The sequence below is a fragment of the Micromonospora sp. NPDC047620 genome (genome assembly GCF_043205005.1).
Taxonomy (GTDB): Bacteria; Actinomycetota; Actinomycetes; order Mycobacteriales; family Micromonosporaceae; genus Micromonospora.
In genome coordinates this window covers 1-57,022 of the sequence record NZ_JBIDDG010000020.1, presented here as the reverse complement: position 1 = coordinate 57,022, position 57,022 = coordinate 1, and the positions used below count along the sequence as shown (strand labels likewise).

50 protein-coding genes, 2 tRNA genes and 1 pseudogene (1 of these 53 cut by a window edge) are annotated in these 57,022 nt (G+C 70.7%); 27 read left to right on the top strand and 26 right to left on the bottom strand.

Annotation, left to right across the window (positions count from 1 at the left end):
* On the top strand, positions 1 to 439 hold the 3' portion of the coding sequence (locus tag ACGF5C_RS23340; protein WP_393304764.1) for a class I SAM-dependent methyltransferase. It extends 272 nt beyond the left edge of the window; the window shows 439 of its 711 coding nt (coding positions 273-711); its start codon lies beyond the left edge, outside the window; it ends in the stop codon at positions 437 to 439.
* Positions 440 to 578: 139 nt separating this feature from the next.
* Here ACGF5C_RS23340 and ACGF5C_RS23335 read toward each other — a convergent pair whose 3' ends face one another.
* Positions 579 to 1,112 (bottom strand): YbhB/YbcL family Raf kinase inhibitor-like protein, encoded by a 534-nt coding sequence (locus tag ACGF5C_RS23335; RefSeq protein ID WP_393304762.1) that lies wholly within the window; start codon positions 1,110 to 1,112, stop codon positions 579 to 581.
* Positions 1,113 to 1,266: 154 nt separating this feature from the next.
* Here ACGF5C_RS23335 and ACGF5C_RS23330 point away from each other — a divergent pair, with 154 nt between their 5' ends.
* Positions 1,267 to 1,974 (top strand): hypothetical protein, encoded by a 708-nt coding sequence (locus tag ACGF5C_RS23330; RefSeq protein WP_393304760.1) that lies wholly within the window; start codon positions 1,267 to 1,269, stop codon positions 1,972 to 1,974.
* A 145-nt stretch (positions 1,975 to 2,119) separates the two neighbouring features.
* On the opposite strand, the gene ACGF5C_RS23325 is transcribed toward ACGF5C_RS23330, so the two are convergent.
* A tRNA-Ser gene (locus tag ACGF5C_RS23325) sits at positions 2,120 to 2,263 on the bottom strand.
* Between the two features lie 242 nt (positions 2,264 to 2,505).
* On the opposite strand from ACGF5C_RS23325, the gene ACGF5C_RS23320 reads away from it, so the two are divergent.
* Positions 2,506 to 3,735 (top strand): PIN-like domain-containing protein, encoded by a 1,230-nt coding sequence (locus ACGF5C_RS23320; RefSeq protein ID WP_393304758.1) that lies wholly within the window; start codon positions 2,506 to 2,508, stop codon positions 3,733 to 3,735.
* A 372-nt stretch (positions 3,736 to 4,107) separates the two neighbouring features.
* On the opposite strand, the gene ACGF5C_RS23315 is transcribed toward ACGF5C_RS23320, so the two are convergent.
* Positions 4,108 to 4,662, bottom strand: a complete 555-nt coding sequence (locus ACGF5C_RS23315; RefSeq protein ID WP_393304756.1) for a protein phosphatase 2C domain-containing protein — start codon at positions 4,660 to 4,662, stop codon at positions 4,108 to 4,110.
* A 6-nt stretch (positions 4,663 to 4,668) separates the two neighbouring features.
* On the bottom strand, positions 4,669 to 5,190 hold the full coding sequence (locus ACGF5C_RS23310) for a hypothetical protein (RefSeq protein ID WP_393304872.1): 522 nt from the start codon (positions 5,188 to 5,190) through the stop codon (positions 4,669 to 4,671).
* Between the two features lie 17 nt (positions 5,191 to 5,207).
* Here ACGF5C_RS23310 and ACGF5C_RS23305 point away from each other — a divergent pair.
* Together ACGF5C_RS23305 and ACGF5C_RS23300 are read left to right on the top strand one after the other, a co-directional pair.
* Positions 5,208 to 5,405, top strand: a pseudogene (locus ACGF5C_RS23305) (hypothetical protein); the annotation flags it as partial.
* Between the two features lie 158 nt (positions 5,406 to 5,563).
* Positions 5,564 to 7,198, top strand: coding sequence for a P-loop ATPase, Sll1717 family (locus tag ACGF5C_RS23300; protein WP_393304754.1), 1,635 nt, complete (start codon positions 5,564 to 5,566; stop codon positions 7,196 to 7,198).
* Positions 7,199 to 7,346: 148 nt separating this feature from the next.
* On the opposite strand, the gene ACGF5C_RS23295 is transcribed toward ACGF5C_RS23300, so the two are convergent.
* Positions 7,347 to 7,435: transfer RNA gene (locus ACGF5C_RS23295), tRNA-Ser, on the bottom strand.
* 97 nt (positions 7,436 to 7,532) lie between these two features.
* On the opposite strand from ACGF5C_RS23295, the gene ACGF5C_RS23290 reads away from it, so the two are divergent.
* Both ACGF5C_RS23290 and ACGF5C_RS23285 read left to right on the top strand, forming a co-directional pair.
* Positions 7,533 to 8,072 carry an AAA family ATPase gene (locus ACGF5C_RS23290; protein WP_393304752.1) on the top strand — a complete coding sequence of 180 codons (540 nt, stop codon included), beginning with the start codon at positions 7,533 to 7,535 and terminating at the stop codon, positions 8,070 to 8,072.
* A gap of 9 nt (positions 8,073 to 8,081) precedes the next feature.
* Positions 8,082 to 9,059 carry an NAD(P)H-quinone oxidoreductase gene (locus ACGF5C_RS23285; protein ID WP_393304750.1) on the top strand — a complete coding sequence of 326 codons (978 nt, stop codon included), beginning with the start codon at positions 8,082 to 8,084 and terminating at the stop codon, positions 9,057 to 9,059.
* Positions 9,060 to 9,167: 108 nt separating this feature from the next.
* On the opposite strand, the gene soxR is transcribed toward ACGF5C_RS23285, so the two are convergent.
* Complete coding sequence (gene soxR, locus ACGF5C_RS23280; RefSeq protein WP_393304748.1) at positions 9,168 to 9,632, bottom strand: redox-sensitive transcriptional activator SoxR; 465 nt, start codon at positions 9,630 to 9,632, stop codon at positions 9,168 to 9,170.
* A gap of 46 nt (positions 9,633 to 9,678) precedes the next feature.
* Here soxR and ACGF5C_RS23275 point away from each other — a divergent pair, with 46 nt between their 5' ends.
* Complete coding sequence (locus ACGF5C_RS23275) at positions 9,679 to 10,422, top strand: transketolase (protein WP_393304746.1); 744 nt, start codon at positions 9,679 to 9,681, stop codon at positions 10,420 to 10,422.
* A 2-nt stretch (positions 10,423 to 10,424) separates the two neighbouring features.
* Complete coding sequence (locus ACGF5C_RS23270; RefSeq protein ID WP_393304744.1) at positions 10,425 to 11,327, top strand: transketolase family protein; 903 nt, start codon at positions 10,425 to 10,427, stop codon at positions 11,325 to 11,327.
* 40 nt (positions 11,328 to 11,367) lie between these two features.
* Here ACGF5C_RS23270 and ACGF5C_RS23265 read toward each other — a convergent pair whose 3' ends face one another.
* Positions 11,368 to 12,075 carry a glycosyltransferase family 2 protein gene (locus ACGF5C_RS23265; protein ID WP_393304862.1) on the bottom strand — a complete coding sequence of 236 codons (708 nt, stop codon included), beginning with the start codon at positions 12,073 to 12,075 and terminating at the stop codon, positions 11,368 to 11,370.
* A 129-nt stretch (positions 12,076 to 12,204) separates the two neighbouring features.
* Between ACGF5C_RS23265 and ACGF5C_RS23260 the strand changes: the two genes are divergently transcribed.
* The 4 genes from ACGF5C_RS23260 to ACGF5C_RS23245 all read left to right on the top strand — a co-directional run bounded on the left by ACGF5C_RS23260 (position 12,205) and on the right by ACGF5C_RS23245 (position 18,716).
* Positions 12,205 to 13,851 (top strand): DUF423 domain-containing protein, encoded by a 1,647-nt coding sequence (locus ACGF5C_RS23260; protein ID WP_393304742.1) that lies wholly within the window; start codon positions 12,205 to 12,207, stop codon positions 13,849 to 13,851.
* A gap of 475 nt (positions 13,852 to 14,326) precedes the next feature.
* Positions 14,327 to 16,441: a protein kinase gene (locus ACGF5C_RS23255; protein ID WP_393304740.1), complete on the top strand. Its 2,115-nt coding sequence runs from the start codon at positions 14,327 to 14,329 to the stop codon at positions 16,439 to 16,441.
* Positions 16,442 to 16,502: 61 nt separating this feature from the next.
* On the top strand, positions 16,503 to 16,979 hold the full coding sequence (locus ACGF5C_RS23250) for a hypothetical protein (protein WP_393304738.1): 477 nt from the start codon (positions 16,503 to 16,505) through the stop codon (positions 16,977 to 16,979).
* 45 nt (positions 16,980 to 17,024) lie between these two features.
* The gene (locus tag ACGF5C_RS23245) at positions 17,025 to 18,716 is read left to right on the top strand and encodes a serine/threonine protein kinase (protein WP_393304736.1); all 1,692 of its coding nucleotides are present in this window, start codon (positions 17,025 to 17,027) and stop codon (positions 18,714 to 18,716) included.
* Positions 18,717 to 18,984: 268 nt separating this feature from the next.
* Here ACGF5C_RS23245 and ACGF5C_RS23240 read toward each other — a convergent pair whose 3' ends face one another.
* Positions 18,985 to 20,214, bottom strand: coding sequence for a low temperature requirement protein A (locus tag ACGF5C_RS23240; RefSeq protein ID WP_393304734.1), 1,230 nt, complete (start codon positions 20,212 to 20,214; stop codon positions 18,985 to 18,987).
* A gap of 334 nt (positions 20,215 to 20,548) precedes the next feature.
* On the opposite strand from ACGF5C_RS23240, the gene ACGF5C_RS23235 reads away from it, so the two are divergent.
* Entirely contained in the window at positions 20,549 to 21,043 is a 495-nt protein-coding gene (locus ACGF5C_RS23235) for a hypothetical protein (protein WP_393304732.1), read from the top strand.
* A gap of 282 nt (positions 21,044 to 21,325) precedes the next feature.
* Here ACGF5C_RS23235 and ACGF5C_RS23230 read toward each other — a convergent pair whose 3' ends face one another.
* From ACGF5C_RS23230 to ACGF5C_RS23220, 3 genes are all read right to left on the bottom strand, one after another.
* On the bottom strand, positions 21,326 to 21,730 hold the full coding sequence (locus tag ACGF5C_RS23230) for a hypothetical protein (RefSeq protein WP_393304730.1): 405 nt from the start codon (positions 21,728 to 21,730) through the stop codon (positions 21,326 to 21,328).
* A gap of 440 nt (positions 21,731 to 22,170) precedes the next feature.
* Positions 22,171 to 22,611 carry a hypothetical protein gene (locus tag ACGF5C_RS23225; protein WP_393304728.1) on the bottom strand — a complete coding sequence of 147 codons (441 nt, stop codon included), beginning with the start codon at positions 22,609 to 22,611 and terminating at the stop codon, positions 22,171 to 22,173.
* A 152-nt stretch (positions 22,612 to 22,763) separates the two neighbouring features.
* Entirely contained in the window at positions 22,764 to 23,276 is a 513-nt protein-coding gene (locus ACGF5C_RS23220; RefSeq protein WP_393304726.1) for a DinB family protein, read from the bottom strand.
* 475 nt (positions 23,277 to 23,751) lie between these two features.
* On the opposite strand from ACGF5C_RS23220, the gene ACGF5C_RS23215 reads away from it, so the two are divergent.
* From ACGF5C_RS23215 to ACGF5C_RS23170, 10 genes are all read left to right on the top strand, one after another.
* Positions 23,752 to 28,050: an amino acid adenylation domain-containing protein gene (locus tag ACGF5C_RS23215; protein ID WP_393304860.1), complete on the top strand. Its 4,299-nt coding sequence runs from the start codon at positions 23,752 to 23,754 to the stop codon at positions 28,048 to 28,050.
* Between the two features lie 151 nt (positions 28,051 to 28,201).
* Positions 28,202 to 28,885, top strand: a complete 684-nt coding sequence (locus ACGF5C_RS23210; protein WP_357702258.1) for a class I SAM-dependent methyltransferase — start codon at positions 28,202 to 28,204, stop codon at positions 28,883 to 28,885.
* On the top strand, positions 28,882 to 30,330 hold the full coding sequence (locus ACGF5C_RS23205; RefSeq protein WP_393304724.1) for a class I adenylate-forming enzyme family protein: 1,449 nt from the start codon (positions 28,882 to 28,884) through the stop codon (positions 30,328 to 30,330). Before ACGF5C_RS23210 ends, ACGF5C_RS23205 begins: the two co-directional genes overlap by 4 nt.
* Entirely contained in the window at positions 30,327 to 31,130 is an 804-nt protein-coding gene (locus ACGF5C_RS23200; protein ID WP_393304722.1) for an alpha/beta fold hydrolase, read from the top strand. The genes ACGF5C_RS23205 and ACGF5C_RS23200 overlap by 4 nt, the downstream gene beginning before the upstream one ends.
* Entirely contained in the window at positions 31,127 to 32,125 is a 999-nt protein-coding gene (locus tag ACGF5C_RS23195) for a RimK family alpha-L-glutamate ligase (protein WP_393304720.1), read from the top strand. The genes ACGF5C_RS23200 and ACGF5C_RS23195 overlap by 4 nt, the downstream gene beginning before the upstream one ends.
* A complete protein-coding gene (locus ACGF5C_RS23190; protein WP_393304718.1) occupies positions 32,122 to 33,282 on the top strand; it encodes an AMP-binding protein in 1,161 nt (386 codons plus the stop codon). Before ACGF5C_RS23195 ends, ACGF5C_RS23190 begins: the two co-directional genes overlap by 4 nt.
* The gene (locus ACGF5C_RS23185) at positions 33,283 to 34,743 is read left to right on the top strand and encodes an MFS transporter (RefSeq protein ID WP_393304717.1); all 1,461 of its coding nucleotides are present in this window, start codon (positions 33,283 to 33,285) and stop codon (positions 34,741 to 34,743) included.
* Positions 34,740 to 35,360 carry a disulfide bond formation protein DsbA gene (locus ACGF5C_RS23180; RefSeq protein ID WP_393304715.1) on the top strand — a complete coding sequence of 207 codons (621 nt, stop codon included), beginning with the start codon at positions 34,740 to 34,742 and terminating at the stop codon, positions 35,358 to 35,360. Before ACGF5C_RS23185 ends, ACGF5C_RS23180 begins: the two co-directional genes overlap by 4 nt.
* 49 nt (positions 35,361 to 35,409) lie before the next feature.
* On the top strand, positions 35,410 to 37,176 hold the full coding sequence (locus ACGF5C_RS23175; RefSeq protein WP_393304713.1) for a 2-isopropylmalate synthase: 1,767 nt from the start codon (positions 35,410 to 35,412) through the stop codon (positions 37,174 to 37,176).
* A 223-nt stretch (positions 37,177 to 37,399) separates the two neighbouring features.
* On the top strand, positions 37,400 to 38,350 hold the full coding sequence (locus tag ACGF5C_RS23170; protein WP_393304711.1) for an alpha/beta fold hydrolase: 951 nt from the start codon (positions 37,400 to 37,402) through the stop codon (positions 38,348 to 38,350).
* On the opposite strand, the gene fxsT is transcribed toward ACGF5C_RS23170, so the two are convergent.
* The 15 genes from fxsT to ACGF5C_RS23095 form a co-directional block, all read right to left on the bottom strand.
* Positions 38,344 to 42,258 (bottom strand): FxSxx-COOH system tetratricopeptide repeat protein, encoded by a 3,915-nt coding sequence (gene fxsT / locus ACGF5C_RS23165; RefSeq protein ID WP_393304709.1) that lies wholly within the window; start codon positions 42,256 to 42,258, stop codon positions 38,344 to 38,346. The genes ACGF5C_RS23170 and fxsT overlap by 7 nt on opposite strands.
* Complete coding sequence (locus ACGF5C_RS23160) at positions 42,255 to 43,463, bottom strand: TIR-like protein FxsC (protein WP_393304707.1); 1,209 nt, start codon at positions 43,461 to 43,463, stop codon at positions 42,255 to 42,257. Before ACGF5C_RS23160 ends, fxsT begins: the two co-directional genes overlap by 4 nt.
* On the bottom strand, positions 43,450 to 44,130 hold the full coding sequence (locus ACGF5C_RS23155; protein ID WP_393304705.1) for a TIR-like protein FxsC: 681 nt from the start codon (positions 44,128 to 44,130) through the stop codon (positions 43,450 to 43,452). Before ACGF5C_RS23155 ends, ACGF5C_RS23160 begins: the two co-directional genes overlap by 14 nt.
* A gap of 77 nt (positions 44,131 to 44,207) precedes the next feature.
* On the bottom strand, positions 44,208 to 45,029 hold the full coding sequence (locus ACGF5C_RS23150; RefSeq protein WP_393304858.1) for an aminoglycoside N(3)-acetyltransferase: 822 nt from the start codon (positions 45,027 to 45,029) through the stop codon (positions 44,208 to 44,210).
* A 20-nt stretch (positions 45,030 to 45,049) separates the two neighbouring features.
* The gene (locus ACGF5C_RS23145) at positions 45,050 to 47,395 is read right to left on the bottom strand and encodes an FxsB family cyclophane-forming radical SAM/SPASM peptide maturase (protein ID WP_393304857.1); all 2,346 of its coding nucleotides are present in this window, start codon (positions 47,393 to 47,395) and stop codon (positions 45,050 to 45,052) included.
* A 240-nt stretch (positions 47,396 to 47,635) separates the two neighbouring features.
* Positions 47,636 to 48,538, bottom strand: a complete 903-nt coding sequence (locus ACGF5C_RS23140; protein WP_393304703.1) for a DUF4231 domain-containing protein — start codon at positions 48,536 to 48,538, stop codon at positions 47,636 to 47,638.
* 65 nt (positions 48,539 to 48,603) lie between these two features.
* On the bottom strand, positions 48,604 to 49,050 hold the full coding sequence (locus tag ACGF5C_RS23135; RefSeq protein ID WP_393304701.1) for a SitI3 family protein: 447 nt from the start codon (positions 49,048 to 49,050) through the stop codon (positions 48,604 to 48,606).
* A gap of 11 nt (positions 49,051 to 49,061) precedes the next feature.
* Positions 49,062 to 49,484 carry a hypothetical protein gene (locus ACGF5C_RS23130; RefSeq protein WP_393304855.1) on the bottom strand — a complete coding sequence of 141 codons (423 nt, stop codon included), beginning with the start codon at positions 49,482 to 49,484 and terminating at the stop codon, positions 49,062 to 49,064.
* 152 nt (positions 49,485 to 49,636) lie between these two features.
* Entirely contained in the window at positions 49,637 to 50,164 is a 528-nt protein-coding gene (locus ACGF5C_RS23125; protein WP_393304699.1) for a DUF6244 family protein, read from the bottom strand.
* 80 nt (positions 50,165 to 50,244) lie between these two features.
* Positions 50,245 to 51,429, bottom strand: a complete 1,185-nt coding sequence (locus ACGF5C_RS23120; protein ID WP_393304697.1) for a hypothetical protein — start codon at positions 51,427 to 51,429, stop codon at positions 50,245 to 50,247.
* A complete protein-coding gene (locus tag ACGF5C_RS23115; protein WP_393304695.1) occupies positions 51,426 to 51,938 on the bottom strand; it encodes a SigE family RNA polymerase sigma factor in 513 nt (170 codons plus the stop codon). Before ACGF5C_RS23115 ends, ACGF5C_RS23120 begins: the two co-directional genes overlap by 4 nt.
* A gap of 155 nt (positions 51,939 to 52,093) precedes the next feature.
* The gene (locus tag ACGF5C_RS23110) at positions 52,094 to 52,453 is read right to left on the bottom strand and encodes an FG-GAP repeat domain-containing protein (RefSeq protein ID WP_393304693.1); all 360 of its coding nucleotides are present in this window, start codon (positions 52,451 to 52,453) and stop codon (positions 52,094 to 52,096) included.
* A 186-nt stretch (positions 52,454 to 52,639) separates the two neighbouring features.
* A complete protein-coding gene (trpS, locus tag ACGF5C_RS23105; protein WP_393304691.1) occupies positions 52,640 to 53,698 on the bottom strand; it encodes a tryptophan--tRNA ligase in 1,059 nt (352 codons plus the stop codon).
* Positions 53,699 to 53,782: 84 nt separating this feature from the next.
* Positions 53,783 to 53,959, bottom strand: coding sequence for a hypothetical protein (locus ACGF5C_RS23100; RefSeq protein ID WP_350712322.1), 177 nt, complete (start codon positions 53,957 to 53,959; stop codon positions 53,783 to 53,785).
* A 44-nt stretch (positions 53,960 to 54,003) separates the two neighbouring features.
* Positions 54,004 to 54,453, bottom strand: a complete 450-nt coding sequence (locus tag ACGF5C_RS23095) for a PRC-barrel domain containing protein (protein ID WP_393304689.1) — start codon at positions 54,451 to 54,453, stop codon at positions 54,004 to 54,006.
* Between the two features lie 286 nt (positions 54,454 to 54,739).
* Between ACGF5C_RS23095 and ACGF5C_RS23090 the strand changes: the two genes are divergently transcribed.
* From ACGF5C_RS23090 to ACGF5C_RS23080, 3 genes are all read left to right on the top strand, one after another.
* Positions 54,740 to 55,207, top strand: coding sequence for a hypothetical protein (locus ACGF5C_RS23090; protein WP_393304687.1), 468 nt, complete (start codon positions 54,740 to 54,742; stop codon positions 55,205 to 55,207).
* 146 nt (positions 55,208 to 55,353) lie between these two features.
* On the top strand, positions 55,354 to 55,917 hold the full coding sequence (locus tag ACGF5C_RS23085; RefSeq protein WP_393304686.1) for an alpha-ketoglutarate-dependent dioxygenase AlkB: 564 nt from the start codon (positions 55,354 to 55,356) through the stop codon (positions 55,915 to 55,917).
* Positions 55,918 to 56,130: 213 nt separating this feature from the next.
* Entirely contained in the window at positions 56,131 to 56,391 is a 261-nt protein-coding gene (locus tag ACGF5C_RS23080) for an SCO4848 family membrane protein (RefSeq protein ID WP_393304684.1), read from the top strand.
* Positions 56,392 to 57,022: the final 631 nt, after the last annotated feature.

The following is a 57,022-nucleotide window of genomic DNA, read 5'->3' as shown; positions in this document are numbered from 1 at the left end:
GCCGCACTCGGAGCGGGGCGACTACAGCGCGGCCGTGTCGTACAACGTGCTGGAACACATCGAGGATCACGTGGGCGCGCTGCGCAGCATGCGCGACCTGGTGCGGCCGGGCGGCAACATCATCATCATCGTGCCGGCGTTCCAGTTCGCGATGAGCCCGGCGGACATCGCCACCGGCCACGTGCGCCGCTACACCAAGAAGACCCTGGCCGACGCGATGACCGCCGCCGGCCTGACGGTGGAGAAGATCCACTACGCGAACGCGCTCGGCCTGATCGGCTACTTCATGGCGACCAAGGTCTTCCGGCTGATGCCGAAGGAGGGCCCGATGGTCAAGGTCTACGACACCCTCGTGCTCCCCGCCACCAAGGCGGCGGAGCAGCGCGTCCGCCCCCCGTTCGGCCAGTCCGTCTTCGCCGTCGCCCGCGTCCCCGCCTGACCCCTCTCCTTTCCCCCTCCCCTCCTTCCCCTCTCTCCGCCCCGCGATCTTGCACTTGTCGCCCCGGCGCAAGGGGCGAAAGCCGCGAAACAAGGGCCGCAAGTGCAAGATCGCGGGGCAGGGAGGAGATGGAGAGGGGTTACTGCTTGACTTGGTAGGTGGGGCGGATTACGGCGCGGGCCAGAGTGTGGAAGGCCAGGTTGAAGCCGACCGCGGCGGGGGTCGCGTCGGGGGTGACGTCGAGGCGCTCCACGTCGAGGGCGTGCACCGCGAAGACGTAGCGGTGCGGGCGGTCACCGGCCGGCGGCGCGGCACCGCCGTAGCCCTGGTCGCCGTAGTCGTTGCGGACCGTGAACGCGCCGCCGAGATCCTCCGCGCCCGCGCCTCTGGGCAACTCGGTGACGCTCGCCGGCAGGTTGACCAGCACCCAGTGCCAGAACCCGCTGCCCGTCGGGGCGTCCGGGTCGAGGCAGGTCACCACGAAGCCCCTGGTCTCGGCCGGGAAGCCGGACCAGGCGAGCTGCGGCGAGACGTTCCCGCCCCCGACGCTGCCGTGGGCGTACGCGGTGTCCATCGGCTCGCCGTTCTGCACGTCGTCGCTCGTCAGGGTGAACGACGACACGGTCGGCAGCAGCTCGTACGGGTCCGGGGCGATCGGTCGTTCCAGGGTCATCTGGACAGGTCCTTCCGGTGAGCGCGGTTGTCCTCCGCACCCTTCATACCCCGCCGACGCCCGCGATCGAACCGGAGGCGCCCGGCGTCCCCGTACGAGCCGACTTCGACCCGAGCCGACACGTCACGTGCGCCGTGGGCAAGAATGCCTCCCCATGGGCCTTGATCTCTACGTCGGACCGCTGACCCGCTACCACCTGAACGACTGGCTGACCATCACACAGCAGATCGGCGCACAGGACGGATACGACGTGCGGATCATCCGGGCGCAGGAGGACGAGGACCACGAAGCCGACCCGGACGTGGTCCAGAACGCCGTACGGGAGTGGCAACAGTGGCTCGGGGAGGCGCTCGGCGGTCCCGTGGACTGGCCGGAGGGCACGACCCAGCCGTACTGGACCGACAAGCCCGACTGGGACGGTTTCGGCGCCGTCCTGCTGCTCGCCGCGTACGACGAGCGCCCGGACCTGTGTCCGAGCCCCTGGGACAAGGAAGACAGCCCGCGTGAGTTCGCCGACGCTCCCGCGTACCAGGCGGCCTCGGCGCAGCCCGAGCGCTACCACACGCTGCTGTCGGGGGTGGAGTGGTGGTTGCCGCTCACCGAGGATCCGCTCGTGATCGAGGCGTCCCGGCCGACGGGCCAGCCGACCCGGATGGGTTCGGTCGATCGGCTGGTCGCCGAGCTGCGCCTGCTGGACGAACGCGCCGGTCTCCTCGCCGGGCACGACCCGGCCGAGCTTCGGCGCGGGCTGTTCACCGACAACCCGACGCTGGTGGAGTTCGCACGATTCGGCCTCGCCGTGATGCTCGACCTCGCCGAGACCGCGATCGAGCACCGTCAGCCGCTTCTTCTGGACTACTGACGTCGCCGTAAGGGCTGGGCGGGTCGGCTCGGGCACAACCAGTGAGCCGGAGCGGTAGTCGCGGAAATCGAACGGGACCCCCGAATCGGCGCCACAACGCCCCTTGACCAGCGCGAACGCTGGCCAAGGGGAGTTGTGCTGTTCCTGGGCGGAGGGTGTGGGATTCGAACCCACGAAGGACATCGCTGCCCTTACCGGTTTTCAAGACCGACCGCTGCAAGCCTTCGACCTGCCTAAACGCGGAACCGCGGGCAGTCCATGCCGCGCATTTGCCGCCGCGCGCCCTCAGGGTTCCTTGCCGACTGCTCGCGCCACTGGCCGCCGTCGGCCCACAAGAGCCCGTTGAGGATGAGCCCGTTCGGCAGGTATTCGGCACAGGAGCGAACTGATGAACGGCTCGATGAGTGCGCGGGAGGAGATAGCCAAAGGTTCGGGGGCAACGAGGATGTCCATCACCCTCTACGCTGGGACGCGTGTTGGGGCCGAGTACCGCGCGACCCGCACGCGTAAGAGCAACCAGAGGGAGTAAGGGTGACAAAAAGCTTCAGCGCAGCCTTCACACATTTCCTTACTCCTTCCGAGGAGACAATCCGGGTAGCTCTAACAAGCGGGTTTGTCGTCCTGGACACTAACGTACTGCTTTCTGCATACCGGTTCGCTCCAAAAGCTCGCGAAGAGTTGCTATCCACGCTCCACACACTTGGCAACCGAGTGTGGGTGCCTCATCAGGTGGGATTGGAATTCCACCGAAACAGGCTCGAAGTGATGGCGGAGCGGCGTGCAACCTATGACGCTGTCCTCAACTCCATCGACTCCCACAAGCAAACCGCTCAGGCAGACCTAGAGGGCAAGATTAGAAACCTTTCTAATCAGGCGGCGCTGACGGAGAAGGAGCGAGACCGACTTCTAATTCAGCTTGAGCAGGTATTTAGCTCGCTGCAGAAGTCTGTTAAGCGGTTGAGCAACGACCATGCTCCAGCCGACATCGAGAGCGAAGACCCTATCCTTGCAAGGCTTCAGGCGATTATCGGCAACCGCGTCGGCGACGAGTTTGACGAGCAGAGCCGCGCCGATGCGCTGACTGAAGCAGAGCGTAGGGCTAAGGAGAAGATACCGCCGGGCTTTAAGGATGCCGGCAAGCCTAATGGAGGATACGGCGACTATTTCGTTTGGCGGCAGACCCTGGAAGAGACGAAACGGCGGTCCGTCGCCCACTTGGTATTTGTTACTGGTGACCGGAAGGAGGATTGGTACCTCAAAGTTAAAGGAAAGATCGTCGCCGCCCAGCCCGAATTGGCGGAGGAGGTGCATCGATGGTGCGGTGCTCAGTTAGTACTCATGAGCACCCAAACACTCTTGTTCCATGCAACGCAATACCTCAATGCCAACGTGAGTAGTGAGACGATTCGTCAGGCCGGGGAGCTGCCAACAACACATTCCCCTCAAGAGGAACGGCTCGAGCTGGCAATCCGGCAACGCGAGCTTCGCGTGAGCCTCGATTACGCTGCCCGCGAAATGGATAGCGCCCACGATGAGACGGCGCGCCTTGACGTTATGTTCGAAGACATCGATATGGCCCTCAAGCAAACCGAGAGCCAATCAGAGAGAGACCAGCTGCTCCTTAAAAAGGGCGCGCTAGATGTTAGACGACGCATGAGCAAAGAGCGGCTCCAGGAGGTGGCGCAGCACCGGGCCGAAATCGAGCATGCGTATCACGAAACGCTGTGGGCGCTGAGAAACCTTGATCGACAGCGGGGATAGGCCTTTCCGGGATCAGGCGCGCCGCGACATCGCACAGCAGCTCGGCGGACTACTCTTGGGGCGACCCGCCGCGTAGGCCGGGGGAGGCCGGCAACGGGCAGCCTTGCATCCGACTTCATCGGAGGTCTGCTAGGTAGACGATGGTGGCGTCATCGCTCTGCTTGTTGCGTGGCCACCTGAGTCCGACGGGATCGGATGCTTCGAGTTGACGCACTCGACGTAGGATCTCGCTCGGCCCATGCTCTTCCAGCAGTTTCAACATGTCCTTCCAACCAGCCTCGTTAAACATTCGGACGAGGCGTGCTGCGCCATCGGTTAAGACTACGGACCGGTCGACACTGCTGACTGGCACCTTGTCGATAAGGGCATGGTCTACGGCCGTGGGGTCGGCGGCGGCGACCCAGAACCCCCTGGCGCATTCCGTGCAGCCAACTCGGCATGCTTCATTCGGACAAGCGCCTCGGCCTTTTCTGCGGACCCGATGGGATATGCGTCTGCTGCCCGGCGCTCTGGCTGTGCGCTCTTGTCTACCCGGTCATCGGTAATGACACTCAGGGTCGAATCGGAGGCAAGGATGATACCCACGTCTCCGAGCACCAGATATTCAAGGTAGCTTTGGGCGCGGCGGAGCACTGCCACAGCGGCCGATGGGGTGCCGGGGCTATTTAGATCGCACTCTCGATGCTGGTTAGCGACATTCTCAATGGCTGCGGCTAGTGCCGCCGGGAGTGCTATTGAAGCGTCGCTAGCTTGCGCAGACAGCGATGCGCCAAGTTGGGCTGCATACCACGAAACGCCGTGGATGCAGCCCGTATCGGTGCGCGCTGTAGCACCGTCGAGCACTACGACCAGGTTCGGCGAGGCCGAAAACCAGTCCTCGTTGAGTTTGTCTGCCTTAGATGGTTCGGACGCTGCAAGGATGCGCATTCTTACTCAGCTTTCGTGCCGGTAGATTGGTGTTACGCGCTCGCAAGCAAGGATCTTCCTTGGATCATTGGAGTCGTACTCACAGCGAATGATGGTTGAAAACCGACGGTTCTTCAATTCTTTGTATAGCTGAGCAAGGTTGTCGGCGACGAACTGTGCAGCGCCAAGCGTTCCTTGTGCGTGAGTGCCGGCAAGATAGAGGAACGATCCTTTGCCGTCGGGGCGCGGCAAACGGCCAATGTAACCGTAGTCCGCTGAATGGCCATCGTCTCGGGGTGACCGATACTCCGTCTCACCATCCATGAGGTACCAGCCGCGCTCGTCCGACGCAAAGCGAAGGTGTGGGTCGGCCTCCATTACCTGTCCGACAAACGGCAATAGGCGTGGTGAGGTGAGGACGATGAGATTCGGGCGGTTTAGATGCACAAACCCCGGCGGTGGGACTACTTCATAGCTTGCATCCAAACCTACGCTCCTGGCCAGTTCTGCTAGGGCGTTGTAGGCCGCGAAACTTTCAGCCGAGAGCACGTCTCCAGGGTCGTGACGACCTGCTTCGGCACGCTGCGGTGTCGCTCTGGCTCAATGCCGGCGTTCCGGCTACCCAAGTCGCCGAATGGGCAGGGCACAGCGTGCACGTGCTGTTGAAGGTCTACGCCTCGTGCATCGACGGCCAAGATGAGGCGGCACGTAAGCGCATCGAGCAGGCGCTGGGCGAACCTCCGAACACGCACTCTGAGCGGTGACACAGATGCAGCACTGTCGGTTTGCCGACAATGGCGCAGATCATGCGCTCAAGCCCAGACCACCACCCCGCAGGCCCCGCCCTTTGCATGCGCATTCATCGCAAAAGACCGGCCTGACCTGATTTCGCAATCGCTGACTCTGGGCTAGCCTCACCCAGGTGGCGGCAAGCATGGTCGATAAGCAGCGCGTCCTCCAGGAACTCACCTTGGGCAGCCGGATCGCGGAAGAGGAGGCTGGAGAACTTGCTTCATACTTCGTAGAAACCGAACAGTGGCGGCGCGTCTGGCTCGGTGACGTAGATGTTGTTTACGGGCCAAAAGGCTCGGGTAAGAGCGCTATCTACTCGACCTTGGTTGCCCGGGAGAACGAACTATTCGATCGCGGCATCCTCATCGCACCGGCCGTGAAGCCTCGCGGCTCGGGCGCGTTCGAAGGAATGACCGATGATCCACCCACGAGCGAGGCCGAATTCGTCGGCCTCTGGAAGATCTATTTTCTCCTGCTGATCGCGGAGAAAATCGAGGATTTTGGCATGGACAGCGACGCAACGCGTCAGCTGATTCAGATCCTCACAGACGCCAAGCTTCGGCCACCGGGAAGGAGGACTCTCAAGTCCGTTCTCACATCCGCACGCAACTACGTGCGCCGCATATTTAGCGTGCATGAGATCGAACCATCCCTCCAATTAGATCCCACTGGCGGTTTCTCGATCTCGGGAAGAATTCAATTCAGCGAGCCAACGCCCGAGGAACGCGCAAAGGGCGCTGTTCAGGTAGATGACCTGTTCGAGCTCGCAGACGAGATCTGGGCTGGCGCTGACTACCAAGTCTGGCTGTTGCTCGATAGGCTCGATGTTGCCTTCGAGGGTTCGTCGGCCCTAGAGTCGAATGCATTGCGGGCACTTTTCCGTGTGTACCTCGACGTGTTGCCGTACGAGAACCTCAGGCTGAAGATCTTCCTTAGAACGGACATCTGGCGGACCATCACTGCAAACGGTTTTCGCGAGGCAAGCCACATCACTCGAGACCTCACCCTCGCATGGGACAGACCGTCTCTGCTACGCCTCGTTGTGCAGCGCCTGATCAAGAACCAGAACATTCAGGATTTTTACGATGCATCGCAGAACGATGTACTAAGCAGCAATATCGGACAACAGGACTTCTTCGACCGCGTATATCCACGACAGGTTGAAAGCGGCCCGAATCAGAGCCAGACGTTTGACTGGTGCATGCGGCGAACTCAAGATGGAACCGGCCAGACCGCCCCGCGTGAGCTGATTCACCTGGTTACTGCGGCTCGTGACGCTCAGTTGCGATTCCTGGACCTTGGCATTCCGCCGCCGGCTGGTCAAGCCCTCTTCACGCCGCAAGCATTGAAGGATGCCCTACCCGAGGTGTCCGAGGCTCGCCTGACGCGAACGATGTACGCGGAATTCGCTGAATTGAAGACGTTCATGGAAGCCCTCAGGGGCGGCAAGACAAACCACAACTCAGCCAGTCTGTCGGCCGCATGGGGACTGCCCCTGGAAAGTGCACGAGAGACAGCGGAGCGCCTTGCTGAAATTGGATTCTTCGAGCGTCGCAAGAGCGAGACAGGAGGCAACCTCTTCTGGGTTCCGTTCCTCTACCGGCCCGCGCTAGAACTTGTTCAGGGGTCGGCAGACGGCGTAGTGCCCCCGTTCCGCGAGGATGGTGCGATGAAGTGGCCAGAGAACGACGACGACCTGTTCGGGGACTTCTTCGAGGAAGACGTGCCCGGCGAGGCCTTGCCGAAGTCTCCTACCGCGCCGTAGGTGGCCAACTGTCGTTGCCGCCCATTTGCCGCGACCAGTGAGACTGGACCGCCCTCGGCGAGACGAAGTGAGACCGACTCGCTACTCAACGACACGGCCCCCTGACCGGCGTTTGCGCTGGTCAGGGGGCGTTTCTGCTGTTCACCGGCGGAGGGTGTGGGATTCGAACCCACGAAGGACATCGCTGCCCTTACCGGTTTTCAAGACCAGCGCCATCGGCCACTAGGCGAACCCTCCCGGGCCGCGCCCCGCAGGGGTACGCGACCGTGCCTAGTCTGCCACGGCGACGCACCGGGCGAGCGGGCACGGCACCCGCGTTGAGATGATCGGCCGCATGTGGGAGACCCCGTCCGTCGTGCTGATCACCGGCATCATGGCCGCCGGCAAGTCCACTGTGGCCGAGGCGCTGGCCGGGCGGCTGCCCCGCGCGGTGCACCTGCGCGGCGACGTCTTCCGGCGGATGGTGGTCAGCGGGCGGGCGGAGATGACCGCCGAGCCGTCCGAGGAGGCGTGGCGGCAGTTGCGGCTGCGCTACGACCTCGCGGCGTCGGCGGCGGACCGCTACGCCGCCGCGGGCTTCACCGTGGTGCTCCAGGACGTGGTCCTCGGCCCGGACCTGCCGGACATGGTCGACCGCATCCGGCACCGCCCGCTGGCGGTCGTCGTGCTCGCGCCGAGCCCCGAGGTCGTCGCCGCCCGCGAGGACGCCCGGGAGAAGACCGGGTACGGCGACTGGCCGGTCGCCGACCTGGACGCGGGGTTCCGCGCGGAGACGCCCCGCATCGGGCTCTGGCTGGACACCTCCGCGCAGACCCCGGCGCAGACGGTGGACGAGATCCTGGCCCGGGCGTGGACCGACGGGCGGGTGGGGTAGACACAGGGCATGCGCGCGATGACGATCCCGGAGCCCGGCGGACCCGACGCACTGGTCTGGAGCGAGGTGCCCGATCCCGAGCCCGGCCCCGGCGAGGTGGTCGTCGACGTGCGGGCCACCGCCGTGAACCGGGCGGACCTGCTGCAACGGCAGGGGCACTACCCGCCGCCGCCGGGCGCGCCCGCGTACCCCGGGCTGGAGTGCTCCGGGGTGATCAGCGCGACCGGGCCCGACGTGGCCGGCTGGGAGGTCGGCCAGGAGGTCTGCGCGCTGCTGGCCGGCGGCGGGTACGCGGAGCGCGTCGCCGTGCCGGCCGGGCAGTTGCTGCCGGTGCCGGCGGGGGTCGACCTGGTCGACGCGGCGGCGCTGCCCGAGGTGGCCTGCACGGTCTGGTCGAACGTCGTGCAGTTGGCCCGGCTCGCGAAGGGCGAGACGCTGCTGCTGCACGGCGGCGGCAGCGGGATCGGCACCTTCGCGATCCAGCTCGGGGTCGCGCTCGGCGCCACGGTGGTGGTGACCGCCCGGGCGGCCAAGCACGAGCGGCTGCGCGAGCTGGGCGCGACGCACACGATCGACTACCGCGAGCAGGATTTCGTCGAGGAGGTCCGGCGGGTCACGGACGGCCGGGGCGCCGACGTCATCCTCGACATCATGGGCGCCTCCTACCTGCCCCGGAACGTGGCGGCGCTGGCCACCGACGGCCGGCTGGTGGTCATCGGCATGCAGGGCGGCCGCAAGGGCGAGTTGGATCTCGGCGCGCTGCTGGCCAAGCGGGGCACGGTCGCGGCCACCGCGCTGCGGTCCCGGCCGCCGGCGCAGAAGGCGGAGATCGTCCGGGGCGTCCGCCAACAGGTCTGGCCGCTGGTCGAGGCGGGCGCGGTCAGGCCGATAGTGGACCGCCGGCTGCCGATCACCGAGGCGGCGCAGGCGCACCGGCTGGTCGAGTCGAGCGACCACGTCGGCAAGGTGCTGCTCACCACCGGCTGACGCGTCGACCGGGCCGGCGCAGGGATCACGAGCTGGCGGCCCGCCGGCCGGTGCCGCACCGGCCGCCGCGCCCGCCACCGTCCGCCACCGTCGGTCGGCGGGTCGCCGTCAGACGGCCGGCGCCGGGTCGGCGGCTGGGCGGGGGAGCATCAGGCGGGCCCCCGAGCCTTCTCCAGAGAGCGAGTCGTCCGGGTTGTAGAGCGTGCAGCGCCGCAGCGACAGGCAGCCGCAGCCGATGCAGCCGTCGAGGTCGTCGCGCAGCTTGGTCATCAGCCGGATCTTCTCGGTCAGGCGCTCCCGCCAGGCCGCGGAGAGCCGCGCCCAGTCCTCCGCGCTGGGGGTACGGGAGGCCGGCAGGGAGTCCAGCGCCTCCCGGATCTCCTCGAGCGAGATGCCGACCTGCTGGGAGATCCGGATGAACGCCACCCGGCGCAGCTCGGTGCGGGCGTACCGGCGCTGGTTGCCGCCCGTCCGCTCGGCCCGGATCAGCCCGAGCCGCTCGTAGTAGCGCAGCGCCGAGGGGGCCACGCCGCTGCGGGTGGAGAGCTGGCCGATGGTCAGTGACTCGTGCATCACGTCGCCTTGAGTTGAAGCGGACTTCAACTTGCAGGCTAGCGGCATGACCACGATGACCGCCAACGCGGGTCGGGTGGCGACCGCCCCACCGCCGGACGACCCGACCGCGCCACCCCTGCCCGGGCCCGTCGCCCCGCTGTACGAGCGGGTCCGCGCGGGCCGGGAGTTCGGCGCGAACGTCCGTTCCACGGTCGACGTGCTCTGGGTGCTCTACGACCGGATCCTGCGGATCACCCCGGAGACCGTCGACGCGCCGGAGCGGGACCGGTTCCTGCTCTCCAAGGGGCACGCCGTCGCCGGCTACTACGCCGTGCTCGCCGCGAAGGGCTTCGTCCCCGCCGACTGGCTGGACGACCAGGGCGGCCCGGGGAGCCGGCTCGGCGACCACCCCGACCGGATGCTGGTGCCCGGGGTGGAGATCGGCTCCGGCTCCCTCGGCCACGGGCTCGGGCTCGGCGTGGGCACCGCGCTCGGGCTGCGCGCCCAGGGCCTGCTCACGCCCCGGGTCTTCGTGCTGCTCGGTGACGCGGAGCTGGACGAGGGCTCCAACCACGAGGCGATCGCGTACGCGGGCGCGACCGGGTTGGGCAATCTGACCGCGATCGTGATCGACAACGGCTCCGCCACGCACGGCTGGCCGGGCGGCGCCGCGGCCCGGTTCACCGTCAACGGCTGGACCGCCGCCACCGTCGACGGGCGCGACCACGACGCCCTGCACACCGCCCTGACCGGGCAGGACAACCACCGGCCGCACGTCGTCGTCGCGGTCGTCGACCAGGGGGAGTGACCGTGCGGGACCGTTTCGTCGACACCACCACCGCGCTTCTCGCGGACGATCCGCGTACGGCGCTGGTGCTGGCGGACATCTCCGCCGCCGCGTTCGCCCCGGCCACGCGGCGGCACCCGGACCGGGTCCTCAACGTCGGGATCCGCGAGCAGTTGATGGTGGGCGTGGCCGGCGGGCTGGCGCTGACCGGGCTGCGGCCGATCGCGCACAGTTACGCCCCGTTCCTGGTCGAGCGCGCGTACGAGCAGCTCAAGTTGGACCTCGACCACCAGGGTGTGGGCGCGGTGCTGGTCAGCGTCGGCGCGTCGTACGACCGGGCGGCTGCCGGGCGCACCCACCTCTCGCCAGCGGACGTCTCGTTGATCGACACCCTGCACGGCTGGACCGTGCACGTCCCCGGCCACCCCGACGAGGTGCCGGCGCTGCTGCGGGACGCGGTGGCCGCCGACGGCTCGGCGTACCTGCGGCTCTCCACCGAGCACAACGACCGGCCGTACGGCGGCGACGGCGCGCTGCGCGTGCTCCGGGACGCGGGGCCGGGCGCCCCGCTGCTGGTCGCGGTCGGCCCGGTGCTGGACGCGTCGCTCGCCGCGGCGGCCGATCTGGGCGTCACGGTGGCGTACACCCACCGGCCCCGGCCGTTCGACACCGCGGGGCTACGGGCGCTGGCCGGCACGGAGGTGATCCTGGTCGAGCCCTACCTGGCCGGGACGTCGGCGCGGGTGGTGTCGGCGGCGCTGGCCGACCGGCCGCACCGGCTGCTGGCGCTCGGCGTCGGGCGCGAGGAGCTGCGCCGCTACGGGTCGGCCGAGGACCACACCCGGTGGCACGGGCTGGACGCCGCCGGGCTGCGCCGCTCGGTCGGCGGGTTCCTGGAGTCGGCGCTGGCGCCGGCCGGCCGCTGAGTCCGCGGCGACCCGCCGCGGGGCAGGTCTCGGCGGCGGGTCAGCGGGTCGGGGCGCCGAGGGGGCGGCGGCGGGTGCGCTCGCGGCCGAGGATCCACAGCGCCTCGACGCCGTCCTTCCACGTGATCTTCTTGCCCTCCTCGCGGCCCCGCGCCCGGTAGCTGATCGGCACCTCGTAGGGGCGGATCCGGCGGCGCAACAGCTTGCCGGTCACCTCCGCCTCCATACCGAAGCCGCGCGAGCGGACGTCGAGCGAACGGTAGAGCTCGACCGGCATCAGCTTGAAGCAGGTCTCCAGGTCACCGATGTAGGAGTTGAACAGCACGTTGGCAGCCATCGTGACGCCCTTGTTGCCCATCACGTACCAGAAGCTGTAGGCGCTGTGGCTACCGAAGGTGCGATTGCCGTAGACGACCGTGGCCCGCCCGTCGAGCACCGGATCGAGCAGCTTGGGAATGTCCTGCGGGTCGTATTCCAGGTCGGCGTCGAGGATGACCATGAAGTCGCCCTCCGCGTTGTCGACCGCCGTCTTGATGGCCGCACCCTTACCGGCGTTGCGCTGGTGGGTGATGACCCGCAGACGCGCGTCGTCGGCCCGGCCGAGGATCTCACCGGTGCCGTCCCGGCTGCCGTCGTCAACCACGACCAGCTCGATCTCGCACGGGTAGTCAACCGCCAACGCCTGCTTGAGAGCATCCGCGATGCGTTCTTCCTCGTTGTAGACCGGCATGAGGATCGAGAGCTTCACGGGAATCTCCACGGTGGCGACAATACGTCGGCCCTAGCCTAGCCTCGGCCCTTTTCGGCACCAGCACCGTCGCGGGCTGAGGCCGGGCTATGGGCCGCCAGCCGTCGTCCGGATGCCATGATCGCGGGCATGACCGCCACGGTACGCCAGGAGCCACGCGACCGCGCCCGGCCACGTACGCTCCGGCTGCCGGTGCTGCTCGCACTGCTCGTCGGGCTGGCCGGGGTCGGGTACCGGCTGGCGCTGCTGCTCGCCGACGCCCCGCCCACCAACAGCGACGAGGCGACCATGGGGCTGGCCGCCCTGCACATCGCCCGTGGGGAGGAATTCCCAATCTGGTTCTACGGGCAGGCCTACATGGGCACGCTCGAGGCGTACCTGGCCGCGCCGCTGGTCGCGCTCGCCGGGCCATCGGTGCTCGCGCTGCGGCTGCCCACCCTCGCGCTGTACGCGTTGTTCCTCGCCCTGTCCTGGCGGCTCACCCGTCGGCTCGGCGGCGACCCCTGGTTCGCCCTGCTGGTCATCGGCTTCCTCGCGCTCGGCTCCGACCGGGTGGTCAAGAACCAGCTCATCGCCGGGGGCGGCTACCCCGAGATGAACCCGGCCGGGGTGGCCCTCGCCCTGCTCACCGTTGCACTGTGCGCCAACCGAGCGGGCGGGCGGCTGCTCCGCTGGGCGGCCTGGGCACTGGTGTCCGGGCTGATGCTCTGGGTCGACCCGCTGCTGCTGCCGTACATCCTCGGGACCGGCACGGTGCTGGTGGTGTGGCGGCGGCGGGAACTGGCCGGTCGGGCGGGGCTGGTCGTGGCGGGCGCGCTGCTGCTGGGCGCGGCGCCGATGCTGGTGGACAGCCTCCGGCACGGCCGCAACCCGCTCACCGCGGTCCTGGCCGCCAGCGGCGGGGACGCGACGGCAAGCTGGGGCGAGCGGCTCTACGGCGGCCTGGTGCTCGGGCCGCCGCTCGGGATGGGCTTTTGCTCGCCGAGCCACTGCGCCACCTGGCAGCTCTGGTGGGCGCTCGCATTCCCGGTCCTGCTGCTCCTCGCCATCCTGTCCGCTTGGCGCACTCTCCGCACGGCGCGGAGGTCGACAGCAGATTTCGAAGCCCTGCCAGTCGCGAGGAACGGTGACGGTCCACGCCCCGGCGGGGCCGCAGGGGGAGACGACCAGCGGGTGTCGGCGGCGGTACGGCTGGCGCTGCTGGCCGGGGCCGCAGCGGTGTTCGCGGCGTACGTGGTGAGCAGCGCGGCCGGGCGGACCCCTGTGGAGAGCTCCCGCTACCTCTCCTGCCTGGCGGTCGCGGCCCCCGCTCTGCTCTGGCCGCTGTGGCGCGCGGCCCGTCGACGTTCTGGTGTCCTCCGCGTGGTGGCGCCTGCCGTACTGGCGGCCATCCTCGGCACGGCCGCGGTGGCGACTGTCGAGGCGATCCGTACCGTGCCGGCCACTTCCGCCGAGGCCGAGCGGCATCGCACGCTCGTCGACGCCCTCGCTGAGTTGGGCGTACGGCATGTGCGCGGTGGCTACTGGACCTGCAACCGGCTTACCTTTGCCACCGGTGAGAACGTGGTCTGCGCGGTGGTCGACGACGAGCTGCGCCCCGGCTTCGACCGGTTGCCCGCATACCGTCAGACGGTGGCGGCCGATCCCGACGCAGCCTGGGTCGCGCCGGTCGGCTCGCCGTTGGCCGCCCGGCTCGACCAGCGGCTCGGCCCCGAACCAGGCGCGTTCGAGGTGGTCACCGTCGCCAGTTGGCGGGTGTACCTGCTCCGCCCCTGACGCCACGCACGGGGCAGTGCACTCCTTCGTGGAGCACCGCGTGGGAGTCCACCATGCCGAGGGTGGTCTCCTCACAGCCGTTGCCCGGACGACGCGCAGGGTGCCGGCGGCCGATCGGACTCGGCCATCACGACCACCAGGGCGCAGCCGGCCACCGTCGGAGCCAGCATGAGCGCGACAGCGGTGTCAGCAGCCACCTGGCCAGATCACTAATCCGGTCGAGCCGGCCGGTGCGGGGCACCTCGGCGGTGTCGGCTTCCGGCATGACGGGAGCGGTGCGGCGTCGACTCGTCCTTCGCGGCCCCTGACGTTCGGGCTCGCGCTCAACTTTGCCAGCGCATGCCTCCGCTATGCGGGCGAAAGGAAACGTCTCCGGCGCCAGTCGACGACCGACGAGGATCTGGCCAGGTACCAAGGGAAGTACCTTGCGGATAGGCTGGACCGGCTTCTCGACAACCGGCCGGATCAGAGGGCGGTGCCTGTGTGGGATTTGACGCCTACCGATCCTCGTCTGGTCGGGCCCTACCGGACACGTGCGGTGCTGGGCGAGGGCGATATGGGTCGCGTCCTCCTGGCCGTCGCACCAGACGGTGAACTCGCCGCGGTCAAACTGGTCCACGGCGCCTTCGCCGCCAACGACCAATCCTTCCGGCAACGTCTGCATCGCGAAGCCCTCGCCGCCCGACGAGTCGAAAGCCCCCACACAGCCCGCGTCATAAACAGCGACGCCAACGCCGGCGTGCCATGGCTGGCCTACGCATTCCACCACGGCCCCACCCTGCACCAAGCCCTCCACGCAGCCGGGCCATTCACCGAGGAAACCGTGCTGCACCTGGCCGCCGGCCTCGCCACCGCACTACGCGACATCCACGCCCAAAACTTCATCCACCGCGACCTGTCAGCCTCGAACATCCTGCTGACCGCCAACAAACCAGTCGTCATCGACTTCGGAATAGCCCGCCCCACCATCCACCCCGACGACACCCCACACGCCACAAAAATCATCACGATAACCCAAACCGGCATCGTGATCGGAAACCCCGCATTCATGTCGCCAGAACAGGCGATGGGAAACTCCCAACTAACCCCCGCCAGCGACATCTTCGCACTGGGCACCGTACTCGCCATGGCAGCCACCGGCCAAAACCCATTCCAGGGCGCCACCAGCGAACAAACCCGCCTCAACATCATCACCAAAGAACCCGACCTGACCCGAGTCCCACCACGACTACGCCACATCATCGAACCCTGCTTCGCCCGCAACCCCACCCACCGCCCCACCGCCACCAACATCCTCACAACAATCGGGCCACCCCCACCAACCCCACAACCCTGGCCCGAACCAATCAACCAACTCATCAACACCCAGAAAGCCGAAATCCACAAACACACCAGCATCGACCCCACCACCATCCTGCCCGGCCCCCAAGAACTCGACCCCACAAAAATCTTCGCGCGGTGGCGAGGATCGGCTGCGGTTGAGCGCCATGCGCCAGTAGGGGTGCAATTCGTCACCGAGCCGGCGGTCGATGGTGGGTCGGTCGGCAGCTCACGGTTGAGCAGACGCCTTCGCCTGCTCGCCCTGGCCGTTGCAGCCGTCGCCCTTCTGATCATCGCGATCCCCTGGGCGATCCCCGCCAATGAGGTTAGCCACGAGAGTCCACCGGACACCGCGGATGCCTTCCCGGTCAGGATCGAGCACGCCTTCGGTGAAACGGTCATCGGGACACGACCGAAGCGGGTGGCGACCTGGGGCTGGGGCGCCGCCGAAGCGGCAATCGCGTTGGGCACCTTTCCGGTCGGCATCACAGGGGAAGGGGCGCTCAACTCCGACCAGGAGCTACAGCCCTGGGTCGCCGATGCCTACCGGGCAGGAGGCACCGAAGCGCCGGTCGTCTTCGACAGGGGCGTCGGGCCGAGGAGCGTGCCGTACGAACAGATCCGCTCGACCAGCCCCGATCTGATCCTGGCTCCGTACTCGAGTCTGGACAAGGAGCAGTACGACAAGCTCAGCGCAATCGCCCCTGTCGTGGCTCGGCCCAAAGGCCAGTCAGCCGAGCCGTGGGAGGGCGTTGTCTCGGTCACCGCGACCGCACTGGGCATCGAGCGGGAGGGAGCGGATCTCCTCGCCGGGTCCGACGCTTATCTCGCCGGGCTGGGTGAGCGCCACGGCCTCACCGGGCTGACGTTCGCCGCGATCGCCAACAACCCTTCCAAGCGTGAGGTCATCGTCTTTCTCGGTGCCGCCCCGAGCGTCCGGGTTATCGAGGGGCTGGGCATGAGACTCGCCGGCTCGGTCAGAGAACTGAACACCTCCGGGGAAGAGATCACGTACCGCCTCGGCTACGAGGATCTGGACCGACTCGATTGCGACATCCTTCTGCTGTACTCCACCACTCGGGAGATGGCCAACCTGGACCGGGCCAACAAGGACCTGAAGACTCTGCCGGCCTTCGCGGCGGGCCGGGTTGCCCAGACCGCCGACACTGCAATGTGGAACGCTGTCGTGTCACCGACCGTGCTGTCGATCCGCTGGCCCAACGGACTGCCGGCCCTGACTGAGGCGTTGGCGGAGGCGGCGGCGAACTGAGCCCCCCGCCCACAGCTCTCCCATGCACCACCCCATCCGATCGACAGGGAGGACACCCACAATGTTGCGACCCGCTTCCGCGTTCACCTCAGCCCTGCTCGCGTTGACCCTGGTGACAGGATGCTCTGAGCCGTCAGAGGCCGGTCGGGACCAGGCTGGCCCGTCGGCGACCTCCGCGGCACCCAGCGCCGGGGGTGGCCTGAAAGGCCAGGACAAGATTTCCGACAGTTGGCCGCGCGAGATCCCACTGCCCGCGAAGTACGAGGTCCAGTCGGCTTCATCGCCGGACGGTAAATACCACTTTCTGAACGTGTTCGGAGTTTCTGAGGAGCACGTGCAGGCCACGCTCGCCCAATTCCCGTCCAACGGCTTCAAGCAGGTGAGCGAGACGAAGATCGGAAAAGGCGGAAACTACAAGTTCGCGAACGACAAGTGGGACGTCGGCCTCATCATCGGCCTCTCCGACGAGAACGGGAATCCCACCAACGAGGACACCGGGAGGTTCTTCCTGGGATACAACGTCGGCCCGGTGAGCTGATTCGCCTCTTCACGATCGCGACCGGACCACCACTCGGAGCCGCCTGTGTGGGATTTGACGCCTACCGATCCTCGTCTGGTCGGGCCCTACCGGACACGTGCGGTGCTGGGCGAGGGCGGTATGGGTCGCGTCCTCCTGGCCGTCGCACCAGACGGTGAACTCGCCGCGGTCAAACTGGTCCACGGCGCCTTCGCCGCCAACGACCAATCCTTCCGGCAACGTCTGCATCGCGAAGCCCTCGCCGCCCGACGAGTCGAAAGCCCCCACACAGCCCGCGTCATAAACAGCGACGCCAACGCCGGCGTGCCATGGCTGGCCTACGCATTCCACCACGGCCCCACCCTGCACCAAGCCCTCCACGCAGCCGGGCCATTCACCGAGGAAACCGTGCTGCACCTGGCCGCCGGCCTCGCCACCGCACTACGCGACATCCACGCCCAAAACTTCATCCACCGCGACCTGTCAGCCTCGAACATCCTGCTGACCGCCAACAAACCAGTCGTCATCGACTTCGGAATAGCCCGCCCCACCATCCACCCCGACGACACCCCACACGCCACAAAAATCATCACGATAACCCAAACCGGCATCGTGATCGGAAACCCCGCATTCATGTCGCCAGAACAGGCGATGGGAAACTCCCAACTAACCCCCGCCAGCGACATCTTCGCACTGGGCACCGTACTCGCCATGGCAGCCACCGGCCAAAACCCATTCCAGGGCGCCACCAGCGAACAAACCCGCCTCAACATCATCACCAAAGAACCCGACCTGACCCGAGTCCCACCACGACTACGCCACATCATCGAACCCTGCTTCGCCCGCAACCCCACCCACCCCCCCACCGCCACCAACATCCTCACAACAATCGGGCCACCCCCACCAACCCCACAACCCTGGCCCGAACCAATCAACCAACTCATCAACACCCAGAAAGCCGAAATCCACAAACACACCAGCATCGACCCCACCACCATCCTGCCCGGCCCCCAAGAACTCGACCCCACAAAAATCTTCGGGTCCGGCCCGGTGCACGGCACGGAGTTCGGTACCCGCACAGTGCCCGGTGCCGGATCGGGACCCGATGGCGGCTCGAGGTCTGGTATCGGCTCATCGACGGATTGGTTTCGACACCGGCTGGTCGCGGCGGTCGTAGCCGCGGTGGTCGTGGTCGCAGGCGTGATGTGGGCCGCGACCCTGTTCGAGCGGAACGGTGCAGGCGACACGCCCGAGGCGGGGGCGTCGCAGAAACCCTCATCGGAACCCGGCCACGTGTTCGCAGACGCCGTGCAGGGAGACTGTTTCCGTAACGCCGGAGACATGCGGAACCCGGATTTCCGGGCCGCGGACTGCGGCGGCGACGTGTTCGAGGCCGTTCGCCTCTTCAAGAACACCACCGACCAGAGTGTGTGCGGATACGTGGACCGAATCGAGTGGCGCTACTCCGCCCAGAACCCCGACGTGGCCGTCTGCCTCGTGTACCGGCACAGTGGTGGAACCGCCTACAACGCGGATCAAGGTGACTGTGTCCGCGGCGAATCCGACGACACCATCTGGTCCCTGGAGGAGTGCCGGAACGGCAACTTCGCCGTCATCGCTCGGTTCGAAGGGGAGAGCTCAACCCGGAACTGCGAGGAGGTCCCCGGGTACCAACGGGATCGCTACTTCACCGTGGCGGGCATGCCCGACCTGAACGTACGCCTGTGCCTGAAGCTGAATGGTTCAGGCGGCGGCTGATCCCCCAGGGCCCAGGCAAGTCGTCCCCGCACGCGCGGGGGTCTTCCTGAGGAACGAGCGCATCCGGCGGGCCAACGCCACCGCGGGCATCACGCAGGGTGGGCAAGAGCGGTACCGGTTCGGTGGAGCATTCGACGGCTCAGCTCCAGCAGGCCGTCTGTGGCGGGCGGCCGCTTGCGAGGCGGTCGTGTCGTTGCCTGTTGGCGGCACCCTGACCCCACCAAGGACCACCGCTTGGCCCGTGTGGCAGCTCGAGCTGCTTCGCCGTTCAGCCGGCTGGGTTGGGGTGTTCGGGGGGTCGCTGTCTGGCGTGGCGTTTGTCGAGGGCGGCGACGAGTAGGAGGACGAGGGCGGCGAGGCTGGCGGCTGTCAGTGGTGAGGTGTGGGACAGCAGTGGGGTGGGGATCAGCAGCAGGGTGATTCCGATGATCCGGCGGCGGGACACGCGGGTGAAGACGAGGTATTCCAGGCGGCTTCGGCCGGTCAGGAAGATGACCGGCCCGCCCGTGATCATCGCCAGCCAGGGTGGGTAGGTGTGGTGGGTGTGCTGGTGCTGCACCAGGTCAAAGCCGATCGCGGTGGCCACAATCCCGAGCACCATCAGGGCGTGGGAGAAGCCGACATGTCGCCCCCAACTGGCAGGATCGCGGCACTTGTCGAGGGCCTCGCCGAGCAGTGCTCCGGCGCGGAAGAAGTAGATGCGCCACAGCAGCACCGTCGTGGCGTACGCCACCAGCAGCCCGAGCGTCTCGTGGCGGGTGCGTTGCCCGGAGGTGTAGACGATCCCGACGGCGAGGATGCTCTCCCCGAGCGCGATGAGCAGGAACTGGGGATACCGGTCCGCGAGATGACGACCGCCGGCCTGCCACACGGTGGACCGCCCGTGTCCCAGGCCGGGCACCGGCCACCCGATCCGGGCGGCACCCAGGTCGAGCACCACCGCCGCCGTCCACAGCGCGACCCGAGTCCCGTCCTCGGTGAGCGCGCCGGCGATCCAGCCCGCGGCGGCGATGCAGAACCAGACCAGAATTCGCGAGTACAGGCGGCGCAGGGTGTGCGAGCCGAGACCGAGGGCTATGACAGCCACCCGGGTGACCTGCACCGCCACGAACGGCAGCGCGAAGGACAACCCAGCGGGTCCGAACGCCTGCGGAATCGCCGTGCCCATGATCAGCAGCCCGAGGGCGCTGCCCAGCACCACCAACTGCGTGCCCGCGCGTCTCGGTTCGAAACGGCTGGTGATGTAGGCCGTCATGGTCCACAACCACAACAGGGGCGCGAACAGCAGCAGCGTACGGCCGATACTCGCCCACCGCTCGGTGATGCTGTCACTGCTGAACCCAGGCACCGCCTGCTCGACCAGCCGGGTCAACGCGAAGACCATGACGAGGTCGAAGAACAACTCGACGAACGTGGCCTGCTGCCCGCTGCCCTCCTCCCGCAGCATCCCGGCCGCCCGACCACCGCGGCGTCCCCGCCAGCCCTCCCGTCCCCACACACGAACATCACACCTCAAATGCGGGAGCAGGAACCTAAGGTTCCCCGGCCCGGAGCGAGAACTGCCCGGCCAGCCCAAGCGCCGCGGGTCCGGACTCCGTCATCTCGTCGCGGAGGCCGGGCAGGCCACGGAGCCATGAGCGTACGTCCGCGCACCACACGTTGATGAGTTGCTCTCGAAGACTGTCTGCGTGCCCACGGTGCTGGGCGCGCGGTGGGACTGGACAGGCCGGCAGCCGGCTGTCCGCACGGCCGTCGTTGATCCCCTTCATGGGGGAGTCGCTTGGCTCCTCGTCGGGAGGTCTCGGATCCGGGGCTGCGCTGGAATCATCGGCATGATCTCGACGAAGTCCCCGAAGGCCATTTGGCTAGGGATCGCTGCGCTGACTCCCTACGTCCTGATGAAGACCTACTGGGCGTTCGGCGGGAACGCCGGCCGACCGGCAGGTGATCTCGCCGCCTCACTGCGCGACAACGGCGCGCCCGAGGCGCTGGTGTGGATGGAGCAGCACGGGATCGACTTCACCGTGCTGGGCGCCCTCGTCGGAGTACTGCTGCTGACGGCGCTGACCCGGCCCTGGGGCGAGCGGCTGCCACGCTGGACGCTGCTCGTCCTGGGCTGGGCGGGCGCTGCGGCCCTCACCCCCTACGGCTTCGCCACCGTGATCGCCTCGGCCGTCGGCTTCACGGTTGGCGACGCCGAAGGCTGGTCCTCCTGGGTCGGCTACGTGGGCGGGCTCGCCTTCGCCGGCCTGGGCCTCGCATTCGCCCTCGGCACCCGCTCCTACCAGCGCCGCACTCGCACCCCGGTCGTCCTCGGCCACTCCTGAGCATCTCCGCTGATACCGCAGACAGAACGCTTCCAGGTCAGGGTCGGTGCGTCGGTGGCGAGGACCTAGTGCGGGAGCTGCCGGTCTCCTCGCCACGGAAGAAGTAGATGCGCACAGCAGCACCGTCGTGGCGAACGCGACCAGCAGCCCGAGCGTCTCGTGGCGGGTGCGTGGCCCGGAGGTGTAGACGGTCGCGACGGCGAGGATGCTCCCTCCGAGCGCGATGAGCAGGAACCGGGGAGGGAAGGAGCGACCGCATGTCGCGGCCGCGCCCCTACCGAATCAGTCCCGCGTCTCGTCGACGTCACAGACCTTCCAGTCGCCGTCCTCTTTGAGGAGGGTCATGGTGATGTTGCCGGTCCTGACCTTGCCGCCGTCGGTTCCGGTGAACTCCGCGGTCACGGTCGCCGAGTTCTCGCGCTCCTTGCTGGACGTGATTTCCCAATCCAGCAGGCCTTCGTCGTCATCCCACTCGTTATCTTCATCGATCCTCTTCTGCTCGCTGGCGCAGATCACCGCCCGCAGGTCATCGAGGCTTCTGTCCTGGATGGCGGAGAGGTACTTCTCCGCCACATCCTCGGCGTCGTCCTTGAACGCGACCCGGTAACCGAAAATGCCAAAGCCGCAGCAGAGCAGGAGCAGCAACGCACCCGCCCCGGCGATCAGCCCATTCCTTGTGTTCTTCAAGATGATTATCGATCCATTGAGAGGTACGGCATCGCCGGGAGCAGCCCGGCGACGTCAGGTTAGTAAGTAGGTCGGGCGACGCCAGGTCTAATGAGCTGTCCGGCTGCGGCCATGACCGCATTCGGACAGGCCGGGGCCAGCGCTCGTGGCGACCACGCGTCCCATCCTCTGCTCGGCACACTTCTCACGGTCGCTGCTTGCTAGCGGGGTGTGACGGCAATGCGTTGGTGGAAAGTCGCTCGCGGCGCGATGGTTGAAGCCGTGAGCCTGCTGCTGCCGGGTACGGCGGTGGTGGTGACATCGACAGGCCGGACCGCCGCATGTGGCGGCGGTCGAGTTGCCGTCTCCTCAATCACACCCTGACCCGCTAAGCGGTATATGCACAGGTAGTGAACCCGCCGAGTTGCCTCGTGGCAGCCGGCGGGTTCGCCATTGGCGGCTCAGGCGTGGAACGGCTCGGTGCTCGGTGCCGGCTGGGGTGTGTCGTCGAGCCAGCCGAGACGTACCGCCTGGACGCCGAGTTCGAAGCGGCTGGTCGCGCCGATCCGGTCGGCCAGGTCGGCGATCATCCGCCGGACGGTGCGGGCGGAGACGCTGAACTGCCGGGCGATGGCCATCACCACGTACCGGTCATCGACGACGAACGTCCAGACCGGCAGGGTCGGGGTGGTTCGGACCTCCACGCCGTTGTCATGAACCCGCCGGGCGCCGGCGGCCAGCCGCGGGTCGTTGACGATGCTGTCCAGCAGGATCAGCTGTACCCGGATCCCACGCGCGGCGGCGAACTCCGCCAGCCGGTACGCCGGGTCGTAGTCGGTGCTGGTCGACAGGATCCCGCAGCCGTTCGCAGCGAAGTCGAACCCGTAGGACCAGTCGTACACGTCCTCGTCCGCGGGAGGCGTCCATGCCGGGCTGTCTGGGCAGCGGGCCACCGACCTGCTGCGTGAGCGCGGATCCAACCGGATTGAGGTGAGCGGCAAGCGGGGATGGCGGCTGCTGCTGTGGCTGCCGTACCAGCCAGCCGGGGGTCTGACTACTCGCCGGCCTGCCCGTCGATGCTTTCGCGCAGCAGGTCCAGGTGGCCGCAGTGACGCGCGGTCTCCTGGATCATGTGCGCGAGCGCGTACCGCAGCGTGAAGGAAGCATCGGCGGCCTGGGCGCGGTCGTCGAGGGCCGCGCCCGCTACGACTGCGGAGGACCGCGCGCACTCAGTTAGGTACGCCTCGACGATCTCAGCCAGCGAGTCCTCGGGGGCGAGAGCGAACGCACCGGGCTCGTCGTCGGTCCACGGCGGGGGCAGCTCGTGACCGGCGAAGTCGATGCTGAACCAGTACCGTTCCACCCCGGTCAGGTGCTTGACCAGCCCAGCGGGGGTGAGTCCGGACGCGAGCACCGGCCGACCGAACGCCTGCTCGTCGGTGAGCCCGGCGACCTTGTTCACGACCGAGGCACGCAGGAAGTCAAGCAGGCCGGACAGGATCTCGCGTTCGCCTCCGTCCGCTGGAGGGCGGATGCGGACCACAGGTGCGACGGATACGCCAGTCATCGGGTCACCATAGTGTCGGACACCGACACTTTCGGTCGGGACATCCAGGCCCTTCGACAGTCGCCGCCGCAGCCCCGCCGTCTCCAGGGTTGCCGACCGATCGCCGCAAGCCGCCAAATCCTGCTTATCCGTCGATGCGGCACGATACCTCTCCCTGCCGGCACTCATCGGGCTGCCGCGGCGGTTCGGTCGCGCATTATGCGCCACCCGGGATTCCTTCGCCACCCCGTCCCGCCAGCGCCGCTGCCGGGTAGGTGACATTCCCGCGCCATCGTCAGGCGTCAGTGACGGAGTGATTACCTGTAGATCGGGTGCCGGCCTGCGAATTCGCATATCAATCGCGTCCTTCCTGACGCTCGGTGACGCCGACAATCGTGCTGTGATCCAGATCACTGATCATCCTGGGTGTTCGGGTCGACTTGGCCAACTACAGTCGGGAATCGCAAATCCGGTTTCTGATGAGCTGTTGTCCGGCATGGCGTCGGACGGAAATCATTGGGGGGATTGCCGAATGCCTGTGTTCCCACGGGGGGAAGCGGCTTTTTTGTCAAGTATTCGGAACGGGCAGTCAAATCCACCATCGCTCGATGAACAATCAAGAGCGGTAATCAAGGCGTGCATCGCCGAACTCGTCGCGCTGCTCGGCGAGGACGGGTCCACGGGCGGGTCCGCCCCGGGCGGCGTGCTCACCGGCGGCCAGACCCACCTGCCGCTTACCGACCTCCAGCAGGCGTATCTCATCGGTGAGCAGGGAGTCGCGGGCCATGCCTCGCCGGCTCTCTACATCCAGGAGTACGCGTTCCCCGCCGCCGCGCCGCCCGACCCGGAGCGTTTCGCCGATGCTCTCGCCCGGCTGCGACAGGTGCGTCCCGTGCTCCGTACGCGCGTGATGCCAGAGGCCACGCAGCATTTTGCCCCAACAGTGGGCGGCCGGCCGGAATTGCTCGTGGACGTGCGGGATCTGTCGGCCTGCCGCATCGACGAGGTGTCCGGAAAACTGGAGCGAATGCGCCGCGAAATAGTGGTGGACATTCCGCCGCACGATGCGGGTCGACCCTTCCTTTTCCGATTCGTCCGACTGCCCGACGGCGGGACCCATCTGCAGGTCGCGCTACGACTGACGGTGTTCGACGGCGCCACGATCCAGTTGTTCTTCGCCGAGCTGGCCCGTTGTTACGCCGATCCCTCCCATCGGCCCGCGCCCGAGGCGGAGAGTTTCGCGGATTACCTCGTCGAGCAGGAACGCCGCAGGTCGCTGCCGGCCCGCCGGACGGCCGAGCGGTACTGGCGGTCCCGCCTGGACAGCCTGCCGCCCGCCCCCGATCTGCCGCGTGCCCTGGACACGCAGGCCGCCGAGCCCGACCGGGACGTGCCGCTGCACCGCGTGGCGCATCAGCTCGACGTGGACGACTGGAAGCGGTTCCGACACCACGCCGCCGAGCAGGGGGTGTCGGCCGGCCTGGCGCTCTTCGCCCTCTACGTCGAGTGTCTACTGCGCTGGTCCGGTGGTCAGCCCGGCACGGTGTCGGTGCTGTCCTCGGACCGGGTGACCGGCGCGCCGGGCCGGGAACGGATGTGGGGCAACGCCGCGAGCACGCTTCTGGTGACGTACGACGACGTGCCCGGCTCCTTCGTCGAGCGGTGCCAGGCGCTGCAGAAGCAGTTGTACGACGACCTCGACGCGGGCGAGTTCTCCGGGGTCGCGGTCGGCCGGGAGCTCAACCGGCGTGACGGCAGCGTCGGCAACCCCGTGCCCGTGGTGTTCAGCAGCGGCCTCGACTTGGTGCCCGGCATCTCCGACGGCTTCCGGCTCGCGCTGCCGGCCGCCACGCTGGCGCACAGCGCCATCGCCACTCCCGAGGTCCTCCTCGACCACCAGGTCTTCGAGTTCGACGGCGCGCTGGTGTGCAACTTCGACAACGACCGGTCGTCGTACCCGCCGGGCCTCGTCGACGACCTCGCCGAATACCACCGGCACCGGTTGCGGCAGCTCGCCGCGAACGCTGACGCGTGGACCGGGACGGGCCGGCAGCCGCTGCCCGACCGGCAGCTCGCCGACCGCCGGCGGGCGAACCGCACCGAGGCGCCCGGCCTGGCGGGCGAGTTGCACGAGGCGGCCCTGGACCAGATGCGCTGCCGGCCGTACGCCGTCGCGGTCGTCGACGCCGAGCGGAGCCTGACCTATGGCGAGCTCGACCGCCTGTCGGCGGCGCTGGCGGTCCGGCTGCGGGACGCGGGCGTCGGCGCGGATCCGGGGCGTACCGACCTGGTCGCCGTGCGGGTGCCCAAGTCGTGGCAGCAGCCGGTCGCCGTGCTCGGCGTCCTGCGGGCGGGCGGCGCGTACCTGCCGGTCGGTCCGACCTGGCCCGAGGCGCGGGTCAGCGAGGTGCTGCGGCAGAGCGGCGCGACCGCGGTCGTCGCCGTCGACGCCGCGCCGCTCGACGGGCTGCCCGACCTGCCCGTCGTCGCGGTGCCGACGGACGGCGGCCCCGGCCCCGGCGGCCCCGGCCCCGACGGCCTGGGCGGCGACCTGCGGCGTACCGCCTACGTCATCTACACCTCCGGCTCCACCGGCGCCCCGAAGGGCGTGGTGATCTCCCACGGGGCGGCGACCAACACCCTGCGGGACCTGACGCGGCGGCTGGCCCTGACGTCGGCCGACCGGGTGCTCGCGGTGTCCTCGCTCGCGTTCGACCTGTCGGTCTTCGACATCTTCGCCGTCCTGGGCGCCGGTGGCACGGTGGTCGTGCCCGCCCACAGCGACGTGCCCGACCCGGAGCAGTGGGGGGAGCTGTGCCGACAGCACGGCATCACGCTCTGGAACTCGGTGCCCGCCCTGTTCTCCGTCACGCTGGAATACCTGGCCGGCCGGGCGCCGGAGATGCTCCGCGCGCTGCGGCTCGTCATGCTCAGCGGCGACTGGGTGCCGCTGCCGCTGCTCGACCGGATCGCGGAGGCGTGCCCCACGGCGCGGGTGATGGCCGCCGGCGGGGCGACCGAGGCGTCCATCTGGTCCAACTACTTCTGGACGGAGGACCTGACGCCGGGCTGGTCGAGCGTCCCGTACGGCCATCCGCTGGCCAACCAGACCATGCACGTCCTCGACCGGCAGCTCGCCGACGCGCCGGCGTGGGTGCCCGGCGACCTCTACATCGGCGGGGTCGGGGTGGCCGACGGCTACCGGAACGCACCCGACCTGACCCGGGCGTCCTTCTCCGCCGACCCGGTGACCGGCGAGCGGCGGTACCGCACCGGGGACCGGGCGCGGTACTGGCCCGGCGGCATCCTGGAGTTCCTGGGCCGCCAGGACGACCAGGTGAAGGTGGGCGGGCACCGCATCGAGCTCGGCGAGATCGAGATCCGGCTGTCCGACCATCCCGACGTGCGCAAGGCGGTCGCGGTGGTGGCCACTGGGCGGGGGGAGTCGTACCTGGCGGCGTTCGTCATCCCGGCACCGGGTTGCGCCGCTCCGGACCCGGCCGCGCTGCGGTCGCACCTCGCCGCCGAACTGCCGTCGTACATGGTGCCCGCCGTCGTCACCGTGGTCGACACGGTGCCGCTGACGGCGAACGGCAAGGTCGACCGCAAGGCACTGGTCGCGCGGCTGGCCGCCGGTCCCGTCGTACGCGGAACGGACCAGGCGGTCGTCGCGCCGCGCACGGCGGACGAGTCCCGGCTGCTCAGCCTGTGGCAGGAACTGCTCGGCCCGGACGTACGCGGGGTCACGGACGACTTCTTCGCCCTCGGCGGCAACTCCCTGCTCGCGGTCCGGTTGTTCCACCGGATCAGGGAGAACTTCGGCCGGACCCTGCCCCTGGCGTCGCTGATGCGCAGCCGCACGGTCGCCGACCAGGCGGGCCTGCTGCGGGCCGAGCAGCACCCGCACGGCGGTACGCCGCTGGTGCGCATCAAGGACGGCGACCACGCCCGCATCCTGGTGCTGGTCCACCCGGTGGGCGGCGACGTGCTCTGCTACGAGCCGCTGGTCGAGGCGCTCGACCGGCACGCGATCATGGCCGGGGCCACCGTGTACGGGCTGCGGGCGGCCGGCCTGCAACCCGGCGAGGAGCCGCCGGCCGACATGACGGAGCTGGCCGGCCGGTACGGCGACGCCCTCTGCGACGTGCTGCCGGAGGGCGCGACCGTGCACCTCGTCGGCTGGTCGATGGGCGGCACCGTGTCGGCGCGCGTCGCCGGGCTGGTGGCGGAGCAGGGGCGGCGGGTCAGCTCGGTGACCGCGATCGACTCGTTCACGGGCCGGCCGGAGGCCGCGGCCGTGAGCCTCCGACAGCGGCTCGCCGGCTTCTTCACCGACCTGGCGCAGGGCGAGGACATCGGCCGCCACCTGCCCGCGGAGGTGCCCGCCGGCGAGCTGCCGGCGGCCCTGTGCGCCGTGCAGGACGCGCTGGCCCGGGCGGGTCTGCTCGCCGCGCCGCTCGACGCCGACGACCTGGGGCGGCTGTTCGGCGTCTACCGCCGCAACTCGGAGATCCTGGAGGGGCACCGGCCGGGCGCGCCGCACGAGCGGCTCCTGCTGCTGCGGGCGCGGGAGACCCGGCGTGACGCCTTCCCCGGCCTGGTACCGCTCGACGAGATCCTGCCCGGCGCCGCCGACCCGCACCTGGTCGACGGGACCCACTACTCGGTCATGCGCCCCGGTCGGGTCGCCGAGGTCGCCGCCCTCGTCGCGGCGCACATCGCCGCGGCGGAGGAGCCCCGGCCCGACGAACCTGACGCCGAGCCGTACTACCTGCGCGGAAAGCTCTGGTGCTGACCCGGCCCGTCACGGCCCTCCGACGACAGCCCGACGGCGTGCCTCACCGGAACACCGACGAGGCAGGCGCGGCACCCGGACGCAGGGCGGCCGGACACCACCTGGCCGACCTTGACCAACTGTTCAGCTCACGAAGCGAAGGGACCACGCGATGACCAGGACCGACAGCAAACCCGAGATCTGGAACTCCGGCACGTTCGACGTGATGCGGCGCAAGCTCATCCCCTCCTTCGACCTCATCTACGCCAGCGCGGTGCACGCGGTCGTCGAGACCGTCCCGGAGACGGCCCGCGTCCTCGACCTCGGCGCCGGCACCGGGCTGCTGGGCGGCGCCGTCCTGGAGCAGCTCCCGCAGGCCGAGTTGACCCTGGTCGACCACTCGGACGCGATGCTCGCCAAGGCGCGGGAGCGGTTCGCCGGCAACCCCCGCGTCACGGTGCTGGTGTGCGACATGAAGGACCCGCTGCCGGCCGGCCCCTTCGACGCGGTCGTGTCCGGCCTGGCGATCCACCACCTCACCCACGAGGACAAGCAGGACCTCTTCCAGCGGATCCGCGAGGTGCTCACCCCGCAGGGCGTGTTCGTCAACGTCGAGCAGTTGGCCGGTCCCAACCCGCAGGTCGAGGCGATGTACGACTTCCAGCACGAGGCGCACGTGCAGCGCGCGGAGTGCCCGCCGGACGAGTGGGCCGCCGGCCGCGAGCGGATGAAGCTCGACATCTGCGCCACGCTGGAGGATCAGCTGGAGTGGCTGCGCAAGGCCGGGTTCGGGCAGGTCGACTGCCTGGCCAAGGACTGGCGCTTCGGCACCTACGCGGCGTGGGTGGCGGCATGACCGCGGTGCTCTTCCAGGCGGTGGCCGACGTCGCGGCGCGCCGCCCGGACCACGTGGCCGTCGTCGACGTCGACGGCAGCCAGATCCGCTACCGGGAGCTGGTCGCGCTCGGCGAGCGTCTCGCCGCCGGGCTGTACGCCAGGGGGGTCCAGGCCGGCGACACGGTCGCCTTCGCCCTGCCCAACAGCGTCCGCTACGTCGCGCTGATCATGGCCGTCGCCCGGGTCGGCGCCCGGTACGTGCCGCTGATGCGCAACTTCACCGCCGCCGACACGGAACGGGCCGTCGGGCAGGCGCGGCCGGTGCTCCTGGTCGCCGGACGGGAGCACCACGCCGCCCCGGGGACGGTGCCGGTCGTGTCGTTGGACGACCTCGACGTCGACGCGCCGCCCGCGCCCGACGAGCCGTACGCCGGCCTGTTCCGCCAACTGTGGACCTCCGGCTCCACCGGCTTTCCGAAGATGATGGTGTGGCGGCAGGACAAGTTCGTCGCCGAGCGCCGGCGCTGGCTCGCCGACACCGGCATCGTGGCCGACGACGTCTTCTACTGCCGGCACCCGTTGGACGTCGCGCACGCCACCGACCTGCACGTCTTTGCCGCCCTGCTCAGCGGCGCCCGGCTGGTGCTGGCCGACCCGGACGACTCGCCGCAGGCGTACCTCGACCGGTTGCAGCGGGAGCGGGCGACGGTGATGAGCGCGCTGCCCGCGCACTACGAGATGCTCGTGCGGGCCGGCGCCGACGCACAGGTGGACCTGTCGAGGTTGCGTCGTCCCCTCTGCGGCGGCGCCTACCTCAGCCCGGACGTGGTGCGCGCCGCCGCGGACACGCTGGGCGTCCACATCCGGCAGATCTACGGCTCGACCGAGTTCGGCCTCGCCTTGGGCAACATGGCCGACGAGTTGCAGACGAGCGGGGCCATGCCGCCCGTACGCGGCGTCGGAGCCCGGCTCGCGCCGCTGGTGGACGGGCACGCCGGCATCGGCGAGCTGGTGCTGCGCTCCGACTGCACCAGCGAGGGCTACCTCTTCGCCGACGAGGCGAACGCGCGCACGTTCCGGGACGGGGAGTTCTGGACGGGCGACGTGGCGCAGGAGATCGGCGACGGCGCGTTCCGGATCATCGGCCGGGTCTCGGAGGTGCTGTCCACGCCGGGCGGACCGGTGCTGGCTCCCGTGCTGGACGCCGAGTGTCGCGCGGCCAGTCCCGGCACGCAGGTGGTGAGCCTGCCGCTCGATCCGGGTGAGCTGACCGACCGGGTGCTCGTCGCGGTCCGCCCCGGCCACGGCGTCGACGCCGAGGACGCCGTCCGGCAGGTCACCGCCGTCCTGGCCGGGCACCGGCTGGCGGCGACGGTGCGCGTCGTGGACGAGATCCCGCACACGCCGGTCGGCAAGATCGACAAGCCGGCCCTGCGCCGCCAGTTCGCCCTGGTGAGCCGATGATGCGCGCCGAGATCCACGGCACCGGGCCGGCCCTCGTCCTCGTCCCGGGCCTCGCCGCCAGCCGACACTTCTTCGACACCACCGTGGCGGACCTCGGCCGCGACCACCGGGTGGTGACCGTCGACCTGCCGGGGCACGGCGACGCGCCCGCCCCGGCGCAGCCGCCCACCCTGTCCGACTGCGCCGCCGCGCTGCACGAGGTCGTCGAGGGCCTCGGCTCCGACGACGTGACGCTGCTGGGCTGGTCACTGGGCGCGACCGTCGCCTGGACCTACCTGGAGACGTTCGGCACCCGGCGGGTCCGCCGGTTGATCAGCGTGGAGCAGACGCCGTGGCTGCTCGCCGACGACGGCTGGCCGTACGCGGCGTTCGGCTCCCTCGACCGGGCCGGGGCCACGGCGCTGCTCGACGACGTGCGCGGCGACTGCGGGGCGTTCGCCGAGAACCTGGTCCGCGGTTCCTTCGCCGTCGACGGTCCCGCCCCGGACGCGGCGCTCGTCGCGGACCTCGTCCGGCAGGCCCGTGGCGCCGACGCCGGCGCGGTCGCCGGCCTGCTGTCCGACGTGCTCGCCCAGGACTGGCGGGACCGGGTGGCCGCCCTGCGGCTGCCCACCCTGCTCGTCCACGGCCGCCGCAGCGCGGTCTACCCGCCCGAGGTCGGCAACTGGCTGGCCAAGGCCATGCCGGACGCCCGCGTGGAGTTCCTCGACCACTCCGGTCACCTGTGTTTCCTCGAGGAGCCCGAGGCGTTCGGCGCCGCTGTCCGCGGTTTCCTGACCAGTGAGGAGAAGCAATCATGACGTCCGCCCCCACCCAGCTGGCCCGCCGGCTCTGCTGGATCTACCCCGACCGCGGCACCGTGCGCCAGCGGGCGGCGGAGGCAGCCGCCATCTGGACGACCTACACGGAGATCGCCAAGGACTGCGGCCTCGCCATGTCCCTGCACAAGGCGGAGGCGCTGGCGGTCGAGGCCGTCGGCGACGAGCCCCGGGTGTTCCTCGACGGCGAGCGGATCACCCCGGAGGACACCATCCTGGTCACCTCGCTGTGGTCGCTGCCGCACCAGGTGCAGGAGGTCTGCAACCAGCTGTTCGCGTACTCGATCGTCGAGCAGGCGGGCTTCTACCTGCCCATCCATCCGCGCATGTCGTACATCACGACGGACAAGATGGCCACGATGCTGTACCTGCGGGACTGCCCCGTCCCGCGGGTGCCCACCGTGCGCATCGGCACCGGCCGCGACTCGATCAGCCGGCACTACGAGCCGGTGCTGGAGAAGCTCGACTTCCCCATGCTGGTCAAGCCCGCGTACTGGGGCATGGGCCAGGGCGTCTGCCTCGCCAACAACGAGCACGAGCTGCGCGGGCTGATCGGCCTCGCCGGCGGCGCCGACACGGCCGTGGTCGTCCAGCCCTATCTCGGCACCGGCGTCAACGACTTCCGGGTGTACGTCATCGACGGCAAGGCACACACCGTGCTGCGCCGGATCCCGCAGGGCGAGTCGCTGACCGCGAACCTGGTCAACGGGGGACGGCTGGAGTACCCGCCGCTGCCGGAGGAACTGGAGAGCTCGATCGACTACATCGCCGAGAAGCTCCAGATGCCGTACTTCGCGGCTGACTTCCTCTGGGACGGCAACCAGTTCTGGCTGTCCGAGGTGGAACCGGACGGCGCGGTCGGGTACGCCACCACCGAGGAGATCGCCAAGATCCAGCGACCGGTGATCGAGTCGCGGTTCCGCGCGTACATCGCGGCGCACGCCGCGTGGATCGCCCGCGAGGGAGGCGCGGCATGACCGCGACGATCGGGAACCTGCCCTGGGCGGACGTGCTGGCCCAGGCGCGCGGCCTGGACGGGCGCGGCGGTGCGCCGGTGCCGCCGGACGCCGCCGCCCTGTCCGACCTGGCGGTGAGCGGCCCGGCGGAGATCGTGGCGGTCACCCGGGAGCTGGCCCGGGAGACGGGCAGCGCGCTGATGTCCAGCGGCGGCACCACCGGCAAGCCGAAGCTCACCTACGTGCCGTACCACCAGGCCGTCGACCGGGTGCTGCGGGAGTGGCGGCCGCTGCGGCCGGAGAACGTGCTGCTCAACCTCTTCAACCCGGGCCGGCTGTGGGCGTCGCACTACTACATCCACGCCCTCGCCGAGCGGTCGCGCTGCACGGTGCTGCCGTCCGGGGCCTACCCGCCCGAGGACGTGGGCAACTGGGTCCCGATGTTCCGGGAGATCGGCCTCGACGCGCTCACCGGCACCCCGAGCGCGCTCGCCGACTTCGCCGAGGGCCTGATCGCGGCGAACGAGACGCTGCCGATCCGCACCATCATCTGGCTGGCCGAGCCGTGGACCGACGCCAAACACCGGGTCGTCCAGAAGGCGTTCCCGGAGGCGGAGTACTGGGCCAACTACGGCTCGGTGGAGACGTACATCATCGCCACCAACACCCCCGCGTGCGACCTGCAGACGCTGCACGTCATGCCCGACCAGATGCTCGAGCTGGAGGAGGAGGGCGCGCTGCTGACCCGGCGTGGCACGGGCTGGACGATGCCGGCGGTGCGTTACCGTCTCGGTGACCGGCTGGCGTCCGCCGAGTGCCGATGCGGCCGCCCCGACGGCCTGCGGGTCCTGGGACGGGCGGACGACGCGGTGAGCCTGCGCAGTGCCCTGTTCAGCGTCGGTGAGGTGGTTTCGTCCGCGCGCACCCTGCCCGGCGTCGAGGAGGCCCAGCTCGTCCTGACCCGCGACACCGAGTCGCCGAGGGCCGCCACCGCGCTGACGCTGGAGTATTCCGGGGGCGCAGACGCCGAGGACGTCCTGGCTCACCTGACCGCCCAGTTCTACCACCTGGCAGCGGTGCACCGGCAGGTTCCGGGGGCGATCACCGCCCGCCGCGTCGACAAGGTGAGTCGCGTCGAGCGCACCAACAAGGTGCCGCCCGCAATCTGGAGGCAGTGAGTGACGTCCGAAGCCCTGCAGCAGGAGGCCGCCGCCCGTGGGGGATGGCGGGAGAATCCGTGGGTCAGTCTCGTGGTGCTGGCCCTCGGGTTCTTCCTGACGATGCTCGACGTGTCCATCGTCAACATCGCCATCCCCGACATCCGCGCGGATTTTCGCGCCTCGCTGCCGACGGTGTTGTGGTCGGTCAACGCGTACGTGCTGGTGGTGGCCGTACTGCTGATCACGGCCGGTCGGCTCGGTGACCTCTACGGTCCGCGCCGGCTGTTCGTCGTGGGCATCACCGTCTTCACGGTGTTCAGCCTGCTCTGCGGGCTGGCCCAGAGCCCGGGCCAGCTGATCGCGGCCCGGGCCGTGCAGGGCCTCGGCGCGGCGCTCCTGCTGCCGCAGACGATGGCCATGATCGTGAGCCTGTTCCCACCCACCCGGCGGGGCCTGGCCATGGGCATCTGGGGTGCGGTCGGCGGCGTGGCGGCTGTCGCGGGCCCGTCCGTCGGTGGCCTGCTGGTCACCACGCTCGACTGGCGGTGGATCTTCCTGGTCAACGTGCCGATCGGGGTCGCGGCGGTGGTCCTGGCCCTCGTCGCCGTGCCGGACCTGCGCTTCGACCGTCGGCACCGGCTCGACGTCGGCGGCATCGTGCTGGCCTCCGCCGCCCTGTTCTGCCTGGCCTTCCCGCTCATGGAGGGGGAGCGGTTCGACTGGGCGCCGTGGACGCTGGTCATGATCGCGGCGGCGGTCGCCCTCGGGCTGGCGTTCGTCTGGCACGAGCGCGGTCGCCAGGACCGCGAACCCCTGGTGCCGTTCGTGCTCCTCGGCATCCGCTCGTACTCCACGATGGTCGTCGTGGCCGCGGCGGTCTCCTTCGGGATCATCGGCTTCATGCTGCTGATGACCCTGTTCTTCCAGTCGGTGCTGGGCTTCTCCGCCCTGGCCGCGGGCCTGGCGCTGGCGCCCCCGGCGCTGATCTCCACCCTGCTCGCGCCGTTCGCCGGGAAGATCACCGACCGGCTCGACGGCCGGGTGGTCCTGCTCGGCGGGTTGCTGTTCACCGTCGCCGGCATGGGCTGGGCCGCCGCGGTGATGCGGCTCGACGCGGCCTGGCTGACCTTCCTCGGTCCGATGGTGGTGATCGGACTGGGCAACGGGCTGCTGATCGCGCCGATGGCCGCGGTGGCGATGCGCGAGGTGCAGCCGGCCCTGGCCGGCGCCGCGTCGGGCCTGTTGAACACGGTCCGCCAGCTCGGGCCGGTCGCGGCGGTCACGCTGGTGGGCCTGCTGCTGGCGCAGCGGTCGTCGGCGTGGGCGGACGGCGCCGCGCCGGTGGACCGGTACGCGGAGGCGCTGCGGCTGGGGATGGTGCTGCCGGTGGCGGCAATCCTCGTCGGCGTCCTCGCCTGCCTGCCCGGCGCGCTGCGCACGATCCGGGGGACCGGCCCCGCAGGAGGAGGATCGGCATGAAGGTGGGCTTCTGGTTCGACCCGCTCTGCCCCTGGGCGTGGATCTCGTCGCAGTGGCTGGTGCAGGTGCAGCAGGTCCGTGGGATCGAGCCGTACTGGGACCTGATGAGCCAGGCGATCCTCTACGAGAACCAGGACCTGACGCCGGAGCAGCGGGACACGGTCCGGGAGATGATCAAGCCGCTCCGGGTGTTGGCCGCCGCCGAGCAGCGCTACGACGGCGAGGCCGTGCCGCTGCTGTACGCGGCGCTGGGCGTGCGGTTCCACGACCGGGGCCTGCGCCACCGCCTGGACGTGCTGCCGGAGACGGTGGGCGACGCGCTGCGGGCCGCCGGCCTCGACCCCGCGCTGGCGGCGGCGATGGAGAGCACCGAGTTCGACGGGCGGATCCGCCGGTCGCACGAGGAGGCGGTCAGCCGGGTGGGACCCGACGCGGGGACCCCGGTCGTCGAGGTGGACGGGCCGGCCGGCCGGGTCGCGTTCTTCGGTCCGGTGGTGTCGCCCGCCCCGCGCGGCGAGGCCGCCGGCCGCCTCTGGGACGGGCTGGTCCTGATCGCCGGTACGCCCGGCTTCTCCGAGCTGAAGCGCTCCCGCACCCAGGGGCCGATCTTCGACTGACTCCTTTTCGCTGATCCGAAGACCTTTTCGCTAGGACGGGGGAGGCTCCATGGCAAAGGCGACTTTTCCGGTAGGACAGGTGAGGCAGCGGGCGAGCCGGCTGCCGTACCGGCGGTACGCGCCCGCGCCCGCCGTGGATCTGGCCGACCGGTCCTGGCCGGCGAAGCGGATCACCACGGCGCCGCGCTGGTTGTCGACCGACCTGCGGGACGGCAACCAGGCGCTGCCGCACCCGATGGACGTCGACCGCAAGGCCCGGCTGTTCCGGCTCCTCGTCGCCATGGGCTACAAGGAGATCGAGATCGGGTTCCCGGCCGCCAGCCGGACCGAGTTCGAGTTCACCCGCAGGATCATCGAGAACGGCGAGATCCCGGACGACGTCCTCATCCAGGCGATCGTGCCGGCGCGCGAGGAGCTGATCCGGCGTACGTTCGACGCGCTCGCCGGGGCGCCGCAGGCCGTCGTGCACCTGTACAACTCGACGTCGCCGACGCAGCGTCGGGTCGTCTTCCGGGCGGACCGCGAAGGCGTGCTGCGCCTGGCGGTCGACCACGCACGCCTGTGCCGGGAACTCGCCGACGCGCACCCCGGCCGGATCGGGTTCGAGTACTCTCCCGAGTCCTTCTCACAGACCGAGCTGGACTTCGCGCTCGACGTCTGCGCGCAGGTCACGGACGTCTGGGACCCGGCGGACGACCGGGAGATCATCATCAACCTGCCGGCGACCGTCGAGTGCGCGGGGCCGCACGTCTTCGCCGACCAGGTGGAGTGGATGAGCCGCAACCTGCCCCGGCGGGAGCACGTCTGCCTGTCGCTGCACCCGCACAACGACCGCGGGACCGGGGTCGCCGCGGCCGAGCTGGGCCTGCTGGCCGGCGGCCAGCGGATCGAGGGCTGCCTGTTCGGCAACGGCGAGCGCACCGGCAACGTCTGCCTGGTGGTGCTGGGCCTCAACCTGATGAGCCAGGGCGTCGACCCGCAGATCGACCTGTCCGACATCGACGCCGTCCGGCACGAGGTCGAGCAGTGCACGGGGATGCGGGTGCCGGAGCGCTACCCGTACGCCGGCGACCTCGTCCACACCTCGTTCTCCGGGTCCCACCAGGACGCCATCAGCAAGGGCCTGCGGGCGTTGTCCGAGGACGCGGCAGACCGGGGCGTGGCGTTGTCGCAACACCGGTGGGACGTGCCGTACCTGCCCATCGATCCCAAGGACATCGGGCGGTCGTACGAGGCGATCATCAGGTTGAACAGCCAGTCCGGCAAGGGCGGCGTGGAATACCTGCTGCGGTCCTGCCACGGGTTGAACCTGCCGCGCAGCCTCCAGATCGAGGTGTCCGGGCTGAGCCAGGCGGTGTCCGACGACGAGGGCAGAGAGGTGACCGCGGAGGAACTCTGGGCGGTCTTCCGCGCCGAGTTCCTGCCGGCCGCCCTCGACGTGCAACTCGTGTCGTGCGAGCTGTCGGCGGGCGCGCCGGGGCCGGGCGCGGTCAAGGTGGAACTCGCCGTGTGCGGCGGGCCGCTCGTCGTCGGCGGCGACGCCGGCCACGGGTTGCTGCCGAGCATCGCGCGGGCCCTCGCCCAGTCCGGCCCCGCACCGGTCGTCCTCGACCACGTCGAGCAGGCGTTCACCCTCGACGAGGAGCCCGGCACGCTGGCGTACGTGCGGTGCCGGGTGGACGGTCGGGCGGTCTGGGGGTGCGGCTTCGACCCGGACCCTGCGGCCGCCTCGCTGCGCGGTCTGTGCGTGGCACTGCACCGGGCCGGCTGGCGCCCGTCCGCCGTCCTGCCCTCGGCGCAGCCGTCGCAGGGGTGAGTCCACGCCGCCGGGCCTCGGCCGACGGCCAGCCGGAAGTTCCAGCCGAGGTGGGCCGGTAGGTGTCGTTTCCGACAGATCCGGCCGGTTGTTGAACCTCGCCATAGCGGCGCGACCGGGCCGACCATTAGGCTCATTTGCTGAGTGGGGCCGCCAGACATCGCCTTCACTCGATGCCGGGTTGCGAGTATTGGCTGGTTGCGGCACCGAAGGGCAGGATGGTGTGACCCGAGACGGCGAGCCAGGGGCCGACTTCGCCACACGCGAGGACAGCAGACGCGTGGCGTACGAGGTGACCGGCGCGCCCGACGGATTCCCCGTCTTCCTGCTCCACGGCACACCTGGCAGCCGCCGTGGCCCGAAGCCCCGCAGCATCGTGCTCTATCGCATGGGCGTCCGGCTGATCGCCTACGACCGCCCCGGCTACGGCGACTCCGACCGGCGGGAGGGCCGGGACGTCGCCGACGCCGCCCGCGACGTCGAGGCGATCGCCGACCACCTCGGCGTGGAGCAGTTCGCCGTGGTCGGCCGTTCCGGGGGTGGCCCGCACGCCCTCGCCTGCGCGGCGGACGCCGAGCTGCGCGGCCGGGTGGCCCGGGTGGCGGTGCTGGTCAGCCTCGCCCCGTGGAACGCGATGGAGTTGGACTGGGTCGGGGGCATGAACACCGGCAACGTCCGAGGGTTCGGGGTGGGCACCCCCGACACCGCCGCCGTGGTGGAGGAGATCCGCCAGCGCGCCGAGCGGGCCGCCGCGGATCCCCGGCTCCTGCTGGCGGATCTGCGGACGGAGATGAGCGCGGCGGACCGTCGGGCGGTCAACGACCCCGCGCTGCGCCGGTTGATCACGGACACCTACGAGGAGGCCCTCCGCGCGGGCCCGTACGGGTGGATCGACGACGTGCTGGCCTTCCGCCGCAACTGGGCGTTCGACCTCAAGGCGATCGACACCACCGTGACGCCCGTCCGGCTGTGGCACGGCGCCGACGACAACTTCGCCCCGGTCAGCCACGGCCGCTGGCTGGCCGCGCAGATACCCGGCGCCGAGATGGAGATCCGGCCCGGCGCGGCGCACTTCGACGCGGTCGAGGAACTGCCGCGCATCCTGCGCTGGCTCACCGACCCCGCCTCGGCGCTGAGCGGTGACCTGCTGATCGGGGCGCGGCCCGGTCAGTAGGGGTGCGGGTCGAGGACCCGGCGCACGTACCGCCCGTCCCGCAGCAGCACGACGCTGGGGTGGTGCTGCCCGATCCGGTTGGCGAGCCGGTCGGCGATCCGCATCCGGCCGATGCTCACTCGCCCGCCAGAGGCGGCCTGGTTGGCGGTCTCCAGGTTGCCCCGGCTGCGCAGCGTGTCGGGATGCTCGGGCCCGAGCACCTCGGCCAGCCGCTCGACCACGGCCCGCAGCCGCTCGCGCCCCTCCTCCGGGTCGCCGGCGAGGATGGTGAAGACCGCCACGTTGTTGGACGCCGCCATGGTGAACGGGTGCCGGTCGCCGAGCGTGGCGAGCAGGGCCGCCGCCGTGGCATCGGTGAGCGGCCGGCTGGCGCCCGTGTCGCCGGCGTCCCACAGGGCCACGCCCAGGTTGACCCGGCAGACCAGGGAGTACGGGTGCTCGGGCCCGAACACCCGGACGAACATCTGCTCCACCTCGCCCAGCTCCGCCAGCGCCTGGGCGCTGTGGCCCTGCAGCATCAGGTTCGCCGTCCGGCTGAGCCAGCTGAACAGGGTGTCCGGGCTGGCCGGCCCGAGGGTGGCCAGCAGCCGCTGGTAGGTCTCGTCGAGCAGGTGGGCCGCCTCGTCGATCTCCCCAGTGCTGCGCAGCGACACGGCCAGGTTGGCCTGGGCGGTGAGCACGTCCCGGGAGTGGTCGCCGAAGAGGTTGCGGTAGCCGGTCACCACCTCGCGCAGCAGCGCCACGGAACCCTCGTAGTCGCCGGTCTCCCGCAGGTCGCGGGCGAGGTTGTTGGCCGACGCCAGGGTGTTCGGGTGCTCCGGACCGAGGACGACCCGCAGCCGGCGGTTGGTGGCCTGGTCACCGTCGAGGGCCCGGTCGAACATGCCCATCAGCCGGTAGGAGGCGGCCAGGTTGTTCGCCGCGGTCAGGGTCCGCCGGTGGTCCTCGCCGAAGACCTCGACCGACGCGGCGTACGTCCGCAGGTCACACTCCAGGGCCTCCCGGTATCGGCCCAGCGTACGCAGGTCGGCGCCGAAGCCACCCGCGGTCATCAGCGTGTACGGGTGGCTGTCGCCGATCAGCGCCTCCTGCTGGCGCAGGGTGTCCTCGTCCAGCCCGTGGGCCTCCTCGAACCGCCCGAGCCGGCGCAGCAGGTTGGCCAGGTTGAACCGCAGGTGCAGCAGTTGGACGCGCAGCTTGCGGTGCTCCGGCCCGTCCGGCGGCAGCTTTCCCAGCAGCGCCGACCAGACGGCGTCGGTCTCCCGCGCGTACCGCTCGCCCTGCTCGTAGCCGCCGTTGACGTAGATGTAGCGGACCCGGTCGATGACGAGCTGCCGGACGTCGTCGTCCTCGCAGGAGATGGCGTCGGAGCCGTCGAGGTGGGGCCAGAGGATGCGGAACCGCTGCTGGTTCGCCGGGTCCTCCACCTCGCCCGGCGGGCGGGAGCCGGCGAGGATCTGGTGCACCTCGTGCTTGGCCGCGACCAGCTCGTCGTCGGACATCCGGGCGCGCAGCGCGGCCTGCAGCAGCCGGTGCACCTGCACCCGGTGCGCGTGCGGGTCGAGCTTGATCAGCGCGAGCTTGTTCATCCGCTGCACCAGTGCCGCCGCGATGTCGCGTTCGGACACCCGGTCGGCGACCCGGGCGGCCACCACCGGGTCGTGGGGGGCGATGACCCGGGCGACCTGGTCGCCGTAGAGCAGGTCGAGGGAGATCTCGGGGGCGAGCACCGACGCGAGCTGCAGGAGACGGTACGCCCCCGGCGAGCCCTCCTTCAGCCGTTGCAGCGGGAGGTCCCAGACCTCGGTCTCCAGGCCGGTGCGGCGGAGCCCGGCCAGGTACTCGTCGACCGGCGTCCGGGTGTCGGCCAGCCACGCCCCGACCGTGGCGACGAAGATCGGCACGTTCTCCACGGCGTCGGCGACCTGCTCGGCCTCGGTGATGCTCATCAGGTGCTCGCCCAGCCGGGCGCGCAGGTGCGCCACACTCTCCGCCCGCTCGAACGCGTCCACGTCCACCGCCCGCGCCAGGTCGCCCCAGTCCGGGTTGCGGGTGGTGACCAGCACGTGGCCGTTGCCCTGCGGGAGGTACGGCCGGACGTGCTCGTACTGGTCGGCGTTGTCGAAGATCAGCAGCCAGTGCGGCGGCGCGGTGCCGTCCGCGCGGCGCTCGGTCTGGCTCAGCCGCTGCCGCAGGGCGCGGTTGGTCTCCGGCATCGTCGTCTGGGTCGGCAGGCCCAGTTCCTCGCTGAGCTCCACCATGCGCACGTCGACGAACTGCGGCGGGTCGGCGGCGACCCACCAGATGATGTCGTACGCGCCCCGGAACCGGTGGGCGTACTCGATGGCGAGCTGCGTCTTGCCGAGGCCCGGGCCGCCCCGCAGCGCGACCGGGGTACCGCCGCCGCCGGCCGCCTTCAGCTCCTCCCGGAGTCGGCGCAGCAGCTCCTCGCGCCCGGTGAAGCGGGCGTTGCGGGCCGGCGCGTTGAACACCGCGGCGCGTACCCCGGGGAAGCGGGCGGGGCGCAGACCGGCCGTGCCCACCGTCCGCCCGACCAGCTTCAGCAGGTGCGCGGCGGCCTCCTCGCTTGTGAGGTCGTGCACGGCCGTCCAACTGCCGATCGGGACGTCCGGGACGGGCGGGGTGTCGTCGACGTACACGGCCAGCCAGGCCGGCGCGCCGCGGTCGCTCTCGGGCACGCCGAGGGCGCGTCGGGCCGACTGGTAGGACCGGGAGACCAGGCGGAGCTCGCGGAACGCCGTGCCCGGCGGCACCGGCGCCGGGTCGTCGAGCGGGGCGGTCACCACCCGCAGGTCCGCCGAGTTCAACACCGACTGCGCCCACTCCGCCCAGACGTGGTCCTCCGGCACGTGACGCAGCACGACCAGCTCGTCGACGACCGCCGGCTTGCGCTCGAAGCGCTGCACCGTCTGCCGGCGCAACTGGTCGTCCATCCGGGGCAGCCCGGTGATCCTGCCGTTCGTGATGTGGCTGGTCAACGTCTCGTACGCGCTCAGCAGGGTGGTGCGGCCACCCGGCTCGTCGCCGAAGGTCGCCAGCGTCTCCTCGTACGCGTAGTACGCCCGGTAGGGCACCTCGACGGTGAGCCAGTAGTGCTGCCGCTCGGTGTCCGTCATGCCACCGGGCAGGCCGGTGAACCGCTGCATGGCCAGCGCCCGGCCGGCGTCCCGCTTGCCCTTCTCCCCGTCGTCGACCCGCATCGGCACGGGCAGTACCCGCCGCGCCCGCCGGCCCTCGTAGTCGCGGACCCGGGCGGCCACCGCCGCGGCGCCGTCGATGCCCTGGTCGCTGAGGGTGAAGCAGTCGACGAGGACGTCCGGCAGGTGGATCGTGCAGATCTCGGCGACGTCGCTGATGCCGGTGCGGCTGTCGATGAGGGCGTAGTCGTAGTGCCGCTTCATGTCCTCGCGCAGCGCGTCGAAGAACTGCGCGCCGCCCAGCCGGTTGTAGAAGTTGTCCCAGTTCAGGCCGGTCACGCTGGTGGCGTAGTCGGGGTTGTGCCGGCCGGCCAGGAGCAGGTCGAGGCTGCCGCCGCCGGGGAACTCCCACCCCACCGAGAACGCGTACCGGTGGACCCGGGCGTACTCGCGGTGCCAGTCGCCGGGGCGGGTGCTCTCGGCGCCGTCCTCCTTGCGCCGGCGGGCGTTCTCCCACTCGTAGTCGAGGATCAGGTCCATCACGCCGCCGGTGGTGGCGACCTGCTCCGGGTCGAGGAACGGGGCGTAGAACCGGTGCAGGCCGGGGGACTCCAGGTCCCAGTCGGCGACGAGCACCCGCTGGCCGTTCGCGGCGAGGATCCACGCGGTGTTGGCCAGTGCCATGGTGCGGCCCGTGCCGCCCTTGTATGAGTAGAAGGTGACGACCTGGCCTTCGCGCGATGGCGTCATCGTTCGTCCTTCCCTCGCGTGACGTCGAACGGCCGCACCGGCGGCGTCGGGCTGCTTCCTGGCGGTGCCCCGGTCGGCCGGACCGGCCGCAGGCTCGGCTTCGGGGCGGCCGGCCCGTCCGGCGGGTCGACCGGGCCGTGCCGGAGGAACTGCTTGCGGGCCTCGGTCACCAACAGCGGCGCGCAGCGTTCGAACTCGTCGATCGCGCGCGCCGGCAGCACCCGGGGGAAACCAGCGTCCTGCAACGTACCGGCGATCGACTCCGGGACCGGCTCGCCACGCTCGTGCTCGGCGGCGATCACCAACGGGACCACCCACCGGGGCATGCCCTCCAGCGCCGACCGGGCCGCGGCGGCGCCGGTGGCGGCGTCCACCAGCACGACGGTGGGGCTCTCCGGAGCCAGGGCCCGGGCCTGCGCCAGGTCGACGACCTGGGTGGGCAGGCCGAGCCGCTCGGCGGTCGCGGCCATGTAGTCGGCCACCGCCAGCTCGTGCTGCCCCGCGTAGGGCTGCCACCGCGCGTGGTCGGTGAGGGTGGTGACCACCAGCGCCGGGCCGCCGCTGTCGGTTACCAGGTGGCTGGCCAGCGTCGCCGCCCGGGAGCGCGGCAGCGGCTGGGTCTCCGTCACCGTGACGATCCGCTTCGCCAGCGCGGTGAGGACCCGCTCGTACTGCCGCCGGTAGGCGCTGAGCTTGCAGAGCGCGCGCAGGCCGTTCTCGGCGTAGTCGGCGCGGTCGTCGGCGTCGGCGACCAGGTCGAGGGCCTGCGTGGTCTCCGGCCGGTCGCCCCAGGACGGCAACGGCAGCCACAGCACCGGCAGGAGGTGCCGGTCGGCACGCGCCGGGCCCAGCCGGGTGAGTCGGCTGCGGAACGACTCGCGCTCCCCCAGAGCCCAGGCGTTGCGGAAGTAGTTGGGCGAGTGCAGCGGCACGAAGACGTGCGTGAGACTGAGCGCCTCGGTGAGCGTCTGCCGCAGATCCGCCCCGGGGCTGACCAGACCGTCGAAGAAACCGGCGTCGAGGTCACCGGTCCTCGTGGCGCCGTGCCGGACGGCCGCAGCCAGGTCCTGGAAGAACCGGCTGACCCAGTAGTCGGTGTCCGGCCGGGGTGCGGCCGACAACGGCACCGAGTGGGCGTAGCTGAGGAAGAAGTAGGTCTCCCGGCGGGGGACGGCGCGGGACTGCGGGAGGTCAGACCACGTCATGCCCGACCTCCTTGAACGTGTCGCGCAACTGCCGCACGTCGCCCGGGACCTGCGCCCGCACCCAGTGCGTCTGGTACGCCCGCGCGATCCGCTGTGCCAGCCGCCAGACCACCGCGTCGTAGGCGTCCTTGCCGTTCTTGCCGAGGCTCAGCAGGCCGTAGATGCCCTCGTCGTGGTACTGCGGGGCGATGTCCGAGGGCAGCCGGGTGGGGGTGAACATCTGCCGCCGCGACACGACCTCCGGCAGGCGTCGACGGTCCACCACCGACCAGTTGACCGGGATCACCGGCGTCTCCCCCGCGGACGGCTCGGCGCCCGGGCGGGTCAGCATCCGCCGCCGGGTGAAGGCGTCCCACTCCCGTGCGCACCAGGCGCTGTTCAGGTACTGCGGCGAGATCAACGGGATGAAGACCTGGCAGTGGCCGGCGGCGAAGGCGAGGTCCTCCGTCCACACCTGCCCGCCGTCGAGCATCCGGTCCATGAAGCCCGCCGTCCGGCCGGGGCCGAGGCCGAGCAGTTCCACGACGTGGTCGGAGAGGTCGACGAAGAGCTGGAAGACCTTCTGGTTGGTGTCGCGCGGCGGCGCCGCCACCCGGTTCTTCGTGCGGGCGTAGCTGAGGAAGAACACGGGGGCGCTCTCGTCCTCCCAGTACGTTTCCTCTGTCACCTACCGCTCCCGACCGGCGCAGCGAGTCCCGGCTGCCCACATTATCGACAGCCGCCAACTTTTGGCTGCCCCGCCCGTCACCCTCGGTGTTCATCCATCCACCCCCGGGCGAAGTCGACCGCCGCCCGGAGGCCCACCAGCCGGCACTCGGCGCCCCCGACCCGGCCGCGCCGCGCCCCTCCGGCGTCGGTCAGCGCCCGGCCGATCAGCGGGAAGTCGGCATCGTCGAGGTCCGGGGCGTGGAAGTCCCGCCGGACCCGCCGCCCGTCGGGGCCGCGCACGTAGCACCGGTACGCCCGCTCGGCGGGCGGCCGGCGCAGCCGGTACTCGGCCAGGTGGAACGCGGTGCAGGCGGACCAGTCGACGCCGAGCAGCAGCACGACGGCGTCGGCGGCGTAGAGCGCGCCGAGGGGCGAGCGTTCGCCGAGGTGGCAGGCGAGGTCGTGGACGGCGGTCAGCCGGGCCGCCCCGGGGCCGAGGGCGGCGAAGGACGTCTGCGGGTGCCGGCTGCGCAACGCGCCCGACTGCCGGCGTACGTGCTCGGCGAAGATCCCCATCCCCTCCGACGGGCTGCGGTCCGGGTCGAACGGCGCGATCGCCGCCTCCACCGCCGCCACCTCGGGCCCGGTCAGCCCGGCGGTCGCCGCCCGGAACGCCCGCGACGTGACGGAGTTGCCGGCCGTCTGGGCCGGTACGACCACCGTGCCCCGTTCTCCCAGCACGTCCCGCAGGGCGCCCAGCAGGGCCGCGGGGCCGCCCGCGACCGGCCCGACCCGGGACAGGGCGCAGTGCACCAGCACGGTGGCGCCCGGCGGCAATCCCAGCTCGCGCAGGCCCTCGGCCAGCGCCCCGCGCCCGAGGGCGGGGTGCCGGCCCGGTGCGGGGTCGGCCCGGCGCACGCTCGGCAGGGCACCGCCCGTCACGGCCACCCGTCCACCGTCGCGCGCATCCGTCGGACGAACCGGTCGCCGGGGGCCGTCAGGACGCCGAGGTCGAGCAGGGCGTCGATCGCCCCGTCGGTCCAGTCACGGTAGCGGCGGAAGTGCCCCTCCGCGACCGGGCCGGGCCGCCTCCGCCACACGTCGGCAACCGCCAGGTGGGCGTAGACGCCGTGCAGCGCGCCCTCGACCGGCCGGGGATCGTCGCGCCACGGCACGGTCAGCGTCCGGGTGTCGTCGCGGTCGAACAGGTCGCAGACGTCCAGCGCCGCGCTGAGCTTCAGGTGCTGCACCTCGTGCACGAGCAGCACGGCGAGGGTGGCGTCGTCGGGTACGGCGGTGACGGCCACCGCGCCGAAGGCCGCGCCGGCGGCGGCGCTGCGGAACCGGCCGGTGCCGTCCGCGCGCAGCGGCACGACGGCCCGCAGCAGGGTGCGGACCCCGGCCGCGTAGTCGGGCGCCTCGACGTCGATCCGCCGGACCGCCCGCTCCAGTTGTCGCGTCCACCCCAGGGCGGCGGGGCCGTCCAGCCGGGGCTCCACCGGGACGTCGTAGCAGTCCCGGTGCGGGTCCGTGTCCTCCAGCAGCAGCCGGTGCCCGTCGACGCCGACCGCACGCACCGGCAGCCAACCGTCCGGGCCGTCCGCCCGCGCCGGGTCGCCGTCCCGGCCGGCGTCGGGGATGACCCGCCGGCCACCGACCCGGACGTCACCCTCGTCGGTGGCGAGCCGGACGACGCCCCGCTCGGCACGGCCGGCGATCGCGCCGAGCGTCGGCAGGCCGACCAGCCCGTCGCGCACCGGCACGGGCAGGTCGGCCCGGACCCGGGCGTGCACCGCGGCGGCGGCTGCCACGCAGGCCAGGTACGACACGTCGGCCGCCCCGTCCCGGCACCGCCGGGCCCAGCGCCGCACGAACGGGTGGGTCAGCACGGCGCGGACCGCCTCCGGGCGTCGGTCGTCGAGGTCGACCAGCAGCCGCCATCCCTCCGCGGCGACCGGGTCGGAGCCGGCCCGGTCGCTGAGGGCGACCAGCAGGGCGCGCACCAGCGCCAGGTGGATCGCGGCGAGCTGCTCCGCCGAGCCCGCCGTCCCCGGCCCGGCGCCGAGGTCGTCGAGCACGTCCGGGCTGAGCGAGTCGGCCGGGCGGGCCGGCTCGTCGACGGCCGGGGCCGCCGTCACCACGCGGACGAGCTTCAGCAGGTCCGGGCAGTAGACGGACGGGTTGTCGAAGCCGTTGCCCGCCCGGTACCGGTGGGCGTAGAGCCCGCCGCCGCAGTGCCGCACCACCGGGCACGCGCGGCACGTCGCGCAGAGCCCCGCCAGGCCCGTCTGCCGGACGGCGATCCCGGGGTGGGCCGCGGCGTCGTCCACCCGGTGCCGGAACACGTCCAGGCCGGTGGCCGCCGCGCCCTCGAAGGCCGACTTGAGCGAGTCGACCTGCTCGAAGGTGCCGTCGGTCTCGACGACTACCAGGTCGGCCGGGCCGAGCCCGACCGCCTCGCTGCGGCTGCCGTGCCCGGACGCGGTGGAGATCAGGGACTCCAGCAGGCGGATCGGCACCGGGCGCCCGTCGGCCAGCCAGCGCCGGTGCACGGCCAGCAGCCAGTCGGCGTACGGCGTGGCGCGGCCGTCGGGGCGGGCGGGCGGGTTGTCCCAGTTGGCGTGCGGCAGCAGGAAGTCGACGTGCGGCGGCTCCTCGGCCAGCAGCGCCTCGTACACCCGGATGGGGTCGTTGGCCACGTCGACGGTGCAGAGGATGCCCGCGTAGGCGGACCGGTAGGCGGGACTGCGCAGCAGCGCCAGGGCCCGCAGCACCTGGCGGTGGCTGCTCGCCCCGTTGGCGTGCCGGCGGTGCCGGTCGTTGGCGGCCCGGTCCCCGTCGAGCGAGATCCCGACCTTGATGTCGTGGGCGACCAGCACGTCGCAGATCGCCGGGGTGAGCAGCACGCCGTTGGACTGCATGCGCAGGTCGAGCCGCGCCACCGGGTCGACGGCGCGGCGCAGGGCGGCGGCGGTGGCGTCGAGTCGGGCGGCGCCGGCGAGCAGCGGCTCGCCGCCGTGCAGGACCACCCGGACCCCGTCGAGCCGGTGCGCCGCGGCGTGCTCCGCGATCCGTCCCGCGACGGCCTCCACCGTCTCGGGCGCCATCATCCGCGGCTGGCGTCGCCACGACTGGTCCGGGTGCTCGTAGACGTAGCAGTGGTCGCAGGCGAGGTCGCAGCGGCTGACCAGCTTGAGCACATACTGCGACAGCGGGGCGACGCGCCCCGTCGGCTCGCCGCCCGCCCCGGCCGGGTCAGATCGCAGAGATGAAGGCCGCGACATCGACACGGGCCGGACGGTCCTCCCTGCGGGTGGTCACGCGGGCGACGGACCGGGCCCGGTCGAGGGAGATCCGGCCGAGCGGGGTGCGCCGGAGGTCGTCCAGTGGCGGCGGTGTCGGATCGGGCTGGCGTACGGTGCGATTCACGTCGGTTCCCCCATTTGGGTCGGGAGTGGACGGACGCCGTCCACGGCGACGGTCAACGACACTATCGACGATGCTATATGGCACAGCGCGTGATGTCACTGCTGCGCAGCGCCATCTTGCTCGATCATCTTCGCCATCCACCCCTCGTTGGACAGCGAGATGATCCGTTCCGTCTCCGCGACGAACGCGTCGTCGCCGGTCCAGCCCCGCCCGGCCTCGCGGGCCACCCGCAGCCGCGTCAACTGGTCGGCGGTGCGGGCGTACTCGATCTGGTGGTGCTCGTACTGCTGGGCCGACCCGTAGCCGACCAGCGCCGTGGTGACGGCCGCCGCGACGCCGATCCAGGCGGTGAGCCCGAGGTTGTCACCAAGCACCCCGACCGTCGCGGACATCAGGGCGGCGGCGACCGTGAGGGCGGTGGTGGCGTACCGGATCCGGCGCGCCGCCCGGGCCATCCGGCGGGCCCCCGGCAGGTAGTAGTCGTCGACCTGCCGCCCCAGCCGTTCCGTCAGGTACGTGGCCACGTCCGAGACCGCAGGCAGCGGCCGGGCGGCCGGCGGCGCGTCGAGGGTATGGCCCACCAGATCGCCCGCGTCGTCCATGAGCGCGTCGAGTCGGCCGAGCAGGACGGCGTCCCGGTCGGCACCGCCGAACGGGGCGACCCCGGCGAGATAGCGGTAGACGTCCGCCTTCAGCGCCTCCGAGACCGAGCGGAGCCGGGCCCATGCGTGCACCGCGTCGCGGCCGGCCCACCGGGCCGCGACCGGCACCAGGAGCAGCGCCGCCGCCGCGACGATCGCGAGCGCCCGGCCGGCGCCGCGGTGGGTCTGCCCGAGCTGGTTGGCGAGGGTGCCGCACACGGCCGCGCCGACGGTGAGCGCGGCGACGGCCAGGCGCGCCCGGGTGATCACGCGCTTGGCCTCGACGGCCGCCCGTGACCAGGCGGCCTGCCGCTGCCACACCGTCTCGACCACTGCCGAGGTATCGAAGTTCGCCACGATCGGATGGTAGGACGCCGACGCCCGTCCCCGGCCGCGGCGCGGCGCCGGTCGCGGCGACCGGGTCAGCGGGGCAGGAAGCTGTCGTACGCCTCGTCGTACCAGTCGGCCTCGTTGTGCCGGCGGATCGTGCCGCCGACGCGGGTCAGCATCAGCCAGTTGTCGTTGAGGACCAGCGCCGCGTCCTCGGACCGGTCGGCCAGGATCCGACCCACGGTCCGCAGCATGTGGGGCCTTCCCTGCTCGGTCAGGGTGTCCTTGCGCATGTGGAAGTCGACGTCGACGTAGGTCTCCGGCTCCCACATCCACAGCCCGCCGTCGTCCTCCGCCTCGTAGTAGCCGTGGCTGCCGGCGACGATGGTGACGACGTATCCGCACTCCTCGTTCAGGTTCGCGCGCAGCATCCGGTTGCCGGAGAGCGTCGACGTCTCGGTCGCTCCAGGAGCGGCCAGCTCCGCCACCGGCTCCAGCGGGACGTCACCCGCGAGCGTCAACCGGTACTCGATCGCCATGATGCCCCTTCTCAGTGCCGCCGGACGATCTGAATGATCGCACCGCCAGGTGTGACCGCTGCCAGCTCCTTCAGATCGGGCATCGGCCAGTCGTCGAACTGCTTCTGCAGTGCGGCGAGATCACCCTGCCAGTCGTGGAGGTTGAGCACCACGCGTTGGGTCTGCTCCCGGTCGATCTTCCTCGCCACGGAACTCCAGACGGATCGCGGCGACACGAAGGGCGTGGGAGAGTAGCAGTCGAAGACGTGGCCCTCGATGAGATAGTCCGGCGCCCCTTCGTCCTTCCCGGCGTCACCGGTGTCGAGCCGAGCCTGCGAAATCTCCTGCGTCGTCGGGTTCTGGTGGACCCGGTAGCCCCTGTCGGCGAGGGTTTCGGCACAGTCGTTCTCCAGTTCCAGCGATCGTCGCTCGGTTGGCCTCTCCTTGGGCGGGATGCGGGTGCGTGGTCCGGTCGGTGCGCCGCCGGGAACCCCGGTGGGTTGCCTGGTCCACGGCACGAGACTGGAGGCGTCGCCGCCTGCGGCGGGGACGGTGGAGGCGTGATCCGCGGGGGTGGGGCCGGTCGGCGTGGCGCCGCCGGCCCCGGTCAGTTTCCCGAAGACCCCAGCTGCCGCGCCTCGGCGATCGCCGTGTCGACGAACTGCCGGGCGGTGCCGGCGCGCTGCACCGTCAGCACCAGCACCTGCTTGACGTTCTCCAGCGCCTGCACCAGCGGCCCCGGCTGCCCGCCCTGCAGGACGGTGGTGACGAGTCGTTGCGCCTCGCCGACCTGGGCGATGGCGGCGGCGGCCGCGCCGCGCATGCCGTCGATCGCGGTGCCCACGGGGGTCAGCCCGGCGGTCGTCTCGTCCGGCGTGGCCTCCTGCGGGACGGCCGCGGTCGCCTTCGCGGCCTCGCCGAGCGTGGTGGCGAGGCCGCCCAGGCCACCCCGGATTCCCGCGATGGCGTCCCGCACGCGGGCCAGGCCCGCAGCCACGGCGGCGAAGCCGGCGCCGACGGCCCGCAGAGCCACCTCCTGGGCCTGCTTGTCGGCGGCGGCCGCCAGCCCCTGGGCCCTGTCGACTCCGGCCGTCAACGCACGAAGCTCCCCGGTGATCTTTTCGATGTGCGACACGGCGTCGACTTCCCCGATCGAAGGCAGTAAGGATGCTCGAGCTGCAACCTAACGACAACCGTCCGTCGCCACCAGACCGGTCACCCGGTCCGCAGCCACCACAGCACGTGGTTGTTGCCCGTGTCGGGATCCGGCCGGCCGGTGCGGATGTCCGTGGTGAAGCCCCAGTCGGTCACGCAGGCGTCGATGTCGAACTCGAAGGTCAGGTCGACGCTCTCGCCCGGCTTGAGTCCCCGGTGCCCGCCGTCCTGCGCGGGATGGCCGGGGGTGTCCAGCCAGTAGGGGCCGTCGTACGAGCCGTTCGGCAGGAACGCCCCGCCCCGCCACTCCAGGTGGAACCGGTCGGAGACCTGCCTGCTGTGGTTCGTGACGGTGAACGTGACGGAGACGTGGCGCGTCGCTCCCTCGCACGGCCCCGAGACGGGCCCGGCGACGGGCGTGGCGACGGTCAGGCCCAGGTCGACCGGGCGCTGTTTCACCGGGAAGCTGGTGTCCCCGCCCACCTGCCCGTAACCGTCGCCGTTCCAGGCGTACTGCCGCTCCTGGCGCTGCTGGTCGACGGCGGTGCGGGAGTCGGCGACGGTGGCCGTGAGGCCGCCGCGCGGGCGGGGCCCGATGTCGACGATGGCCGGCATCTCGGCGGTGGTCGCGACCACCTGGCCGAGGGTGGCGACGCGGCCGGCGGCGTCCCGGTCGAACGCCACCACCTGCTCCGCGCCGTGCCCGCACCGCAGCAGGGCGGCGGTCTCCAGCTCGGCGTCCCCGTCGAGGTCGGCCTGGCGCAGTTCCACGACGCCCACCCTGGCACCGCTGACCTTGGCCGACGACGCCAGCCGGACGAGGCCGTCGGCGCAGGTCGCGCCGGACGGACCGGTCCAGGGCCAGCCGGGTACGGCGACGGGCGCGGCGGTCAGCTCCGCCACCGTGACGGGGCCGCCGCCGCGCGCCGGGACCGTCCTCGACGGGGACGCGCTCGGTGACGGCGTGGCGCTCGCGCTCGGGGCGCTCGGCATGCCGGTGGTGTCGGCGCTGGCCCCGACCGTGGCCGGGTCCGGGCCGGGCTGGCCGCGGCCTGTGCCCATGAACGCCGCCACCGGCAGCACGGCCACCAGGCCGGCGGCGACGGTCGCCGTGGTGACCCGCGTCCTGCGCCGTCGGGCGACCATGTCGCGTACGCCGCCGGGGGGACGGACCGTGGGTCCAAGGTCGGCGGTCAGCCGGCCGAAGGCGTCGTCGATCAACTGGACGTCGTCGTGCTCGCTCATGACACGTCTCCTCTGAGTTGCCTGGCCAGCGCGGCACGCCCGCGGCTCAGCCAGGACTTGACGGTTCCCTCGGCGACGCCCTCCTGGGCCGCGATCTCGGCGACGGAGAGCTGGGCCATGTGGTGCAGCACGACGGCTCGACGGTGCTTGGGCGGCAGCGTGGAGAGGGCCTTGACCAGGGCGACCCGGTCGGGATCGGGGCCGTCGACGACCGTCAGGCGCTGCCGGCGGAGGAAGTTGGCCGCCGTCCGGCGGCGCCGGAAGCGGCTCGTGGCCAGGTTCCACGCCACCTGCCGCACCCACTGGGCCGGGTCGTCGTAGTCCCGGATCTTCTGCCAGCGGACGTACGCCCGGCAGAAGGCTTCCTGCACGAGATCCTGCGCCTCGGCGAGGTCTCCGGCGTACGCGTACAGCTGGAGGGTGAGCGACTGGAACCTGGCCCGGTAGAACTCGTCGAAGTCGGTGGCACGGGCGTCGTCCGGCGTCACGACCATCGGCTTGACCGGCATGGCATCACGTCGCCTCTCATCCCCGTGGCTGCGGCTGGCGTCAGCCGTCGCAGGCACACGCGCGAGCGGACCGGTGGGTTGCACCTGGTTCCGCCCGGAGACGGGACCGCCCCCGGTCGCCGTGAGCGTCCGGGGGCGGTCCGTGGCGGGCACGCTCAGATAATGATCTTGAAAATGTTCCAGCCGCTGCCGGCCTGGACCCGGGCGGCGAAGGAACCGTTGCCGAGCCCGGAGTAACGCCAGAGGAGGCCGCCCGCGTCGCGGGCGACGAGGTCGTTGTGGCCGTCCTCGTCCAGGTCGCCGATGGCCACGACGCTGTTGTAGATGTTCCAGCCGGCGTAGCCTTGACACGCGCGCTCCAGCCCTTGTTGCCGTTGCTGAGGTAGTGGTACATCACGCCGTTGGCGTCGATGCCGAGCACAGGTAGCGGTGCCCAGGTGCGCCTTCATGTACCCGTTGCCGTCGCGCACGAGCAGGTCGGGATTCGCGTCGCCGTTGTAGTCGCCGAACGGCACCAGGGCCGTGCCGCCGATCGGCTGATCCTCGCGCCGCCGGGCGGGCAGACGACCTCGTGTCGCAGCCGCCCATGATGCTTCACTTGCCCCGCTCGGGGCCGGCCATGCACGCCAGTTCGGTGGTGCGGCGGCCGGCCCGGAACCGGGCGGTCCCGGTCCCGGGCCGGGCGCTGCGCGTACGACCGCTCAGGCCGGCGTGGCCCGGGCCTTGCGGCGCCGCTCGGCCCGCCGCCGCACCTGGGTGTACGCGCTCGTCAGTCCCATCGCCCGGCGCGCCTCGACGACCGTCTGCCGCACCTCGTGCCGGGTCCGTTCGGTGCCCTCGACGATCAGCTCGTCGACCAACCCGGGGTCGGCCTCGAACCGCGCCCGGCGCTCGCGGATCGGGTCCAGGAACCGGTTGAGCGCGACGGCCAGCTTCTCCTTGACCTCCACGTCGCCGACCCGCCCGGCCCGGTACCGCTCCTTGAGGTCGTCGACCTGCCCACGGTCCGGGTTGAAGATGTCGTGGTACGCGAAGACCGGGTTCCCCTCGACGGTGCCCGGCACGTCGGCGCGGACCCGGTTCGGGTCGGTGTACATGCCCATCACCGTACGGCGGACGGTCGCCGCGTCGTCGGAGAGCGAGATGGCGTTGCCCAGGCTCTTGCTCATCTTCGCCCGGCCGTCCGTGCCGACCAGGGTCGGCGTCTCGGACGCGATCATCTCCGGCACGGGGAACACCTCTCCGTAGAGGTGGTTGAAGCGCCGGGCGATCTCCCGCGTCACCTCGACGTGCGCCGCGTTGTCCTTGCCCACCGGGACGACCTGCCCCTTCACGCAGAGGATGTCGGCGGCCTGGAGGACCGGGTAGCCGAGCAGGCCGTACGGCATCTCCTCCTTGCCGGAGTCGCGGGCCATGTCCTTCAGCGACGGCACCCGCTCCAGCCGGGGCACCGTGACCAGGTTCTGGAAGAGGGTGTTCAGGTCGCCGACCTCGGGGATGGCCGACTGGAGGTAGAAGGTCGCCTGCGCCGGGTCGACGCCGGCGGCCAGCACGTCGGTGACCATCTCCCGGGCGTTCACCGCGACCCGCTCGATGTCCTCGCGGGTGTTGCGCGTGGTGAGCATGTGCAGGTCGGCGATGATGAAGAAGCTCTCGTAGCGCTGGTGCAGCCGCACCCGGTTGGCGATGCTGCCGACGTAGTGGCCGAGGTGCAGCCGCCCGGTGGGGCGGTCCCCGGTGAGCATTCGTGGAACAGACATGGTGGTAGGCCTTTCGTGCGTGACGGACGAGGTGCGCGCGGTCGCGCGCCGACCGGGAGGGTCCCGGGATCGGTCGGGGTCGGCTCAGTGAGCCGACCGCCATCGCCCGCCGTCGCGGAACCGCAGTCCGCCGGCACGAAGGAGGTCGATCATCTGCTCGCGGCCGTCGCCGGAGCTGGTGGGGAAGGTGGTCACGACGCCGAGCGGGAGGCCGTCGACCGGGTCGACGACCCCCGGCGCGTAGCTGATCGGCCGGACCATGTTTCCTACCGTAACCGGTCGCTCCGTGCGGGACCGGCCCCGGGTCAGCGCTGCCGGTAGGTCTCCCGGTAGTAGTCGCCGACCCGGTCCCGGTAGTCGGTTTCCTGGTAGGCGTCCGGGTCGAAGGCCGGGGACTCCTTGACCTGCTTCCGGGTGCGGTCCACGTGCACGGTGCGGTCCAGGTGGTCGACCCGCGTCACCGTGCCGACCGGCAGCAGCACCTTGTGGCCGAAGATCCACGGCCCGGTGTCCACCACCAGCCAGCGGGCGTCGGTGTCGTCGCTGGCCGCGTCGACCGAGCCGATTTGCCCGTCGGTGGCCTCCACCCGGTAGCCGACCAGGTCGACCGGAGTGCCGGGGCCCGGGGCGTCGGGTCCGTTGCCGCCGCCCTCCGGCCCGTCCGGCGGCGCGGCGTCGGGGCTCGCCCCGGCGTACCCGCCGGCGAGGGCGGCCGGATCGCGCCAGGCCCAGGGGTTGAACGTCGACGGCTGCACGGGCCACCTCCGATGACGGTCGTTCGCGGTCGGGGAATCATTGCCCAACCCACGCGACCAGGAAACAATTCGGCAATTTTCGGTTCACAGAAATGTCTCGTGCGAAATTCGTCATAGTCGTCGACCGCCGATGAGTGGCGATGCCTCTTCGCAGGTGGCGTCGGTCGGAATTGGGCGACCGCACATCGAGGCGCAATGCGGAGTGTTCACCCGCCACATTCGTTCCGTGGCCGCCGGCCGACCATTCTGGTCCCGTATCCGTCGCAGGAAGAAGAGGGGGACGCAGATGTACCGCACCATTCGTCGGATCGGGCTCGTGCTCGCCGTCGCGGTCGGGCTCGTCGCCGGGGCCGGGGCCACCGCACAGGCCGCCGTCGTCAACCCGGTGACGCCGCAGGCGCTCTGCGGGCTCGGCTACACCGTCCAGGACCAGGACCCGATCCACCACGCGCAGACCGGCGTGCGGCTCGGCACCGTCTACCTGATGTACAACCCCGTCGTCGGGTACGGCTGCACGGTCACCGTCAAGTCCGCGTACGCCGGCTCGCTGACCCGTACCCAGGTCTACCTCGCCGCGCAGTACCTGCCCACCCAGGTCGACGACGGCAACAGGCTGTGGGCGGCCGGCCCGACCAGGGCGTACGTCAAGGGTGGCTGCATCATCTGGGGCGGCTTCATGGCCGACCCGACCGGCACGATCCACTACCACGACCGGGCGAACCCCGCGATCGGCGGAATCGGCACCTGCTTCTGACGGAGCTGGGGAGGCCCCCGGCCCGAGGTGGGCCTCCCGTTTCCGCGACCACCCGTTCGGTGCCCCGTCCCGCAATTGTGGAAATGGCGGAACGGGTGCGCCGGATGCGCCCGCGCCGGCCTCGCTCTGCCGTTACCGTCGGGCTGATGGGACGGATGCGTGGCGTCCACGAGCGACCGGCGGGTCTGACGTACCAGCCGGACATGGTCGACCCCGACGAGGAGCGGTCACTGCTCACCGCGCTCGCCGCGTTCGACTTCCGGGAGATCCGCATGCACGGGCAGATCGCCCGGCGGGCCGTCCGCCACTTCGGCTTCGACTACGACTACGGCTCGTTCCAGCTCACCGAGGCCGAGGCGTTGCCGGTGGAGTTGCACGGGGTCCGGGAGCGGTGCGCAGCGCTCGCCGGCGTCCCGGCGACCTCGCTCGCGCAGGCCCTGGTCACCCGGTACCCGCCGGGCTCGGTCATCGGCTGGCACCGCGACGCCCCCGCTTTCGGGCCGACCGTGGTCGGGCTCTCGCTGGGCGCCGCCTGTCTGTTGCGCTTCCAGCGGGGCACCGGCGACGACCGCAGGGTGTACGAGGTGGAGCTGGCGCCGCGGTCGGCGTACGTGCTCGCCGGCGCGGCGCGGGCGAGCTGGCAGCACAGCATCCCGCCGGTGCCGGCCCTCCGCCACTCGATCACCTTCCGGCAACTCGGCGGCAGGTGACCGGCCACGCCCACCGGGCGGCCCGGATTCCGCGCAGCCTTCCAGCCCCTGCCAGGAACAGCACCCGGCTCGGGCGGCCAGGGTCGGCAGCCGGACCGCGGGCGTCCAGGTGTCGCATGGCGGAACCGGCCGCCGTGACGGGTCGTGACCTGGGCCTCGGCCGGCCCGCCGCCGCACCGGCCAGCCCGCCCGGCGCTGGCATACTCGGCAGTCATGGTGCTGTCGCGTAACTGGGCGCTCTTCCTCACCGGGGTCGGGATCTGGACCTGGGTGATCTGGCCGAGGTTCGCGGTCGCCATCTGGAAGGACCCGCGGTCCTGGTCCACCGGCACGGTCGGCGAGTTCCCCGCCACGGGCTTCCTCTGGATCCACGCCCTGCTGATCGCGGCGTCCCTGGCCATCGGCACCACCGTCGGCGTGCTCGGCGTCCGTGCCTGGCTGGCCGGGCGGCGTACCGACCGGTCGACGCGCTGACGGAATCGCCGCCCGACCCCGCGGGACATCCGGGGTGCTCGGGGCGCCGTGCGCTCGGGGCACGACCTCCCCGGAAGAGCCGCCGAGCGTGCCGCACCGCCGCTGACCAGGCCGGATAGCCGGGCGGGAATGGTGTGACGGGGGACGCCACCCCCGGATTTGACGTTCAAACCCGCAGACGCGTAACTTTCTCTCTGCCAGCGCGGAACGGGGCGAACAGGGCGAAAGACCTGGAGTTCCACACCACACTGGTGTCGGGTCGGTCGGGAGTCACCTCCCGGACGGCACGGGCCGGGCGGGGCCCGCCGGATCTGTCGCGAGGCGGATTTGGTGGAGCGGAGCCGACCGGGTAAGGTTTGACGCCGGCAGGAAACCGGGCGAGCTCGCGGGAAACCGCAGAGCGGCCGGTCTGCCGAAATCCGATGATCAGGTGTGGCGGTTCGCCGTTGCGCACGTTCGTCGGTGCCAACCCGCACGAAGCACGACAGACCGGGACAAACGGTTTGACACGGCGGAGACGGTGAGGTAACGTAGTAAAAGTGCCCGGCGCGAGAGCGGCGGGGATGTGAACGAAATGCCCCGGGTCGGGGGCTCCACGGTGTGGGGTTTCCGGGCGGTGTGTGGTTGTTCT

Excerpts from the sequence above, each read along its gene's own strand:
- ACGF5C_RS23335 (WP_393304762.1), bottom strand. The coding sequence starts at position 1,112 with ATGACCCTGGAACGACCGATCGCCCCGGACCCGTACGAGCTGCTGCCG.
- ACGF5C_RS23330 (WP_393304760.1), top strand. The coding sequence starts at position 1,267 with ATGGGCCTTGATCTCTACGTCGGACCGCTGACCCGCTACCACCTGAAC.
- ACGF5C_RS23315 (WP_393304756.1), bottom strand. The coding sequence starts at position 4,662 with ATGCGCATCCTTGCAGCGTCCGAACCATCTAAGGCAGACAAACTCAAC.
- ACGF5C_RS23290 (WP_393304752.1), top strand. The coding sequence starts at position 7,533 with ATGTGGGAGACCCCGTCCGTCGTGCTGATCACCGGCATCATGGCCGCC.
- ACGF5C_RS23285 (WP_393304750.1), top strand. The coding sequence starts at position 8,082 with ATGCGCGCGATGACGATCCCGGAGCCCGGCGGACCCGACGCACTGGTC.
- soxR (WP_393304748.1), bottom strand. The coding sequence starts at position 9,632 with ATGCACGAGTCACTGACCATCGGCCAGCTCTCCACCCGCAGCGGCGTG.
- ACGF5C_RS23275 (WP_393304746.1), top strand. The coding sequence starts at position 9,679 with ATGACCACGATGACCGCCAACGCGGGTCGGGTGGCGACCGCCCCACCG.
- ACGF5C_RS23260 (WP_393304742.1), top strand. The coding sequence starts at position 12,205 with ATGACCGCCACGGTACGCCAGGAGCCACGCGACCGCGCCCGGCCACGT.
- ACGF5C_RS23250 (WP_393304738.1), top strand. The coding sequence starts at position 16,503 with ATGTTGCGACCCGCTTCCGCGTTCACCTCAGCCCTGCTCGCGTTGACC.
- ACGF5C_RS23235 (WP_393304732.1), top strand. The coding sequence starts at position 20,549 with ATGATCTCGACGAAGTCCCCGAAGGCCATTTGGCTAGGGATCGCTGCG.
- ACGF5C_RS23220 (WP_393304726.1), bottom strand. The coding sequence starts at position 23,276 with ATGACTGGCGTATCCGTCGCACCTGTGGTCCGCATCCGCCCTCCAGCG.
- ACGF5C_RS23215 (WP_393304860.1), top strand. The coding sequence starts at position 23,752 with ATGGCGTCGGACGGAAATCATTGGGGGGATTGCCGAATGCCTGTGTTC.
- ACGF5C_RS23210 (WP_357702258.1), top strand. The coding sequence starts at position 28,202 with ATGACCAGGACCGACAGCAAACCCGAGATCTGGAACTCCGGCACGTTC.
- ACGF5C_RS23205 (WP_393304724.1), top strand. The coding sequence starts at position 28,882 with ATGACCGCGGTGCTCTTCCAGGCGGTGGCCGACGTCGCGGCGCGCCGC.
- ACGF5C_RS23200 (WP_393304722.1), top strand. The coding sequence starts at position 30,327 with ATGATGCGCGCCGAGATCCACGGCACCGGGCCGGCCCTCGTCCTCGTC.
- ACGF5C_RS23195 (WP_393304720.1), top strand. The coding sequence starts at position 31,127 with ATGACGTCCGCCCCCACCCAGCTGGCCCGCCGGCTCTGCTGGATCTAC.
- ACGF5C_RS23190 (WP_393304718.1), top strand. The coding sequence starts at position 32,122 with ATGACCGCGACGATCGGGAACCTGCCCTGGGCGGACGTGCTGGCCCAG.
- ACGF5C_RS23180 (WP_393304715.1), top strand. The coding sequence starts at position 34,740 with ATGAAGGTGGGCTTCTGGTTCGACCCGCTCTGCCCCTGGGCGTGGATC.
- ACGF5C_RS23175 (WP_393304713.1), top strand. The coding sequence starts at position 35,410 with ATGGCAAAGGCGACTTTTCCGGTAGGACAGGTGAGGCAGCGGGCGAGC.
- fxsT (WP_393304709.1), bottom strand. The coding sequence starts at position 42,258 with ATGACGCCATCGCGCGAAGGCCAGGTCGTCACCTTCTACTCATACAAG.
- ACGF5C_RS23160 (WP_393304707.1), bottom strand. The coding sequence starts at position 43,463 with ATGACGTGGTCTGACCTCCCGCAGTCCCGCGCCGTCCCCCGCCGGGAG.
- ACGF5C_RS23145 (WP_393304857.1), bottom strand. The coding sequence starts at position 47,395 with ATGTCGCGGCCTTCATCTCTGCGATCTGACCCGGCCGGGGCGGGCGGC.
- ACGF5C_RS23135 (WP_393304701.1), bottom strand. The coding sequence starts at position 49,050 with ATGGCGATCGAGTACCGGTTGACGCTCGCGGGTGACGTCCCGCTGGAG.
- ACGF5C_RS23120 (WP_393304697.1), bottom strand. The coding sequence starts at position 51,429 with ATGAGCGAGCACGACGACGTCCAGTTGATCGACGACGCCTTCGGCCGG.
- ACGF5C_RS23115 (WP_393304695.1), bottom strand. The coding sequence starts at position 51,938 with ATGCCGGTCAAGCCGATGGTCGTGACGCCGGACGACGCCCGTGCCACC.
- trpS (WP_393304691.1), bottom strand. The coding sequence starts at position 53,698 with ATGTCTGTTCCACGAATGCTCACCGGGGACCGCCCCACCGGGCGGCTG.
- ACGF5C_RS23100 (WP_350712322.1), bottom strand. The coding sequence starts at position 53,959 with ATGGTCCGGCCGATCAGCTACGCGCCGGGGGTCGTCGACCCGGTCGAC.
- ACGF5C_RS23090 (WP_393304687.1), top strand. The coding sequence starts at position 54,740 with ATGTACCGCACCATTCGTCGGATCGGGCTCGTGCTCGCCGTCGCGGTC.
- ACGF5C_RS23085 (WP_393304686.1), top strand. The coding sequence starts at position 55,354 with ATGGGACGGATGCGTGGCGTCCACGAGCGACCGGCGGGTCTGACGTAC.
- ACGF5C_RS23080 (WP_393304684.1), top strand. The coding sequence starts at position 56,131 with ATGGTGCTGTCGCGTAACTGGGCGCTCTTCCTCACCGGGGTCGGGATC.